This window comes from Geodermatophilus normandii (genome assembly GCF_003182485.1).
In the GTDB taxonomy this organism is placed as follows: Bacteria; Actinomycetota; Actinomycetes; order Mycobacteriales; family Geodermatophilaceae; genus Geodermatophilus; species Geodermatophilus normandii.
In genome coordinates, this window is record NZ_QGTX01000001.1 from 4,569,997 (window position 1) to 4,621,196 (window position 51,200).

49 protein-coding genes, 2 tRNA genes and 2 pseudogenes (1 of these 53 running past the window's edge) are annotated in these 51,200 nt (G+C 75.7%); 30 read left to right on the plus strand and 23 right to left on the minus strand.

Annotation, left to right across the window (positions count from 1 at the left end; genetic code table 11):
* Both JD79_RS21840 and JD79_RS21845 read right to left on the minus strand, forming a co-directional pair.
* A protein-coding gene (locus JD79_RS21840; RefSeq protein ID WP_110007221.1) for an SDR family oxidoreductase crosses the window boundary here: on the minus strand, positions 1-11 show its 5' end (the start). Its footprint begins 745 nt before the window's first position; 11 of the gene's 756 nt are visible here — the first part of the coding sequence; the start codon lies at positions 9-11; the stop codon falls past the left edge of the window.
* A 176-nt stretch (positions 12-187) separates the two neighbouring features.
* Positions 188-850: a mycothiol-dependent nitroreductase Rv2466c family protein gene (locus tag JD79_RS21845; RefSeq protein ID WP_110007222.1), complete on the minus strand. Its 663-nt coding sequence runs from the start codon at positions 848-850 to the stop codon at positions 188-190.
* 132 nt (positions 851-982) lie between these two features.
* Between JD79_RS21845 and pepN the strand changes: the two genes are divergently transcribed.
* Positions 983-3,535 (plus strand): aminopeptidase N, encoded by a 2,553-nt coding sequence (pepN, locus tag JD79_RS21850; protein ID WP_110007960.1) that lies wholly within the window; start codon positions 983-985, stop codon positions 3,533-3,535.
* A gap of 73 nt (positions 3,536-3,608) precedes the next feature.
* On the opposite strand, the gene JD79_RS21855 is transcribed toward pepN, so the two are convergent.
* Genes JD79_RS21855 through JD79_RS21865 form a run of 3 tightly spaced genes read right to left on the minus strand, consistent with a single transcriptional unit; the run spans position 3,609 to position 5,959 of the window.
* Positions 3,609-4,058 (minus strand): DUF5130 family protein, encoded by a 450-nt coding sequence (locus JD79_RS21855; protein WP_110007223.1) that lies wholly within the window; start codon positions 4,056-4,058, stop codon positions 3,609-3,611.
* Positions 4,059-4,106: 48 nt separating this feature from the next.
* On the minus strand, positions 4,107-4,490 hold the full coding sequence (gene ctaJ, locus JD79_RS21860) for an aa3-type cytochrome oxidase subunit CtaJ (RefSeq protein ID WP_110007224.1): 384 nt from the start codon (positions 4,488-4,490) through the stop codon (positions 4,107-4,109).
* Positions 4,491-4,519: 29 nt separating this feature from the next.
* On the minus strand, positions 4,520-5,959 hold the full coding sequence (locus tag JD79_RS21865) for an amidase (RefSeq protein WP_110007225.1): 1,440 nt from the start codon (positions 5,957-5,959) through the stop codon (positions 4,520-4,522).
* 38 nt (positions 5,960-5,997) lie between these two features.
* Here JD79_RS21865 and kynU point away from each other — a divergent pair, with 38 nt between their 5' ends.
* Positions 5,998-7,251 (plus strand): kynureninase, encoded by a 1,254-nt coding sequence (gene kynU, locus JD79_RS21870; protein ID WP_110007226.1) that lies wholly within the window; start codon positions 5,998-6,000, stop codon positions 7,249-7,251.
* Positions 7,252-7,285: 34 nt separating this feature from the next.
* Here the strand turns inward: kynU and JD79_RS21875 are convergent, their stop codons facing one another.
* Both JD79_RS21875 and JD79_RS21880 read right to left on the minus strand, forming a co-directional pair.
* The gene (locus JD79_RS21875) at positions 7,286-8,149 is read right to left on the minus strand and encodes an SCO6745 family protein (protein WP_110007227.1); all 864 of its coding nucleotides are present in this window, start codon (positions 8,147-8,149) and stop codon (positions 7,286-7,288) included.
* A gap of 82 nt (positions 8,150-8,231) precedes the next feature.
* On the minus strand, positions 8,232-8,759 hold the full coding sequence (locus JD79_RS21880; RefSeq protein ID WP_245900284.1) for an HNH endonuclease: 528 nt from the start codon (positions 8,757-8,759) through the stop codon (positions 8,232-8,234).
* A 202-nt stretch (positions 8,760-8,961) separates the two neighbouring features.
* Here JD79_RS21880 and JD79_RS21885 point away from each other — a divergent pair, with 202 nt between their 5' ends.
* The 6 genes from JD79_RS21885 (at position 8,962) to JD79_RS21910 (ending at position 17,204) form a co-directional block, all read left to right on the plus strand.
* Entirely contained in the window at positions 8,962-11,049 is a 2,088-nt protein-coding gene (locus tag JD79_RS21885) for a prolyl oligopeptidase family serine peptidase (protein WP_110007961.1), read from the plus strand.
* 53 nt (positions 11,050-11,102) lie between these two features.
* Positions 11,103-12,143, plus strand: coding sequence for a mechanosensitive ion channel family protein (locus JD79_RS21890; RefSeq protein ID WP_245900285.1), 1,041 nt, complete (start codon positions 11,103-11,105; stop codon positions 12,141-12,143).
* Complete coding sequence (locus JD79_RS21895; protein WP_110007230.1) at positions 12,140-13,447, plus strand: MFS transporter; 1,308 nt, start codon at positions 12,140-12,142, stop codon at positions 13,445-13,447. Before JD79_RS21890 ends, JD79_RS21895 begins: the two co-directional genes overlap by 4 nt.
* A complete protein-coding gene (locus JD79_RS21900) occupies positions 13,444-13,842 on the plus strand; it encodes a globin (protein ID WP_110007231.1) in 399 nt (132 codons plus the stop codon). The genes JD79_RS21895 and JD79_RS21900 overlap by 4 nt, the downstream gene beginning before the upstream one ends.
* Positions 13,843-13,926: 84 nt before the next feature.
* Entirely contained in the window at positions 13,927-15,519 is a 1,593-nt protein-coding gene (locus JD79_RS21905; RefSeq protein WP_110007232.1) for a glycoside hydrolase family 13 protein, read from the plus strand.
* Between the two features lie 149 nt (positions 15,520-15,668).
* Positions 15,669-17,204, plus strand: coding sequence for an ATP-binding cassette domain-containing protein (locus tag JD79_RS21910; RefSeq protein ID WP_110007233.1), 1,536 nt, complete (start codon positions 15,669-15,671; stop codon positions 17,202-17,204).
* A gap of 119 nt (positions 17,205-17,323) precedes the next feature.
* Here JD79_RS21910 and JD79_RS21915 read toward each other — a convergent pair whose 3' ends face one another.
* On the minus strand, positions 17,324-17,692 hold the full coding sequence (locus JD79_RS21915; protein WP_110007234.1) for a hypothetical protein: 369 nt from the start codon (positions 17,690-17,692) through the stop codon (positions 17,324-17,326).
* A gap of 532 nt (positions 17,693-18,224) precedes the next feature.
* On the opposite strand from JD79_RS21915, the gene JD79_RS21920 reads away from it, so the two are divergent.
* The 5 genes and pseudogenes from JD79_RS21920 to JD79_RS21935 all read left to right on the plus strand — a co-directional run bounded on the left by JD79_RS21920 (position 18,225) and on the right by JD79_RS21935 (position 20,704).
* Positions 18,225-18,788 carry a biotin transporter BioY gene (locus tag JD79_RS21920; protein ID WP_110007235.1) on the plus strand — a complete coding sequence of 188 codons (564 nt, stop codon included), beginning with the start codon at positions 18,225-18,227 and terminating at the stop codon, positions 18,786-18,788.
* Positions 18,785-19,525: an energy-coupling factor ABC transporter ATP-binding protein gene (locus tag JD79_RS21925; RefSeq protein ID WP_110007236.1), complete on the plus strand. Its 741-nt coding sequence runs from the start codon at positions 18,785-18,787 to the stop codon at positions 19,523-19,525. Before JD79_RS21920 ends, JD79_RS21925 begins: the two co-directional genes overlap by 4 nt.
* Positions 19,522-19,965, plus strand: a pseudogene (locus JD79_RS21930) (energy-coupling factor transporter transmembrane component T family protein); the annotation flags it as partial. The gene JD79_RS21925 and the pseudogene JD79_RS21930, both read left to right, overlap by 4 nt.
* 68 nt (positions 19,966-20,033) lie before the next feature.
* The gene (locus JD79_RS24095; protein WP_245900286.1) at positions 20,034-20,183 is read left to right on the plus strand and encodes an energy-coupling factor transporter transmembrane protein EcfT; all 150 of its coding nucleotides are present in this window, start codon (positions 20,034-20,036) and stop codon (positions 20,181-20,183) included.
* Positions 20,180-20,704: an MOSC domain-containing protein gene (locus tag JD79_RS21935; RefSeq protein WP_110007237.1), complete on the plus strand. Its 525-nt coding sequence runs from the start codon at positions 20,180-20,182 to the stop codon at positions 20,702-20,704. Before JD79_RS24095 ends, JD79_RS21935 begins: the two co-directional genes overlap by 4 nt.
* 7 nt (positions 20,705-20,711) lie before the next feature.
* Here the strand turns inward: JD79_RS21935 and JD79_RS21940 are convergent, their stop codons facing one another.
* On the minus strand, positions 20,712-21,824 hold the full coding sequence (locus JD79_RS21940; protein WP_110007238.1) for a class I SAM-dependent methyltransferase: 1,113 nt from the start codon (positions 21,822-21,824) through the stop codon (positions 20,712-20,714).
* 119 nt (positions 21,825-21,943) lie between these two features.
* Between JD79_RS21940 and JD79_RS21945 the strand changes: the two genes are divergently transcribed.
* Positions 21,944-22,387, plus strand: coding sequence for a YccF domain-containing protein (locus JD79_RS21945; RefSeq protein WP_110007239.1), 444 nt, complete (start codon positions 21,944-21,946; stop codon positions 22,385-22,387).
* A 3-nt stretch (positions 22,388-22,390) separates the two neighbouring features.
* Here the strand turns inward: JD79_RS21945 and JD79_RS21950 are convergent, their stop codons facing one another.
* On the minus strand, positions 22,391-22,792 hold the full coding sequence (locus JD79_RS21950) for an acyl-CoA thioesterase (protein WP_245900287.1): 402 nt from the start codon (positions 22,790-22,792) through the stop codon (positions 22,391-22,393).
* A 91-nt stretch (positions 22,793-22,883) separates the two neighbouring features.
* Here JD79_RS21950 and JD79_RS21955 point away from each other — a divergent pair, with 91 nt between their 5' ends.
* The gene (locus JD79_RS21955) at positions 22,884-23,312 is read left to right on the plus strand and encodes a protein-tyrosine phosphatase family protein (protein ID WP_110007241.1); all 429 of its coding nucleotides are present in this window, start codon (positions 22,884-22,886) and stop codon (positions 23,310-23,312) included.
* An 81-nt stretch (positions 23,313-23,393) separates the two neighbouring features.
* On the opposite strand, the gene ettA is transcribed toward JD79_RS21955, so the two are convergent.
* Together ettA and JD79_RS21965 are read right to left on the minus strand one after the other, a co-directional pair.
* Entirely contained in the window at positions 23,394-25,064 is a 1,671-nt protein-coding gene (gene ettA, locus JD79_RS21960; RefSeq protein WP_110007242.1) for an energy-dependent translational throttle protein EttA, read from the minus strand.
* A gap of 117 nt (positions 25,065-25,181) precedes the next feature.
* A complete protein-coding gene (locus tag JD79_RS21965) occupies positions 25,182-25,727 on the minus strand; it encodes a single-stranded DNA-binding protein (RefSeq protein ID WP_170149310.1) in 546 nt (181 codons plus the stop codon).
* A 181-nt stretch (positions 25,728-25,908) separates the two neighbouring features.
* Here JD79_RS21965 and JD79_RS21970 point away from each other — a divergent pair.
* From JD79_RS21970 to JD79_RS21980, 3 genes are all read left to right on the plus strand, one after another.
* A tRNA-Arg gene (locus JD79_RS21970) sits at positions 25,909-25,981 on the plus strand.
* Between the two features lie 567 nt (positions 25,982-26,548).
* Positions 26,549-27,265: a zinc metalloprotease gene (locus JD79_RS21975; protein WP_110007244.1), complete on the plus strand. Its 717-nt coding sequence runs from the start codon at positions 26,549-26,551 to the stop codon at positions 27,263-27,265.
* A 643-nt stretch (positions 27,266-27,908) separates the two neighbouring features.
* A complete protein-coding gene (locus JD79_RS21980; protein ID WP_170149311.1) occupies positions 27,909-28,580 on the plus strand; it encodes a DUF4333 domain-containing protein in 672 nt (223 codons plus the stop codon).
* Between the two features lie 53 nt (positions 28,581-28,633).
* Here JD79_RS21980 and JD79_RS21985 read toward each other — a convergent pair whose 3' ends face one another.
* On the minus strand, positions 28,634-29,668 hold the full coding sequence (locus tag JD79_RS21985; protein ID WP_110007246.1) for an LLM class flavin-dependent oxidoreductase: 1,035 nt from the start codon (positions 29,666-29,668) through the stop codon (positions 28,634-28,636).
* Between the two features lie 152 nt (positions 29,669-29,820).
* On the opposite strand from JD79_RS21985, the gene JD79_RS21990 reads away from it, so the two are divergent.
* Complete coding sequence (locus JD79_RS21990) at positions 29,821-31,803, plus strand: putative bifunctional diguanylate cyclase/phosphodiesterase (protein ID WP_245900288.1); 1,983 nt, start codon at positions 29,821-29,823, stop codon at positions 31,801-31,803.
* Positions 31,804-31,809: 6 nt separating this feature from the next.
* Here JD79_RS21990 and JD79_RS21995 read toward each other — a convergent pair whose 3' ends face one another.
* Together JD79_RS21995 and JD79_RS22000 are read right to left on the minus strand one after the other, a co-directional pair.
* Complete coding sequence (locus tag JD79_RS21995) at positions 31,810-32,610, minus strand: SGNH/GDSL hydrolase family protein (RefSeq protein ID WP_110007962.1); 801 nt, start codon at positions 32,608-32,610, stop codon at positions 31,810-31,812.
* A 90-nt stretch (positions 32,611-32,700) separates the two neighbouring features.
* Positions 32,701-34,125 carry a dihydrolipoyl dehydrogenase family protein gene (locus JD79_RS22000; RefSeq protein WP_245900289.1) on the minus strand — a complete coding sequence of 475 codons (1,425 nt, stop codon included), beginning with the start codon at positions 34,123-34,125 and terminating at the stop codon, positions 32,701-32,703.
* Between the two features lie 34 nt (positions 34,126-34,159).
* Here JD79_RS22000 and JD79_RS22005 point away from each other — a divergent pair, with 34 nt between their 5' ends.
* On the plus strand, positions 34,160-34,654 hold the full coding sequence (locus tag JD79_RS22005) for a flavin reductase family protein (RefSeq protein WP_110007248.1): 495 nt from the start codon (positions 34,160-34,162) through the stop codon (positions 34,652-34,654).
* 54 nt (positions 34,655-34,708) lie between these two features.
* On the plus strand, positions 34,709-37,312 hold the full coding sequence (locus JD79_RS22010; RefSeq protein ID WP_110007249.1) for a bifunctional FO biosynthesis protein CofGH: 2,604 nt from the start codon (positions 34,709-34,711) through the stop codon (positions 37,310-37,312).
* A 13-nt stretch (positions 37,313-37,325) separates the two neighbouring features.
* On the opposite strand, the gene JD79_RS22015 is transcribed toward JD79_RS22010, so the two are convergent.
* On the minus strand, positions 37,326-37,862 hold the full coding sequence (locus JD79_RS22015) for a dihydrofolate reductase family protein (protein WP_110007963.1): 537 nt from the start codon (positions 37,860-37,862) through the stop codon (positions 37,326-37,328).
* A 374-nt stretch (positions 37,863-38,236) separates the two neighbouring features.
* Complete coding sequence (locus JD79_RS22020; RefSeq protein ID WP_110007250.1) at positions 38,237-39,109, minus strand: ATP-grasp fold amidoligase family protein; 873 nt, start codon at positions 39,107-39,109, stop codon at positions 38,237-38,239.
* An 89-nt stretch (positions 39,110-39,198) separates the two neighbouring features.
* Here JD79_RS22020 and JD79_RS22025 point away from each other — a divergent pair, with 89 nt between their 5' ends.
* On the plus strand, positions 39,199-39,819 hold the full coding sequence (locus tag JD79_RS22025) for a hypothetical protein (RefSeq protein ID WP_110007251.1): 621 nt from the start codon (positions 39,199-39,201) through the stop codon (positions 39,817-39,819).
* 38 nt (positions 39,820-39,857) lie between these two features.
* Positions 39,858-40,871, plus strand: coding sequence for an NADPH:quinone reductase (locus JD79_RS22030; protein ID WP_110007252.1), 1,014 nt, complete (start codon positions 39,858-39,860; stop codon positions 40,869-40,871).
* Positions 40,872-40,899: 28 nt separating this feature from the next.
* Here the strand turns inward: JD79_RS22030 and JD79_RS22035 are convergent, their stop codons facing one another.
* On the minus strand, positions 40,900-42,054 hold the full coding sequence (locus JD79_RS22035; RefSeq protein ID WP_110007253.1) for an acyl-CoA dehydrogenase family protein: 1,155 nt from the start codon (positions 42,052-42,054) through the stop codon (positions 40,900-40,902).
* Positions 42,055-42,213: 159 nt separating this feature from the next.
* Between JD79_RS22035 and JD79_RS22040 the strand changes: the two genes are divergently transcribed.
* Positions 42,214-42,819, plus strand: coding sequence for an SACE_7040 family transcriptional regulator (locus JD79_RS22040; protein ID WP_245900290.1), 606 nt, complete (start codon positions 42,214-42,216; stop codon positions 42,817-42,819).
* Between the two features lie 26 nt (positions 42,820-42,845).
* Here the strand turns inward: JD79_RS22040 and JD79_RS22885 are convergent, their stop codons facing one another.
* Positions 42,846-43,457, minus strand: a complete 612-nt coding sequence (locus tag JD79_RS22885) for a hypothetical protein (RefSeq protein ID WP_110007254.1) — start codon at positions 43,455-43,457, stop codon at positions 42,846-42,848.
* 1,374 nt (positions 43,458-44,831) lie between these two features.
* Positions 44,832-46,061, minus strand: a complete 1,230-nt coding sequence (locus JD79_RS22055; RefSeq protein WP_245900291.1) for a hypothetical protein — start codon at positions 46,059-46,061, stop codon at positions 44,832-44,834.
* Between the two features lie 150 nt (positions 46,062-46,211).
* Here JD79_RS22055 and orn point away from each other — a divergent pair, with 150 nt between their 5' ends.
* The 5 genes and pseudogenes from orn to JD79_RS22080 all read left to right on the plus strand — a co-directional run bounded on the left by orn (position 46,212) and on the right by JD79_RS22080 (position 49,194).
* The gene (gene orn, locus JD79_RS22060; protein ID WP_110003876.1) at positions 46,212-46,892 is read left to right on the plus strand and encodes an oligoribonuclease; all 681 of its coding nucleotides are present in this window, start codon (positions 46,212-46,214) and stop codon (positions 46,890-46,892) included.
* A gap of 56 nt (positions 46,893-46,948) precedes the next feature.
* Positions 46,949-47,024 (plus strand) — tRNA-His (locus tag JD79_RS22065).
* 205 nt (positions 47,025-47,229) lie between these two features.
* Positions 47,230-47,610: pseudogene (locus JD79_RS24605) on the plus strand (hypothetical protein); the annotation flags it as partial.
* 56 nt (positions 47,611-47,666) lie between these two features.
* The gene (locus tag JD79_RS22075) at positions 47,667-48,725 is read left to right on the plus strand and encodes a GAF and ANTAR domain-containing protein (RefSeq protein ID WP_245900292.1); all 1,059 of its coding nucleotides are present in this window, start codon (positions 47,667-47,669) and stop codon (positions 48,723-48,725) included.
* Between the two features lie 190 nt (positions 48,726-48,915).
* On the plus strand, positions 48,916-49,194 hold the full coding sequence (locus tag JD79_RS22080) for a hypothetical protein (protein WP_110003878.1): 279 nt from the start codon (positions 48,916-48,918) through the stop codon (positions 49,192-49,194).
* A gap of 419 nt (positions 49,195-49,613) precedes the next feature.
* Here JD79_RS22080 and JD79_RS24365 read toward each other — a convergent pair whose 3' ends face one another.
* The 3 genes from JD79_RS24365 to JD79_RS23230 all read right to left on the minus strand — a co-directional run bounded on the left by JD79_RS24365 (position 49,614) and on the right by JD79_RS23230 (position 50,938).
* Positions 49,614-50,015, minus strand: coding sequence for a helix-turn-helix transcriptional regulator (locus tag JD79_RS24365; RefSeq protein WP_281270359.1), 402 nt, complete (start codon positions 50,013-50,015; stop codon positions 49,614-49,616).
* Positions 49,994-50,182, minus strand: coding sequence for a hypothetical protein (locus JD79_RS22895; RefSeq protein WP_170149313.1), 189 nt, complete (start codon positions 50,180-50,182; stop codon positions 49,994-49,996). The genes JD79_RS24365 and JD79_RS22895 overlap by 22 nt, the downstream gene beginning before the upstream one ends.
* A gap of 438 nt (positions 50,183-50,620) precedes the next feature.
* Positions 50,621-50,938: a helix-turn-helix transcriptional regulator gene (locus tag JD79_RS23230; protein WP_211308105.1), complete on the minus strand. Its 318-nt coding sequence runs from the start codon at positions 50,936-50,938 to the stop codon at positions 50,621-50,623.
* A 42-nt stretch (positions 50,939-50,980) separates the two neighbouring features.
* On the opposite strand from JD79_RS23230, the gene JD79_RS23235 reads away from it, so the two are divergent.
* The coding region (locus JD79_RS23235) for a hypothetical protein (RefSeq protein ID WP_211308106.1) at positions 50,981-51,200 on the plus strand (220 nt) is incomplete at its 3' end.

Genomic DNA, 51,200 nt, shown 5'->3' on the forward strand with positions numbered 1-51,200 from the left:
GGACGCGGCACGCGACCAGCATGCCGCGCCCGTCCGGCCCCGCTGCAGGGGCCCGCCGCGAGCCCGGTGACGTGCTGGAACGGCCCCCTTGCAGGGTCCCGCCGCGAGCCCGGTGACGTGCTGGAACGGCCCCCTTGCAGGGTCCCGCCGCGAGCGCGCGAGTGGCGGGGGGCAAGGGGGTCCTTCGTCAGCGGCGGGTGAGCTCGAGGGCGTCGGCGGGCACCGAGTCCATGTCGGGGCCGGACGTGCGGGTCCGCTTGAGCTCCCAGAAGTCGGGCAGGTTGGCGAGCAGGACGGCGCCGTCGAAGGCCTTCCCGGCGTCCTCGCCGGTGGGCACCCTGCTGATGACCGGCCCGAAGAAGGCGACGCCGTCGATGTGCATCACCGGGGTGCCGACGTCGTCGCCGACGGGGTCCATGCCGGCGTGGTGGCTCTTCTCCAGCGCCTCGTCGTACTCGGTGGAGCCGGCGGCCTCGGCCAGCTCCGCGGGCAGGCCGACCCTCTCCAGCGCCGGGGCGATGATCTCGTCGAGCTCGAGCTCCTCGTGGTGCCGCAACGTGCCCATGGCGGTGTAGAGGTCGCCGAGGACCTCGTCGCCGTGCTTCTCGGCGGCGGCGATCGCGACCCGGACCGGCCCGATCGCCTTGGTCATCATCTCCTGGTACCCGGCCGGCAGGTCGCGGCCGCGGTTGAGCACGGCCAGGGACATGACGTGCCAGTGCAGGTCGATGTCGCGCACCTTGGCCGCCTCGAGCACCCAGCGGCTGGTCAGCCACGCCCAGGGGCACAGCGGGTCGAACCAGAAGTCCACCCGGGCCCTCGCCGGAGAGCTCTGCACTGCCTCGGTCATCCGTCGTCCCTCTCGTCGTCGTCGCAGCCGGCCCGTGCGGCACCGGCTCCTGCGGCTGCCAAGCACGTGGCGGGGCCGCTTGTTCCCCCGTCCCCGGCGGGCGTGTCGGCCGTCCGTGGGAAGCTGCCCGGCGTGGCCGTACCCAACCTGACCCGCGACGACGCCGCCGCGCGCGCCCGCCTGCTGGCCGTCGACAGCTACGACCTGCAGTTCGACCTCACCGACGGGAACGGGCACCCGGGCGCCGGGACCTTCCGCTCCACGACGACGGTGCGCTTCACCTGCCGCGAGCCCGGCGCCGCGTCGTTCATCGACCTGGTCGCCGAGACCGTCCGGTCGGCCACGCTCAACGGGGTCGAGCTCGACGTCTCCACCTACACCGAGGAGGGCGGCCTGCCGCTGCCCGACCTCGCCGCCGACAACACCCTCGTCGTCGACGCCGACTGCCGGTACTCCAACTCCGGTGAGGGCCTGCACCGCTTCGAGGACCCCGAGGACGGGCAGGTCTACCTCTACACGCACTTCGAGCCGGCCGAGGCCAAGCGCGTGTTCACCTGCTTCGACCAGCCCAACCTCAAGGGCACCTACGAGGTGCACGTCGTCGCGCCGTTCGACTGGCAGGTCGTCTCCAACACCGGCGGGCGCACCATCGAGGCGGGCCCGAACGGCTCCCAGCTGGTGCACTTCGAGCCGACCAAGCGGCTGTCGACCTACCTCGTCGCGCTGATCGCGGGGCCCTACGCCCGGGTGACCGACGCCTACGAGGACATCCCGCTGGGGCTCTACTGCCGCGCCTCGCTGGCCGAGCACCTCGACCCCGAGGAGCTCTTCCGGGTCACCAAGCAGGGCTTCGAGTTCTACCACCGGGTGTTCGACTACCCGTACCCGTTCGACAAGTACGACCAGCTGTTCGTGCCCGAGTTCAACGCCGGCGCGATGGAGAACGCCGGCGCGGTCACGGTGCTGGAGGACTACGTCTTCCGGTCGCGCACGAGCCGGGCCCGCTACGAGCGGCGCGCCGAGACGGTGCTGCACGAGCTGGCGCACATGTGGTTCGGCGACCTCGTGACCATGCGCTGGTGGGACGACCTGTGGCTCAACGAGTCCTTCGCCACCTACATCTCCACCCTGTGCCAGGCCGAGGCCACCGAGTACACGACCGCGTGGACGACGTTCGCCAACGCCGAGAAGGCCTGGGCCTACGCGCAGGACCAGCTGCCCTCGACCCACCCGATCGCCGCGGACATGGTCGACGTCGCCGCCGTCGAGGTGAACTTCGACGGGATCACCTACGCCAAGGGCGCCTCGGTGCTCAAGCAGCTGGTGGCCTACGTCGGGCGCGAGGAGTTCCTCGCCGGCATCCGGAAGTACTTCCGCGACCACGAGTTCGGCAACACCACGCTGGCCGACCTGCTCGACCCGCTGTCGGAGGCCACCGGCCGCGACCTCACCGCGTGGTCGGCGCAGTGGCTGGAGACCAGCCAGGTCAACACCCTGCGCCCGGTCTTCGAGCTCACCGACGACGGGCGCTACGCCTCGTTCGCCATCGAGCAGACCGCCGTCCCCGAGCACCCCGTGCTCCGCCGTCACCGGCTGGCCGTGGGCCTCTACGACCGCGGACCCGACGGGCTGACCCGCACCACCCGCGTGGAGCTCGACGTCGACGGCGCCCGCACCGAGGTGGCCGACCTGGTGGGGCACCCGGCGGCCGACCTGGTGCTGGTCAACGACGACGACCTCACCTACGCCAAGCTGCGCCTCGACGAGCGCTCGCTGACCACGCTGCGCGAGGCGATCGGCACCGTCCCCGACCCGCTGGCCCGCGCGCTGTGCTGGGCGGCGGCCTGGGACATGACCCGCGACGCCGAGCTGCCCGCCCGCGAGTGGGTGCAGCTGGTGCTCACCGGCATCGACGCCGAGACCGAGACCAGCGTCGTGCAGTCGCTCCTGGCGCGCGTGCAGTCGGCGCTGACCTCCTACGCCGACCCGCAGTGGGCCGAGACCGGCTGGGCGGCGCTGGCCGACAAGGCCGTGCAGGCGCTGGAGTCGGCCGACCCGGGCAGCGACGAGCAGCTGCAGTGGTCGCGGACGCTGGCCTCGGCCGCGCGCACCGAGGAGCACGCGGCGGTGCTGCGCGGGCTGCTCGACGGCTCGCGGACGGTCGAGGGGCTGGCCGTCGACGCCGACGCCCGGTGGGCCTTCCTCAACGGCCTGGTCGCCATCGGCGCGGCGGGGGACGCCGAGATCGACGCCGAGGCCGGGCGCGACGCCACCGCCACCGGGGTCCGCCGGGCCGCCACCGCGCGGGCGCTGCGCCCGACGGCCGAGGCCAAGGCGGAGGCCTGGCAGCGCGCCTTCCACGACCCCGACGTGCCCAACGCCGTCCACGAGGCGCTGGTGGCCGGCTTCTGGCACCCCGCCCAGCGGGAGGTCACCGCCGAGTACGTCGAGCGGTACTTCGCCGAGATCGGCCCGATGTGGGACCGCCGGCCCGGCGAGATCGCGAAGAACGCCGTGCAGTACCTGTTCCCGCCGGTGGTCGAGGAGCGGACGCTGCAGGCCGCCGACACGTGGCTGGGCCAGGAGGGGCACCCCGCTCCGCTGCACCGGCTGGTCTCCGAGGGCCGCGACGGCATCGCCCGCGCGCTGCGCGCCCGCCGGCGGGACGCCGCCGAGAACGGCTGACCCGCAGTACACGAGAGGCCCAGGACCCGGCGGGTCCTGGGCCTCTCGGGTGACCGGAGGTGTGCGCGGCCGCTCAGTGCCGCGCGGTGCGCGGGTGGCCGGCCTGGTCCGACAGCTGCCGCAGGCCGTTGACGATGCCCCCCACGAGGTCGCCCGCGGCGAAGGAGTTGGTCATCGACAGCACCGCGAGCGCGCAGGCGCGGTCGGGCAGGCGGCGGGCGGCCGAGGCCCCGGTGACCACCTCGATGACCCGCTGGCCCGGGGAGACGGCCAGCAGCACCGAGTCGAGCGGGTCGCCACCGCGGGCGTGCAGCTCCTCGGCGCGGATGCGGGTCTTGGGCCCGAGGTCGCCGATGTAGAGCGTGAACCGCAGGCCGGTCTCGCGCGAGGACATGGTCAGCGCCTCGTCGAGCCGCGCCAGCTCGCGGTAGCTGAAGATCGTGTCGTAGCCCTGGTCGGCCCGGTTCGGCGCGGTGTCGACCGTCCCGGTGTCGTGGGCGTCGGCATCCAGCACGCGGGTCATCGCCGGCCTCCTGATGGGGTCGAGGGGAGGGAGAGTGTCACGCCGGGGTCACCAGGTCCCGCGGGCGCCGCCGAGCGGACCGGCCGCCGCGGGCGCCGGCGCACCGGCCGAGCCGGCGGTGGAGCCGTGCGAGCCGGCGATGACGCTGGAGCCGACGGTGGCCGGGCCGTGGCCGTCGCCCGACCCGATGGCCGCGGTCTCGCCGTAGAGCGAGGAGCCGACGGCCTGCGTGTCGCCCTCGCCCGCGGCGTGCGTCGGGGCGTTGGCCGGCTGGGGCTCGTACCAGACCGGCTCGTGCTCCCAGGGCTGCCCCGGCTTGTAGCGGAGGCCCTGGCGCTTGCGGCCGCCGGGCAGGTAGGTCACCGCCCAGAAGAAGACGTACACCGCCAGCGGGGCCACGACAAAGACGAGCAGGGTCTCGACCACGGTCACGCCGGGAATCTACCGCCCGCGGTCGACGGTCATGCGTCGGCGTGCCAGCCCGGCGGGTGTCGGTGCGCCCACGGCCGGGCCTCCTCCAGCTGGGCCGACAGCGCGATCAGGGTGGCCTCGTCCGCGGGTCGCCCGACGAGCATGGTGCCGATCGGCAGGCCGTCGCCGGTCCAGTGGAGGGGCACGCTGACGGCGGGCTGGCCGGTCACGTTGTAGAGCGCGGGGAAGGCGGCGTAGCGCACCTGCCGTGCGAAGTCCGCGGCGCCGTCGCCGTCGGCGTCGAACCAGCCCAGCGGCCGCGGCGTCATCGTCGTCACCGGGGCGAGCAGGACGTCGAAGGCGTCGGTGGCCCGCACGTACCGGCGGGAGAAGACGCGGAGGGCGTTCAGCGCCTCCATCGCCGCCTGCGCCGAGAGCGCCAGCCCGCGGGCCCGCAGCTCCCGGGTGAGGGGCCGCAGCTCTCCTCCCCGGCCCGGCGGCACCACCAGGGTCGCGCCCGACAGCGACCACACCCGCTCGAAGAGGCCCAGGAGGTCGGGAGGGAGCAGGCCGCCCGGGACGTCGGCCACCTCGTGCCCGAGCGACTCGAGCAGCCGGGCGGCGTCGTCGAGGGCGGTGGCCACCTCCGGCTCCAGCCCGACGCCCGGCACCGGGAACTCCAGCGCCCGGCCGATCCGCAGCCGGCCGGCCGGCCGGTCGGCGCAGCCGAGGAACGTCTCCCCGGGCGGGAGGGGCGGCGCCCAGGTCGTGTCGCCGAGGACCGGACCGGCCATCGCGTCGAGCATCGCGGCGGCGTCGCGGACGGTGCGGGCCAGCGGGCCGTTGGTGCCCAGGCCGGTGACGTCGCTGCCCAGCGGCGCGTTGCTCACCCGGCCGCGGGTGGGCTTGATGCCGAACAGGCCGTTGACGCTCGCCGGGATGCGGATCGACCCGCCGCCGTCGCTGCCCTGCGCGAACGGCAGCATCCCGGCGGCGACCGCCACGGCCGCGCCGCCGCTGGAGCCGCCGGCCAGGCGCGTGCGGTCCCACGGGCAGCGGGCGGGACCGGCGACGTCGTTGTCGGTGTAGCAGGGGAAGCCGAACTCCGGGGTGTTGGTCTTGCCCACGCTGACCGTCCCGGCCGCGGCCAGCCGGGTGACGACGGCGTCGTCGAAGCCGGGCACGAAATCGGCGTACACCGCGGAGCCGAAGGTGGTGCGGACGCCGGCGGTGTTGTTGAGGTCCTTGATCGCCGTGGGCACGCCGAGCAGGGGCGGGAGGTCGCCGCCGCCCAGCACCCGCGCCTCCGCCTCGGCGGCCGCGGCCAGCGCCCGCTCGGGCGTCACGGTGACGAAGGCGCCGAGGCCGGCGTCGAGCGCCTCGACCCGGGCGAGCGCCGCCTCGACCAGCTCGACCGGGCTGACCGTCCGGTCCCGTACGGCGGCGGCCTGCTCCAGCGCGGTGAGCTCGTGCAGCTGCGTCCCGGTCACGGGCGGCGACGCTAGCCCCGCGCGGTAGACAGGTCCGTGTGGACCTGACCCGCGCCGCCGCCGAGGCGCTCGACGACGCCGACCCGCTGGCCGGGTTCCGCGACCGCTTCGCCGGCGTCGACGACGGCCTGCTCTACCTCGACGGCAACTCGCTGGGCCGCATGCCGCGCGACACCCCGGCCGCGCTCGCCCGGGTGGCCGAGCAGGAGTGGGGCCGCGGGCTGGTCGGGTCGTGGGCGTCCTGGATCGACGTCGGCACCCGGGTGGGCGACGTCATCGGCACCGGCGTGCTCGGTGCCCGGCCCGGTGAGGTGCTGCTGGCCAACACCACCACCGTCGACCTCTACGAGCTCGTGGTCGCCGCCGCCGACGCCCGCCCCGGCCGCGACGTGCTGGTCTGCTGCGCCGACGACTTCCCGACCGACCGCTACGTCGTCGCCGGGGTCGCCGCCGCCCGCGGGATGACCGTGCGCGAGGTGCCCGCCGACGTCGACGAGGGGCTCGACCCCGCCGACCTCGCCGCCGCGCTGGACGAGCGGGTCGCCGTCGTCGTGCTCTCCGCGGTCGCCTACCGCTCGGGTGCCCTGGCCGACGTCCCCGCGGTGACGGCGGCGGCGCGCGAGGCCGGCGCGCTCGTCGTCTGGGACCTCTCGCACGCCGCCGGCGCGGTGGAGCTGGACCTGGCCGCGCACGGCGTCGACCTCGCCGTCGGGTGCACCTACAAGTACCTCAACGGCGGGCCCGGGGCGCCGGCGTTCCTCTACGTGCGGCGGGAGCTGCAGGAGTCGCTGCGCCAGCCGATCTGGGGCTGGTTCGGCCAGCGCGACCAGTTCGCCATGGGGCCGGTCTACGACCCGGTGCCGGGCATCGGGCGCTTCGCCACCGGGACGCCGCCGGTGCTCGCGGCCGCCGCGGTGGAGGTCGGCGCGCGGCTGGTGGCCGAGGCGGGCATCGACCGGCTGGCCGCGAAGGGCCGGGCGCTGACCGGCCTCCTCGTCGCGCTGGCCGACGAGGAGCTGGCGCCGCACGGCGTCGCGCTGGCCAGCCCGCGCGACGCCGCCCGCCGCGGGTCGCACGTCACGCTGGCGCACCCGTCCGCCTGGCAGCTGACGCAGGCGCTGGTCGACCGCGGGGTGGTGCCGGACTTCCGCACCCCCGACCGCGTCCGCCTCGGGCCCGCGCCGCTCTACACCCGGTTCGTCGACGTCTGGGACGCCGTCGACCGCTTCCGGGCCCTGCTCGAGGACGGCGGCTGGACCGCCTTCCCCGAGGAGCGCGCCCGCGTCACCTGAGGAGGGCGGGGACGGCGGTCCCTGCCGCTCGGGGTCAGGAGACCTCGGGCGGGACGCCGATGGGGTTGCGGTCGGGGAAGAGCCCGGCGGTGACGACGGCGCGGCGCACGGGCACCAGCAGCTCGGCGAGGCGGTCGCAGCGGGGGTCCCCGAGCGCCCGCCACGGACCCAGCGCCAGCCGGTCGGTGTCGGCCTCGATCGCGGTGACCATCGCCAGGCCCTCCGCCGACAGCTCGTCCCCGTCGAGCCAGCCGCGCCCGGCGAGCTGCTCGGCCGCGGCCGCCCACGCGTCGTCGTCCCACCCGCGGGCCTTCTGCAGCCACTCGCGGTCCACCCGGCCCGCCGCGGCCACCAGCACGTGCGCGCCGACGCCGGAGACCTCGCGGCCGACGAGCGCCACGGTGTGCCCGTCGCCGCGGTGCTCGCGCAGGGTCGTGAGCGACTGCCACAGCGCCAGGTGAGGCTCGTCGGGCACGCCCACGGCCGCGTTCGCCGCGGCCAGCGGACGGCCGGGCAGGTCGACCGCCTCGGCCGCGATCCGCGCCAGCCCGGCCGCCTCCGCCGCCTCGGCCGAGGTCGCCCACTCCCCCAGAACCCGGCGGACCGTCGCGTCGACGCCGGCCAGCCGGGCCGCCAGCGCCTCCTCCGGCGTGACCGCCGACCACACCGCGGGCACCCGGCGGGCCACGAACGACGGCGCGAAGTTCACGAAGGTCGCCGTCACGACCTCCGGGCCCACCGGCCCGAGCGGCGCCGCGCGCATCGCGAAGTACGCCGACCAGAAGCCGGTCAGCCCGGCGGCCTCCGCGGCGGCCCGCGACTCGTCGGAGAAGTACGTGACCGCGTGGTAGGGCTCGGCCAGCGCCCACAGCCGCCGAGCGGTGCCCGCAGAGGTCATGGGGTGGCCCTCCGGTGACTCGTCGGCCCCGTCCAGGGGCCCGCCCTGCGGGAGCGAGGGGTGGGGAGGACGGGGTCCTTCCTCACGCGGACACGCTCTCGGGCACGCCCAGCCACTCGCGCCAGCGCGGGTCGACGGTGCGCGCACCCAGCAGACGCCAGGCCGCGCCGCTCGGTGTGCGCGGCGGGTTCGGCAGCTGCCAGCCGAGCTCGGCCAGCGAGCGGTCGGCCTTGGTGTGGTTGCACCGGCGGCAGGCGGCCACCACGTTGTCCCACGTGTGCGTGCCGCCGCGGCTGCGCGGCACCACGTGGTCGATGCTCGTCGCGGAGCTCCCGCAGTAGACGCAGGTCTGCCCGTCGCGGGTGAAGACCGCGCGGCGCGACAGCGGGACCTGCGCCGGGTAGGGCACCCGGACGTAGCGGGTCAGCCGCACGACGACGGGCACGGCGAGGCTGACCCGCTCGGCGTGGACGACCTCGGCGGAGGCGTCCACGGGCACTGCCTTCTCCGCCAGGACCAGCACGATCGCGCGGCGGCTGGACACCACGCACAGCGGCTCGTAGGTGGCGTTCAGCAGCAGGGTGGCGGCCGTCGTGCCGGACGAGGGCACGGGCAGCCGCGGGACGGGGACGGGGTCCCGCCGCGGACCTGGGTGGCCCGCCGGCGACGACCCGGACGCGGAACGCGACACGGAGCACCTCCGGAGGCCCCGGACCGCCGTACCGGGGCGGCCCGCGGGCAAGCCCATAGTGCCCTGACCAGGCCCGGTGGCGCTCGCGGGAACCCGTCGGGCCGCCGTTACGGTGGTCCGGGTGCGCTACCCCGACGCCGAGAAGCTCGACCTGGTCGAGGACCTGCACGGCCACCGCGTGGCCGACCCCTACCGCTGGCTCGAGGACGCCGGCGACCCGCGCACGCAGGCGTGGACCGCCGCCGAGGACGCGCTGGCGGCCGACGTCCTCGGCGCCCTCCCGCTGCGCGCCGACCTCGCCGCCCGGCTCGAGCGGCTCGTGCACGCCGGCGCGGTCGGCGTCCCCGTGCACCGCGGCGGCCGGGCGTTCTCCACCCGCCGCGACCCCGGCCAGGAGCACGCCGTCCTGCGGGTCCGCGAGCCCGACGGCAGCGTGCGGGTGCTGGTCGACCCGATGGCGGTCGACCCCTCCGGGACCACGACGCTCGACGCCTGGTCGCCGTCGTGGGAGGGCGACCGCCTGGCCTACCAGCTGTCCACCGGCGGCGACGAGGAGTCGCGCCTCCACGTGCTCGACGTCGCCACCGGGGAGCAGCTCGACGGGCCGGTCGACCGCTGCCGCTACTCCCCGGTCGCCTGGCTGCCCGGCGGCGAGGAGGTCTTCTACGTCCGCCGCCTCGCGCCGGACCGGGTGCCGGCCGGCGAGGAGCAGTTCCACCGCCGGGTGTGGCGCCACCGGGTCGGCACCGACCCCGACGGCGACGTCCTCGTCCACGGCGAGGGTCTCGACCCCACCAACTACTACGGCGTGCGGGTCAGCGCCGACGGCCGCTGGCTGGCGGTGTCCGCCTCCGCCGGGACGGCCCCGCGCGACGACGTCTGGCTGGCCGACCTCGCCGGCGACGGCGCGCTCGAGGAGTTCCAGGTCGGTGTCGACGCGCAGACCGCCGCCTGGGTGGCCCGCGACGGCCGGCTGTGGCTGCTCAGCGACCGCGGCACCCCGCGCTGGCGGCTGGCCGTCGCCGACCCCGCCGACCCCGCGACCTGGCCGGCCGACGCGTGGACCGACGTCGTCCCGCAGTCCGAGGACGGCGTGCTGTCCGACGTCGCGCTGGTCGACGGCGCCGACGGGTCGCTGCAGGTGCTCGCCGTCCACTCCGTCGACGCCACCGACCGGCTCTCGGTGTGGGCCGCGGACGGCTCGGGCCGGCTGGCGGAGGTCACGGGCCTCGGCGTCGGCAGCGTCTCCGGCGTGAGCGCGCCGCCGGAGGGCGGGACGACGGCGTGGGTGGGGTACACCGACCACGCGACCCCGCCGTCGGTGCTGCGCTGGGACGCCGCCGAGCCGACGGCGCTGACCGAGGACGAGCGCGCGCCCGTGGCCGGCGAGGTGCCGGAGCTGACCGTCGTCGAGACGCACGCCACCTCGCCCGACGGCACCCCGGTGCACCTGTTCGTCCTCTCGGCCACCGGCACCCCGGACACCCCCCGCCCCACCGTCCTCTACGGCTACGGCGGCTTCAACGTGGCACTGACACCGGGCTACTCGGCGCAGGCGCTGACCTGGGTCGCCGCCGGCGGCGTGTGGGCGGTGGCCAACCTGCGCGGCGGCTCCGAGCACGGCGAGGAGTGGCACCGCGCCGGCATGCGCGAGCGCAAGCAGAACGTCTTCGACGACTTCGCCGCCGCCGCCGAGCACCTGGTCGCGGAGGGCTGGACGACGCACGCGCAGCTGGCGGTGATGGGCGGGTCCAACGGCGGCCTGCTCGTGGGCGCCACCCTCACCCAGCGGCCCGACCTCGCCGCCGGCGTCGTCTGCAGCGCCCCGCTGCTGGACATGGTCCGGTACGAGCGCTTCGGCCTGGGCCGCACCTGGAACGACGAGTACGGCACCGCCGACGACCCGGTCGAGCTCGGCTGGCTGCTGGGTTACTCGCCGTACCACGCCGTCCGCGAGGGCACCGCCTACCCTGCGACGCTGTTCACGACCTTCGAGTCCGACACCCGGGTCGACCCGCTGCACGCCCGCAAGCTCGCCGCCGCCCTGCAGGCCGCCACGAGCGCCGAGGCGCCCGTCGTCCTGCGGCGCGAGACGTCGGTCGGCCACGGCGCGCGCGCGGTCAGCCGCACGGTGGGGCTGGCCGCCGACCAGCTGGCCTTCCTCGCCGCCGCCACCGGTCTGTCCGGATGGGGCGTGCCGCCCGCCTGATCGGTCGCCCCGACCTGACACCATGGAGCGTGATGACTGCTCCACCCTCCGTAGTGACAGCCGCCGCCGACACCGGCCTCGGCGGCGCCGCCCCCGCCTGCCTGTCGGACCCGACCACCCTGTGCGCCAAGGTCTACGAGCTGTCCGGCGTCGGGTGGCTGGCCACCAACGCCGAGGCGCTGATCGAGAAGCCGGCGAAGATCCTGCTGGTCGTCGTCGTGGCCTTCGTCGTCCGGCTGCTGCTGCACCGGGCGATCCGGCGGCTCACCGACCGCACCGCGACCGGCTCGATGCCGACGATCCTCCGGCCGTGGCGCAACCGGGCCCGGGCCGCCGACCCCGACGGCGTGGAGACGATCGCCCAGCGGCGCACGCAGCGGGCCGAGGCGATCGGGTCGGTGCTGCGCAGCATCGCGTCGTTCGTCGTCATGGGCATCGCCGTCGTGCTCGTGCTCGGCGAGCTCGGGGTCAACCTCGCGCCGATCATCGCCAGCGCCGGCGTCGTCGGCGTCGCCCTCGGCTTCGGCGCGCAGAACCTGGTCAAGGACTTCATCGCCGGGATCGGGATCATCCTGGAGGACCAGTACGGCGTCGGCGACGTCGTCGACCTGGGCGAGGCCAGCGGCACCGTCGAGGCGGTGGGCCTGCGGATCACCCGGCTGCGCGACGTCAACGGCGTCGTCTGGTACGCCCGCAACGGCGAGATCCTGCGGGTCGGCAACAAGAGCCAGGGCTACGCGCAGGTGGTCATCGACATGCCCGTCGCGCACGACACCGACCTCGAGCGCTGCCGCCGGGTCATGCAGGAGGTGGCCGACGCCCTCTACGCCGAGGAGGACTGGGCGGGGGTCCTGCTGGCCGAGCCGGAGTCCCTGGGGGTCGAGCTGATCACCGCCGAGGGCGTCGCCATGCGGGTGCAGGTGCGCACCACCAACGCCGACCAGTGGCGGGTCGGGCGCGAGCTGCGGATGCGGCTGAAGGAGCGCTTCGCGGTCGAGGGCATCCGGACGCCGCCCCCGCTGGTCGGCGCGGTCAGCGGCGCGGCGGTCAACGGCGCGGCGGCCAACGGCGCGACGGCCAACGGCGCGCGATGAGCCGTGCGGCGACCCCGGGCGGGGCTCCTCGCCCGGCGACCTTCCGGGACGTCTTCGCCGTCCGCGAGTTCCGCCCGCTCTTCGGCACCTACACGCTGTCGACCGTCGGCGACGAGCTCGCCCGGGTCGCCCTGACCGTCCTCGTCTACCAGCGCACCGACTCACCGCTGCTGGCCGCGTTCACCTTCGCGCTGGGCTTCCTCCCGTGGGCGCTCGGCGGGCCGGTGCTCGCCACGATCGCCGACCGCTTCCCGCGGCACCGGGTCCTCATCGCCAGCGACGTGGTCCGCGCCGTCCTGGTCGCCGGGATGGCCGTCCCCGGGACGCCCCTGGCCGTGCTGCTGGCGCTGCTGTTGCTGGTCTCGCTGTGCGCACCGCCGTTCGAGTCGGCCCGCTCGGCGCTCATGGCCGACGTCCTGGAGGGCGAGCGGTACGCCGTCGCCACCTCGCTGACCAACGTCAGCCTGCAGATGGCCCAGGTCGTCGGGTTCCTCGCCGCGGGCGGGCTGGTCACCGTGCTCAGCCCCTCCGTCGTGCTGCTCGCCGACGCGGCCACCTTCGCCGTCTCCGCCGTCTGGCTCACCGCCGGGCTGCAGCGCAGGCCCGCGCCCACCGACGGCGTTCCCGAGCCGTCGTCGGTGTGGCGGGAGGCCGGCGAGGGGCTGCGGCTGATCGGCGGCAGCCCGCGGCTGCTGGCGATCATCGCGCTCCTGTGGATCGGCACCCTGTTCACCAACGCCGCCGAGGGCATCGCCGCCCCGCTCACCGACGAGATCGGCGAGCGGGCCGTCCAGGTCGGCGTGCTGCTCGCCGCCCAGCCCCTCGGGATGACCGTCGGCGGCCTGGTGCTCGCCCGGTTGCTGGGGACGGCGCGCAGCGACCGGCTGATGCCGCTGCTGGTGGGCCTGTCGCTGGGGCCGGTGCTGCTGGCCGGGCTGGTCGCCATGAGCGCCGGACCGGGGCGCGTCGCGTACGCGCTCGTCGTCGCGCTGATGTTCGTGTCCGGGCTCGGCGCCTCCTGGAGCATCCCGCTCAACGTGGCCTTCGTGCAGGCGGTGCCGCCGGCCTTCCGCGGACGCGCCTTCGGCGTCGCGGTCAGCGGGCTCTACGGCATCCAGGGCGTCGGTGCCCTGGCGGCCGGGCTGGCCGCGGAGGGGCTGGCGCCGAGCGCCGTCGTCGCGCTGGCCGGCGGGATCGGCCTGGTCGCGGTCGTGCCGCCGCTGCTCGCCTACGGGCGGACGAGGGTCGCCTCTGGGGGCGACGTGGCGCAGGACCGCCCGGCTGCGGGACCATCGGTGTCATGAGCGAGGCGAGCCGGTCCCTGCCCTCGGCGCGGACCTTCTACGACGAGGTCGGCGGCGAGCCGACCTTCCGTCGGCTCGTCGCCCGCTTCTACGCCGGCGTCAGGGCCGACCCGGTGCTCGCGCCGCTCTACCCGCAGGACGACTGGGAGGGCGCCGAGACCCGCCTGCGCCGCTTCCTCGAGCAGTACTGGGGCGGCCCGACCACGTACTCGCAGGAGCGCGGGCACCCGCGCCTGCGGATGCGGCACGCCCCCTTCGCGATCGGCGAGGCCGAGCGCGACGCGTGGCTGCGGCACATGCGCGACGCCGTCGACAGCCTCGAGCTCCCCGCCGAGCAGGACGACACCCTGTGGGCCTACCTGACGATGGCCGCCCGCAGCATGCAGAACCGGTAAGGACCCCCTGAAGGACCCCTCGCCCCCCGCCACTCGCACGCTCGTGGCGGGCCCCTGCGAGGGGCCACCGAGACAAGGAGCCCGGTGAGTTCCCTCACCCCTGTCCGCCCGTTCCGCCGCACCGACGCCGACTGGTGGCGGGACGCGGTCTTCTACCAGGTCTACATCCGCAGCTTCGCCGACGGCAGCGGCGACGGCGTCGGCGACCTCGCCGGCATCCGCGCCCGCCTGCCGCACCTGGTCGACCTCGGCGTCGACGCGCTGTGGATCACGCCCTTCTACCCCTCCCCCATGGCCGACCACGGCTACGACGTCGCCGACCCGCGCGACGTCGAGCCGGTCTTCGGCGACCTCGCCGGGTTCGACGCGCTGCTGGCCGAGGCGCACGCCGCCGGCATCCGGGTGACCGTCGACCTGGTGCCCAACCACACCTCCGACCGGCACGCGTGGTTCGCCGAGGCGCTGGCCTCCCCGCCCGGCTCGGCCGCCCGCGCCCGGTACCTGTTCCGCGACGGCCGCGGGCCCGGCGGCGCCGAGCCGCCCAACAACTGGCCCTCGGTCTTCGGCGGCCCGGCGTGGACCCGGGTGCCCGACGGCCAGTGGTACCTGCACCTCTTCGCCCCCGAGCAGCCCGACCTCGACTTCACGAACCCCGAGGTCCTCGACGACCTCGAGACGACGATGCGCTTCTGGCTCGACCGCGGCGTCGACGGTTTCCGCATCGACGTCGCGCACGGCATGGCCAAGCCCGAGGGCCTGCCGGACATGCAGCCGATGGAGGACACCGGCCTGCTCGCCGACCACGGCCCCGGGGACCTGCGCTTCGACTCCGACGGCGTCCACGAGGTGCACCGGCGGGTGCGCGCGGTGCTCGACGCGCACCCCGGCTCGATGGCCGTCGGCGAGGTCTGGGTGTCCGACGACGACCGGCTGGCGCGCTACCTGCGCCCCGACGAGCTGCAGCTGGCGTTCAACTTCAAGCTGCTGACCGCCGAGTGGACCGTCGAGGACCTGCGCGACGCCGTCGTCCACTCGCTGGCCACCGTCGCCGACGTGCCGGCGCCGGCCTGCTGGGTGCTGTCCAACCACGACCGGCCCCGGCACGTCACCCGCTACGGCGGCGGCGAGCTCGGCACCCGGCGGGCGCGCGCGGCGGCGCTGCTGCAGCTCGCCCTCCCCGGAGCCGCCTACGTCTACAACGGCGACGAGCTCGGCATGCCCGACGTCGACCTGCCCGACGACGCCCTGCAGGACCCGATCTGGGAGCGCTCCGGGCACACCGAGCGCGGCCGCGACGCCTGCCGGATCCCGGTGCCGTGGTCGGGCGACGCTCCCTCCTACGGCTTCTCCGCGCGGCAGGAGACCTGGCTGCCGATGCCCGGGGGCTGGGGGCCGCTGACCGCCGAGGCGCAGGCCGCCGACCCGTCGTCGACCCTGTCCCTGTACCGGGCCGCGCTCGCCCTGCGGGCCTCCTCGCCGGCGTTCTCCGGCGAGTCGCTGGAGTGGCTGCCGGCCCCGGAGGGGTGCCTGGCCTTCCGCCGTCCCGGCGGCCTGGTGTGCCTGCTCAACCTCTCGCGCGAGGCCGTCCCGCTGCCCGAGGGACGGGTCCTGCTGGCCAGCGACGACGTCGCCGGCGGAGCCCTCCCCGTCGACGCGGCGGTGTGGCTGCAGGCGTAGTCGCGGCGGCTCCGGCGTCCCCGCGTTCGGGAGGCGCCGGGACCCAGCGCGGGTAGCATCCGTTCCGTAACGAGGCGTCACGGGGGACGCTCCACACGGTCGACCGACCCGCCGTCGGGGACCCACTCTCCGGGGAGGCTCGCCCGCCCATGGCGCTGCTGCAGGTCGAGGGGCTGACGAAGTCGTTCGGGGCCCGGCGCGTCCTGCGGGACGTCTCCTTCGCCCTCGACGAGGGCGAGATCGTCGGGCTGGTCGGCACCAACGGCGCGGGCAAGTCGACGCTCGGGGACATCGTGGCCGGCATCACCGCGGCCGACTCCGGGCTCATGGCGCTGCAGGGCCACCCGTACGCGCCGCTGTCGACGGAGGACGCCCGCCACCTCGGGGTCGGCGTCGTCGAGCAGCTCGTCCACATCGACCCGGGCCTGACCGTCGCGCAGGCGGTCTTCCGCGGCACGGCGCAGGCCGGGCGGCCGCAGGAGGAGCTGCGCCGGCAGGCCCAGGTGCTCCTCGCCGAGGTGGCGCTCGACGTCGACCCGGACACGCTCGTCGGCGACCTGCCGCACTTCGTGCACGGCCTGGTCGAGACCGCCCGCGTGCTCGCCGAGGACACCCGCCTGGTCGTGCTCGACGAGGTGTCCGCGCCGCTGCTGCCCTCGGAGGTCACCAGCCTGCACTCCGTCGCCGGGCGGCTGAGCCGCCAGGGCCGCGGCGTGCTCTACATCAGCCACCGGCTGCCCGAGATGCTCGAGGTGGTCGACCGGGTGCTGGTGCTGCGCGACGGCCGGATCGCCCTCGACTGCCCGAGCGCGCAGATGGACCCCGTCCGGCTGGCCGCGGAGACCGTGGGCGAGCCGGTGACGCCCCCGCCGCCGCGGGTCGCGTCGGTCCCCGCACCCGTGCAGGCCGACGCCGCCCCGGCGCGCACCACGCCGCGGCCGGCCGCCTCCGACGAGGTCGCGCTGCGGGTCCGCAACCTGCGGGTGCCCGGCGCGGTCGAGGGCGTCGACCTGCTGCTGCGCCGCGGCGAGGTGATCGGGCTGACCGGGCACCGCTCCTCCGGGGTCCGCGAGATCGCCGGCGCCCTGTCCGGCGAGCTGCCGGCCATCACCGACGAGCTCCTGCTGCACGGCGAGCAGCGCTCGCTCGGGTGCACCGACGACGGCTCGCTCGCGCTGCCGGTGTACCGCCCCGACGAGGACGCCTACGGGGTCGACCCCGGCGAGACGATCGCCCGCACCCTCACCCAGGAGGCCTGGGGCACGCTCACCGACCTGCGCCGGGAGATCGCCACGCTGCGTGGCGTCATCCGCACCGTGCACCAGATGGACGTCAAGACGATGAGCATCCGCACCGTCTTCGGCGCGCTGTCCGGCGGGGACCAGCACAAGCTCGCGCTCGCCCGGTGGATGTCGTCCTCACCGCGCGACGTCGTCGTCCTGCACGAGCCCACCCGCGGCCTGGACGTCCGGGCCCGCCGGCAGGTCCGCCGCATGCTCGACGAGGCGACGGAGCACGGGACCTCGGTCGTCGTGGTCTCGGTGGACCCCGACGAGCTGGCCGAGTGCTGCGACCGCGTCGGCATCGTGGCCGACGGCCGGGTGGCGCGGTGGATCGACACCGGCGAGCTCGCCGTCGACGCGGTGCGCGAGCGCATCGTCGAGGCCGCCACCGCGGCTGCCTGACGAAGGACCCCGTCCTCCCCACCCTTCGCGAGCTCAGGGCGGGACCCGGGACGGGGCCGGGCCGGCACCCTCCCCGACCCCCGTCCGGGTCGGGTGCCGGCCCGCCTGTCCGCGCGGCGTCAGACGGCGACGGTGCTGGCGACCGCCCGCAGCTTGTGCCGCGCGAGCGCCAGGTTGGCGGTCACGCGGTTGAGCACGAGGTAGATGAACAGGCCGGAGTTGCCCTGGCCCTTGAGCACGTTGATCAGGTGGTACTGGCTGCCCAGCGTGATGAGGATGTCCTCGACCTCGTCCTTGAGCTCGAGGTCGCTGATCGTGCGCAGCTTGGCGCGCACCACGTTGGAGTTGCCTGCGGCCGCCACGTTGAGGTCGAAGCCGGGGGTGCCGCCGGCCGCGAGGGCCATGCCGCTGTCGATGTCCACGATCGCGGCGCCGTTGGCGCCCTCGATCGCGAGCAGGTCGGCGATCACGTTGTCGAGCGTTGCCACGGATGGGGCTCCTGTCGTCTCGAGAGGGGGACGCAGCGGGGTGCTGCGCACCGGGTCGGGAGACCCGGCTCGGCCGGAGGGACCGGACGTCTGCTGAGGCAGGGCGCCGGCGGGCGCAGGGGCCGCCGGAACGTCCTGCGCGCTCCCGGCCGGCGCCGGGTGCGGAGCCCGCGGCGGGACCGCGTGGTGGTCGACGGCGGACTGCGGGGCGGGGCGGGCCGGTGCTCCGGCGCCCGCGGCCGCTCCCGGAGGAGCTCCTGCGGCTCGTGGCGCCCCCACTGCCACAGCGACGCCCACCACCCGGTTGCCATGCTCCCGTCCCGCCCTGTTCCCGCGTCCGCCGACGGCCTCAGCGACCCCAGACAACACGGCCCCGGCAGGCCCGGCAAACCGGCGGGCGTCTCTGCAGGTGAGCGCGCCGACACCGTCGGCAACCGTCGGGAGAGGCCACCGGGCCCCCTCCCCCGGCCGCTCCGGTACCTTCCGCGGGAACCGCGCGGGCCCGCCCCGCCGCCTCTCGCAAGGAGTCACCGTGAAGACCCGGGACCTCGCCTACGTCGCCCTCTTCGCCGCCGTCATCGCGGTGCTGGGGACCCTGCCGGCGATCACCGTCGGGGCCGTGCCGATCACCGCCCAGACCCTCGGTGTGATGCTGGCCGGCAGCGTCCTGGGCGCCCGCCGGGGCTCCCTCGCCGTGCTGCTGTTCCTCGTCCTGGTGGCCGTGGGGTTGCCGCTGCTGGCCAGCGGTGCCGGGGGCCTGGCCCCGTTCGTCGGCGCCTCGGCCGGCTACCTCTACAGCTGGCCGCTGGCCGCGTTCGTCATCGGCTGGCTGACCGAGCGCTCGTGGGACCGCTACGACGTGCTGCGCGGCACCCTGGTCAACGTCGTCGGCGGCATCGTCGTCGTCTACGCGATCGGCGTCCCGGTGCTGAAGGCGGTCGCGGGCCTGGACTGGGGCACCGCGTTGTGGACCGGCGCCGCCGTGTTCCTCCCCGGCGACCTGTTCAAGGCCGTCGTCGCGGCGGCCATCGCCGACGTCGTCCGGCGCAGCTACCCGGTCATCGACCGTCCCCGCCGGGCCGCCGGCAGCCGGTGAGGTTCCGCCGTCCCGGTCCGGCGCCCGCCGCGGACGACGTCGCGGACCCGGGGCGCGGCATCGAGCTGCGCGGGGTCTCCCACCGCTACGGCGACCGGCCGGTCCTCGACGGCCTCGACCTGACCCTGACCGAGGCGCGGATCGGCGTCGTCGGCGCCAACGGGTCGGGCAAGAGCACCGTCGCCCGGCTGCTCAACGGCCTGGTCGTGCCGTCGGAGGGGCGCGTGCTCGTCGACGGGCTGGACACCCGCACCCAGGTGCGCGCGGTGCGCCGCCGGGTCGGCTTCGTGTTCCAGGACCCCGACGCGCAGATCGTGCTGCCCACGGTGGCCGAGGACGTCGCCTACGGGCTGGAGAACCAGGGCGTGCCGCCGGACGAGCGGGCCGCCCGTGTCGCCGAGGTGCTGGAGCGCCACGGCCTCGCCGGGCACGCCGACCACCCCGCGCACCTGCTCTCCGGCGGGCAGAAGCAGCTCCTGGCGATCGCCGGCGTGCTGGTCATGCGCCCGGCCCGGATCGTGTTCGACGAGCCGACGACGCTGCTGGACCTGGTCAACGCCCGCCGGGTCGCCGAGCTGATCGCCGGGCTCGAGCAGCAGGTCGTCGTCGTGACCCACCAGCTGGACCTGCTCGACGGCTTCGACCGGGTGCTGGTCGTCGACCGCGGGCGCGTCGTCGAGGACGCGCCCCCCGGGCCGGCCGTGGCCGCCTACCGCGCGCTGATGACCGACCGGTGACCCTCGCGCTGTACGTCCCGCGGGCCAGCGTCGTCCACCGGCTGCCGGCGGGCGCCAAGCTGCTCGCGCTCGCCGTCCTCGCCGTCGCGCTGTTCGTGCTGCCCACCCTGACCGCGGCCGGTGCGGCGCTGCTCGCGACGGTGGCCGTGGGGCTGCTCGTCGCCCGGCTGCCGGTGGCGGTGCTGGCGCGGCAGACCCGCGCCGTGGCCTGGTGGCTGGCGGCGCTGCTCGTCGTCCACGCGCTGACCACGGACCTGCGGACCGGCGCGCACGTGGCGCTGCGGCTGCTCACGCTGGTCGTGGCCGCGGCCGTGGTGACGGCGACGACGCGGGTGAGCGCGATGGTCGCGGTGGTCGAGTGGCTGTGCGCCCCGCTGCGGCTGGTCGGCGTCCGTCCGGCGCGCGTGGGCCTGGCGCTCACCATGGCACTGCGGTTCATCCCGGTCCTGGTGGAGCGTGCCGACCGGATCCGCGCGGCCCAGGCGGCCCGCGGCGGGTCCCCCGCGGCGTGCGCGCGCTGCGGACGACGGTCGCCCCCCTGCTGGTGCAGGTGCTGCAGATGGCCCACGACGTCAGCGAGGCGCTCGACGCCCGCGGCGCCGACGACGTCCCGCCCCCGCGCCGCCGGCGCTCCCCCACCCCGGAGGTCCCGCGATGACCGTCGTCCAGATCTGGCTGACCCCGACCGCCGCCGCGCCGATGCGGCGGGTGCCGTCGGCACGGCTGGTCGCCGGGCGCGGGCTGGAGGGCGACCGCTACGCCCTCGGCGGCGGTACCTGGGCGCAGTACCCCGACCTGGAGAAGCAGCTGACGCTGATCGACGGCGCCGACGTCGCGGCGGTCGCGGCCGAGGCCGGCGTGCCCCTGACGCCGGGCGACACCCGCCGCAACCTGGTGACCGACGGCGTCGACCTGCCCGCGCTGGTCGGCCGCTGGTTCGCCGTCGGCGACGCGCTGCTGTTCGGGATGAAGCGCTGCCCGCCGTGCACCCACCTCGAGCGGCTCACCGGCGCCCGGCTGGTCAAGGCGATGGTGCACCGCGGCGGCATCAACGCCGCGGTGTTCGCCGGCGGGGAGGTCGCCGAGGGCGCCGTCGTGCGGGCGGTGTCCGAGGAGGAGGCCGCCCGCCGCGGGGCTCCGACCGGCGCCGACCGGCCGGTGCCCCGCGTCGTGGGCTGACCCGCGCTCAGCCCACGAGGCGGTAGAAGCGGAGGAAGTCGTCGGCGACGTCGAGGACCTCGACGTCGGCGAACCCCGCCTCCCGCGCGTAGCGGCGCAGCGTGTCCGGGCGCATGACCGTCCCGGTGGCCGCCGACGGCCGGGAGCTGAGGCCGTCGGCCAGGCAGCAGGCGAGGCTGTAGCCGTACATCAGGCGCTCCACCTCGTCGCCGGGGGCGGTGAACCGCTCGGCGACCCGCTCGTCCACGACCAGGACGGTGCCGCCGGGGCGGACCAGGCGGCGCATGGCGGCCAGCACCGACACCGGGTCGGACAGGTCGTGGATGCACTCGAACGCCGTCACCAGGTCGTAGCCGGCGGCGTCGTCCACCGTCGCGGCGTCGGCGAGGTGGTGGTGCACCCGGTCGGCGACCCCGGCCTCGGCGGCGTTGCGGCGGGCCGCCTCCACCGAGGGCGCGTCGACGTCGTACCCGTCGACGGTCGCCGCCGGGTAGGCCAGCGCGATGCCGACCGACGACCACCCGTGGCCGCAGCCCACGTCGGCGACCCGGCCGCCGCGCCGCAGGGCCGCGTCGACGTCGGGGATCGACGGGAGGTGGGTGCTGCCCAGGCGGCCCAGGAACAGCGGGCGGTTGGCCGCGGCCTGCGCCTCGCGCACCTCGCTGCCCTGCTGCGCCCACGAGACGCCGCCGCCGGTGCGGTGCGCCTCGGCCAGCGCGTCGACCTGCCGGCCGGCCGCGACCACGAACCGGACCAGGGGCACCAGGTGGTCGCTGCTGAGGACGTCGAGCAGGGGCGCCTCGTGCCCGCGGGGCAGCGTGAAGCGGCGGGCGAGGGCGTCCCCGGGGGCGGTGGGGTCGTCCTCGGCGGTGAGGATGCCGGTGACGGCCTGCTGCTCGAGCCACTCGCGGACGTAGCGCTCGGCGGTCCCGGTGCGCTCGGCCACCTCGGCCGACGTCGACGCGCCGTGCCCGGCGAGGTCGCGGTAGTAGCCCAGGCGGTCACCGAGGTAGACGGCCTGCGCGTCGAGGGCGGCGAGCACGGTGTCGAACAGGCGCCCGGCGAGGGCCTCGGTGGCGGCGGGGTCGTCCGTGCCGGGTGCGCGGGTGTCGCTGCTCATCGCGGTCCTGCTCCTCTCGGGTCGCCGCCGGCGGGTCGGCCGACCGCGCCGGCGCGGCCGATCCTGGCCCGGCCGGCCGTGCCGTGGAACCCGGCGGCGCCGCGGTCCGTGGTCTGGACGTGGACACCCTCCGGACACTGCTCAACCTGGTCTGGCTCGTGCTGCACGGCTGGCTGCTCGCGCTGGCCTACGCGCTCGCCGGTGTGCTGGCCTGCCTGCTGGTGGTGACCATCCCGTTCGGCATCGCCGCGTTCCGGCTGGCCGGCTTCGTCGTCTGGCCGTTCGGGCGGACGACGGTGCGGGCCCCCGGCGCGGGCGTCGCCTCGGCGCTGGGCAACCTGGTGTGGTTCCTCGTGGCCGGGTGGTGGCTGGCGCTGGTGCACGTGCTCGCCGGGATCGCGTTCTGCGTGACGATCGTCGGCATCCCGTTCGGGATCGCGTCGTTCAAGCTGGCCGCGGTCGGCCTGTTCCCGCTGGGCAAGCGGGTGGTCGAGACCGCTCCCCCGCGGGACTGGCTGCACGCCGGCAGCGGCGTGGTGCAGGGGGCGCCGGCCCGCTGGTGAGACTCAGCCGGCCGGCTCGTCGCCCCAGCGGGCGAGGAACTCCTTCTCGTCGGGGGTGAGCCGGCGCGGGCGGTCGATCGAGAAGTCGAAGGGCACCAGCAGCGTGCTGCCGGTGACCGCGAGGTTCTCGTGGTCGAACACCTCGTAGTGGCAGGTGAACGCCGCCGCCCGGATGCCGGAGACCCAGATCTGCACGTCCAGCGGGCGCGACGAGTAGACGACGGGCAGCTTGTAGGCGATCTCGTGGGCGGCGACGACCGTGCCGCGGCGCAGGCCCGTGCGCTCCTCCAGCGAGGCGCGCTCGAAGAACAGCGCCACCCGCGCCATCTCGAAGTACTGCAGGTACACCACGTTGTTGACGTGGCCGTAGGCGTCCATGTCCGACCAGCGCATGGGGACTGCCACCGTGTACCGCACGGTGCGACACCCTGCCGCACGCCGCCGGCGGCCGTCGACGCCGCCCCCTCCGCGACGCGCGGGCCCTACCGTGCGACGCGTGGACCCGTGGGACGAGGGCGCGCCCGGCGTCCTGGTGCTGCCGTCGGGACGCCGGGTCCGCGGCCGGGGCCTGCGGGCCGGGTCACCGGCCGGGCCGCTGCCGTCGTTCGGCGTCTACCTGCTGGGCCGGCCGCCGGGCCCCCTCGACTGGGAGAGCCGCTGGGTCCGGTGGCCGGACTTCCGGCTGCCTGCCTCGCCGTCGGACCTGCGGGCGGCCCTGGGTGAGGCCTGGGAACGGTCGCCCGGCGAACGGGTCGAGCTCGCCTGCGGCGGGGGCACCGGCCGCACCGGGACGGCGTTGGCGTGCCTGGCCGTCCTCGACGGCGTCCCCGCCGACGAGGCGGTCGCCTTCGTGCGCCGGCACTACCGGGCCCGTGCCGTGGAGACGCCGTGGCAGGCGCGCTTCGTCGCCCGGTTCGGTCCCTGAGACGCCGCCGGCCGGCCGGAGCGGGTGCTCCGGCCGGCCGGTGGTGACGTGCCCGGAACGGCCCCGCTGCGGGGTCCTCCGTCAGTCGCGGGTGAGCTTGCGGTAGGTCGCGCGGTGCGGGCGGGCGGCCTCCGGGCCGAGGCGATCGACCTTGTTCTTCTCGTAGTCGGCGAAGTTGCCCTCGAACCAGAACCACCTCGACTCGCCCTCGTAGGCGAGGATGTGGGTGGCCACGCGGTCGAGGAACCACCGGTCGTGGCTGACCACCACGGCGCAGCCGGGGAAGTCCAGCAGCGCACCCTCGAGACTGGTGAGGGTCTCGACGTCGAGGTCGTTGGTCGGCTCGTCGAGCAGCAGCAGGTTGCCGCCCTGCTTGAGGGTGAGCGCCAGGTTCAGCCGGTTGCGCTCACCGCCGGAGAGCACGCCGGCCGGCTTCTGCTGGTCGGGGCCCTTGAAGCCGAACGCGGCGACGTAGGCCCGCGAGGGCATCTCCACGTTGCCGACCTTGATGTGGTCGAGGCCGTCGGAGACGACGTCCCACAGCGTCTTCTTGGGGTCGATGCCGCTGCGGGTCTGCTCGACGTAGCTGACCTTGACCGTCTCGCCGACCTTGATCTCGCCGTCGTCGGGCTTCTCCTCGCCGACGAGCATCTTGAACAGCGTGGTCTTGCCCGCGCCGTTGGGGCCGACGACGCCGACGATGCCGTTGCGCGGCAGCGTGAAGGACAGGTCGTCGATGAGCAGCCGGTCGCCGAAGCCCTTGGTGAGGTCCCGGGTCTCGACGACGACGTTGCCCAGCCGCGGGCCCGGCGGGATCTGGATCTCCTCGAAGTCCAGCTTGCGGGTCTTCTCGGCCTCGGCGGCCATCTCCTCGTAGCGGGCCAGGCGGGCCTTGCTCTTGGCCTGGCGGGCCTTGGCGCCCGAGCGGACCCACTCCAGCTCCTCGGCCAGCCGCTTCTGCCGCTTGGCGTCCTTGGCGCCCTCGACCTTGAGCCGGGCGGCCTTGGTCTCCAGGTAGGTGGAGTAGTTGCCCTCGTAGGGGTAGGCCCGGCCGCGGTCGAGCTCGAGGATCCACTGGGCCACGTTGTCGAGGAAGTACCGGTCGTGGGTGACGGCGACGACGGTGCCGGCGTACTTCTCCAGGTGCTGCTCGAGCCACGCGACGCTCTCGGCGTCGAGGTGGTTGGTGGGCTCGTCGAGCAGCAGCAGGTCCGGCGCCTCGAGCAGCAGCTTGCACAGCGCGACGCGGCGGCGCTCACCACCGGAGAGGACGGTGACGTCGGCGTCGCCGGGCGGGCAGCGCAGCGCGTCCATGGCCTGCTCGATGCGTGCGTCGAGCTCCCAGCCGTCGTGGTTCTCGATGACCTCCATGAGCTCGCCCTGCTCGGTCAGCAGCGCGTCGAAGTCGGCGTCGGGCTCGCCCATCGCCGCGCTGACCTCCTCGAAGCGGGTCAGCGCGTCGCGCAGCGGCTTGACCGCCTCCTCGACGTTGCCGCGCACGTCGAGCTCCTCGTTGAGCGGCGGCTCCTGGAGCAGGATGCCGACCGTGGCGTCGGGCGCCAGCATCACGTCGCCGTTGGAGGGCTGCTGCATGCCGGCCATGATCTGGAGGACGGTCGACTTGCCGGCGCCGTTCGGGCCGACGACGCCGATCTTGGCGCCGGGCAGGAACGACAGGGTGACGTCGTCCAGGATGACCTTGTCGCCGTGCGCCTTGCGGGCACGGACCATGGTGTAGATGTACTGAGCCACTGGGCCTTCGAGCCTTCCGTCGGTGCGCGGTGTCGATGCGCGGAGAGGGGCGGGCCGGTGCGTGCGCCGGCCCGGCCCCGTGCGTCCTCGGTCCCGATCCTCCCAGTTGGCGGGCGGCTACCGCAGAGCCGGTTCCGGCTGGGCGTGCAGCGCCTCGTCGACTGCGCCGTCCAGGGCGCCGTCGAGCGCGCCGTCGGCCGGGGACGAGTCGGGGTCCAGCTCGTACAACGGCACACCGGTCCCGGGATAGTCCCGGTCCCCCGCGTCGGCCGGCGGCTCGTCCGCGAGCGGGGCGGCCGTCGCCGCCCGTTGCGTCTTGCGGAACTCCGCCGTGCCGCGGCTGAGGTCGAGCCCCACCGCCTGGGCGCGGAGCTTCGGCCGGCTGCGGCGGCCCTGGTCGGACTCCCACTCGTCGGTGCGCAGGACGCCGCGGACGATGACCGGGTCGCCCTTGCTGACGCTGTGCGAGACGTTGCCGCTGAGCTCGCCCCAGCACTCGACGTCGACGAAGAACCTCGCGCCGTCGACGAAGCCCTGCACGCTGCTGTCGTAGCGCCGCTCGGTGGAGGCGACGCGGAAGTTGGTGACGCTGCCGTTCTGCGTGCGGTTGCGGGTGGGCGCGGTGACGACGTTGCCGGTCACGGTGATCTCGGTGGTGCTCACGGTGCTCCTCGGGTCTGCGCTGGCCGGCACGGTGCCGGTCCGCCGTCGACCCTGGTGCCGCCGGCAGGTCCGCGGCGCCGCCACCGGCGACCTGTGGAGCGCGCGGCCCCTGTGGACGACGGGCTCCCGAGGTGTCACCCGGTCACCCCGCCGGCCGCGGAGGTGTCATCATCGCGGCCGAGCGCCCGTAGCTCAGCGGATAGAGCAGGTGCCTTCTAAGCACTTGGTCGCAGGTTCGAGTCCTGCCGGGCGCGCCCATGGCTCGCGTGCCGGACCTCGGCGGACCACGAGGGGCCGGCTGTCCACAGGGCGTCCGGCACCGGACAGCGGAGCTCGGCCTGGTGCCAGGCGCTGATCGACACCGCTCCCGGGGACCGCACCACCGTCAACGACCTCAGGGGACGCGACGACCAGCCGGAGCACAGCACCGTCGGCGAGCACGAGCCGGTTCGCGTCTGGAGCGACCCGGCCGGTCCAGCCTGATGGGGTGGTGCCGTCGGCAGGCCGGACCAGTGCCGGGCGGTTCGGCTGACTGGGAAGTCCGGACGAGGCGCGGTCGCTCCAGCAGACGATCGCCGAGCGGCGGCCGGCGCTCGGTGTCGGGCGATCCCGCAGTTCGGCGTGGAGGTGCGGGGTGCGGCACCGGTGGCTGCCGCGGTGGCGGATGAGCCGACCTCTCGTGATCACTCCCAGCGCGGTCCTCGCAGTTCTCGAGGCCCGGGCGCGGAAGCGCTGGACACGAGGATCGGGGGGCGTCACCGTGGCCCACGGACAGGGGACGGCGCAGCGCACGGCTACGCCGATGGCGAGGAGGTAAGAGGATGCGACGAACCGTTGTCACCGCCCTGGCCGGGCTCGGTTCGGTCCTCCTCTCGGTCGGCTTCGCGACCCCTGTCAGTGCCGCGGAGGCGACCTGCTCGGATCGCCCGGAGTCGGACGCGGTGGCCCTCGAGCTGATCGGGTACGGCTCGACGAAACCCTTCGGGTTCAGGAGCGATCCGGACATCACCGTGGTGGTGGAGGCCCACCCGGATACGGACCCCGCGAACGTGGCGGCGATCAGCGAGGCCATCGAGGTCTGGAACGCCGTGCTGCAGGACTGCCTGGGTGGCGCGGTGACCATCACCGAGGTGGACAGTGGGCCCGGAGTCGTGAGCCGAGCAGACGTGGTCCTCCGGTACACGCCTCATTGGAGCGGCGTCAACTACTCAGGGCTGGCGACGTGCCAACCGCAGCGTTGCACCGTGTGGATCGGTGGAGAGCCACCACTCGGGCACGGTGGGGGTTCGGCAAGCGCTCTCGACATCTACAACCTGACACTCCACGAGATCGGCCATGTCCTCGGCCTGCTCCACGCGACCAACCTCCTCGAGAGCACCGATCTCATGGGCTATGCCTGGCCGTCGATCGGGGGGTCGACCGAGATCCCGATCTCGGACTGCGACGTCGATGCTCTGGCGTACGTCTGGTCGTGGGCCATGGAGGGGACCGAGCCGGTGCCTCCGGCAGCACCGACCTACGACTGCTCGCGGAGTTGAGAGTTCGCGCCGGGATCGGCGTCGTCCCCGGCGCCTGCACGCACCAGTCGACGTCGGCGCCCGCGCCGTCGAGCGCCGGGTCCAGAACCCGGTCCCGGGGGACGCCGCGCCGGGACAGCCAGTCGGAGAGGGCGTCCTCGCGGTCGGCCAGGGCCATCGGGTCCTCACCCGGGCGGCGGCGACCCGAGCTCCTGCCGCAGCGCGTCGAGGCCGGTGAACCGGTCAGCGGTGACCGGGACGGCGGCGAGCGTGCCCAGGGCGGCGCGAGCCTCGCGCTGGCGCGCCGTCGTCTCGTAGTTGCGCCGACCGGGAGACGCCCCCGGTGAGCTGGAGGCCGAGGGGGACGTGCGCCGTCCGGATCCGGCGCAGCCCCGCCGCCGGTACGCAGAGCACCGGGACGCCGAGGTGGCGCGGATGCGGGCACGCCCGGGCACCTGCGCGGGCCGGTCCGGCACACCACGGGACCGACACCCCGCCCGGTGCCGATCGAGGGCCGGCCGGTGCGCGCGCGGGGTCACCTGCAGCGGTCCTGCGGTCGCTGGCACCGCGCTGCAAGTGGAGTCGAAGGCTGCCGCAAGCGGGCGGCGGCACGGTTGTCCCGAACACCCGGGGACGGCCCCGGGACCGCACCGAGGAGCCTCCCGTGACCCAGGTCCACGACCCCCGCAGCACCGCCCAGCCCCACGGCCCGTACGCGCCGCCGCCCTTCCCCGCGCCCGCCGGCTACGGCGGCGCCGGCTTCCCGCCGGCCGGCCCCGGCGCCCCGGCCGGCTTCGGCCAGCAGCCTCCGAAGAAGCGCACCGGCGCGATCGTCGGCAGCATCGTCGCGGTCCTGGTGCTCGCCGGCCTCGGCGTCGGCGCCTTCCTCCTGTTCGGGTCGAAGGTCCTCGACACCGCCGAGGCCGAGCGGCAGATCGCCGCCATCGCCCAGGAGCAGGCCGGCGTCACCGTCACCGACGTCACCTGCCCCGAGGACGTCGAGCTGGCGGCCGGCACGGTCACCACCTGCACCGCCTCGCTCGAGGGCCAGGAGGTCACCTTCACCGTCGAGCAGACCGACGACGAGGGCAACGTGACCATCGACAGCGACCAGACCTACGTCCACGTGGCCGACGTCGAGGCGCTGCTGGCCGAGCAGGTCTCCGCCAGCGCCGACGTCGAGGTCGTCACCAGCTGCGACGGCGGCGACCACACCGTGCTCGTCGCCGAGGACGGCCTGACGCTGCAGTGCCAGGTGGCCGCGGCCGACGACCCGAGCGACAGCGCCGTCGTCACCGCGACGCTGGACGCCGAGGGCAACGTCACCTTCGAGTGACGCCGGCACCGACCCCCGACGCCGAGCGCCGGGCCCCGACCGGGGTCCGGCGCTCAGCGCTGTCCGGCGGGCACCCAGCCGATGGCGGGGGCGACGTGGCGCGCCACGTTCTCCAGCAGCCGGGCGTTGTACTCGACGCCGAGCATGTTGGGGACGGTCAGCAGCAGGGTGTCGGCCTCCTGGACCGCGGCGTCCTTGGCCAGCTCCTCGGCGAGCTGGTCGGGCTCGCCGGCGTAGCTGCGGCCGAAGCGGGCGCGCACGCCCTCGAGCAGCCCGACCTGGTCGGCCGAGCGGCGCTCGTCGCCGAAGTAGGTGCGGTCGAGGTCGGACACGATCGGGACGACGCTGCGGCTGACCGAGACCCGCGGCTCGCGCTCCCACCCGGCCTCGGCCCAGGCGGCGCGGTAGCGGGCGATCTGCTCGGCCTGCAGCTCGTCGAAGGGCACACCGGTGTCCTCCGACAGCAGCGTGGAGCTCATGAGGTTCATCCCCTGACGGGCGGCCCACTCCCCCGTCGCGCGGGTGCCGGCGCCCCACCAGACGCGGTCGGCCAGGCCCGGCGACTGCGGCTGGATCGCGAGCCGGCCACGGGCGCCGCCGGTCATCCCGGGGTCGGCGTCGACGACGGTCGCGCCGCGGACCGCGGCGAGGAACAGCGCGGTCTTCTCGCGCGCCAGGTCCGCGTCGGTCGACCCCTCCGGCGGGACGTAGCCGAAGGCCTCCGACCCGCGCAGCGCCGTCTCCGGCGACCCCCGGCTGATGCCGAGCTGCAGCCGGCCGCCGGAGAGCAGGTCGGTGGCCGCCGCCTCCTCGGCCATGTACAGCGGGTTCTCGTAGCGCATGTCGACGACGCCGGTGCCGACCTCGACGCGGGAGGTGCGGGCGGCCATCGCGGCCAGCAGCGGGAACGGCGAGGCGAGCTGGCGCGCGAAGTGGTGCACCCGCACGAAGGCCCCGTCGAGACCGAGCTCCTCGGCGGCGACGGCGAGCTCGACGGACTGCACCAGCGCGTCGCGCGCGGTGCGCACCTGCGACCCCGGCAGCGGCTGCCAGTGCCCGAACGACAGGAACCCGATCCGCTTGTCCACGACCGCGTCAGCGCCATCCGCGGGGTCGGTGTTCCCGGTGTGACTCGCCGTCACCCCGTGTGACCGGATGACCACGACTCTCCGTGCACGGGTTCCGCGGCTCCGGGCATCCGGTCGGCCACCCTGTCCAGGTGACTCTCAGCGCTCCCCACGTGCCGCGGCCCCGAGGCGACCAGCCCGGTGAGCCCGGCGGCGCACCGGCGGGGACGAGGCTGCGGGCCATCGACACGCTGCTGGCCGACCGCGGCCAGATGTTCCGCGCCCTCTTCCTCTCATCCCCGGTGCCCAAGGCCCTCGTCGGCCTCGACGGCCACCTGCTCGTCGTCAACGACGCGCTGTGCGCGCTGTCCGGCCGGGGCATCGACGACGTGGTCGGCCGGCACGTCGACCTGCTCGCCCACCCCGACGAGGCCCCGATCCCCGACGGCGAGACCGGCGCCGTGTCCGGCGGCGTCCCGGGGCTCGACCCGTGGCTGCGCCAGGACGGCGAGCGCCGCCTGCGCCGCGCCGACGGCAGCGAGCTGTGGGTGCAGCAGTCCCACGACGTCGTCCACCGCAGCACCGGCGAGCCGCACTTCGTCGTCCTCTCGCTGGTCGACGTCACCGACCGGCGGCGGGCCGAGGAGGACCTGGTCCGCCGGGCCTTCACCGACCCGCTCACCGGGCTGCCCAACCGCCGCGCGCTGACCGACCGGCTCAACCACGCCCTCGCGCTGTCCCGCCGCCGGGGCCTGCAGGTCGGCCTCGTGCACCTCGACCTCGACCGGTTCCAGGCGGTCAACGACACCCTCGGCACCGAGGCCGGCGACCAGCTGCTCAGCCAGGTCGCCGACCGGCTGCGCTGGAGCACCCGGGTCGAGGACACCGCCGTCCGCCTCGGCGCCGACGAGTTCCTCATCCTGGCCGAGGACGTCGAGGACCTCGACGGGCTGCGCGCGCTGGCCGACCGGCTGCTGTCGGTCCTCGACGACCCGTTCCAGCTCGGCGGCCGGGAGATCGTGCTGTCGGCCAGCGTCGGGCTGACGATGGGCTCCGACGTCGCCCCCGACGACCTGCTCCGCCAGGCGCACAGCGCGCTCACCCGCGCCAAGAAGGACGGCAGCCGGGCGCGCATCGAGGTGCACGACGGCGGCCTGACCGAGGACGAGGTCGACCTGCTGCAGCTGGAGACCGACCTGCGCCGGGCGCTGGACGGCGACGAGCTGCGGCTGTTCTACCAGCCGATCGTCTCCCTGGCCGACGAGACGCTGCTCGGCTACGAGGCGCTCATCCGCTGGCAGCACCCCACCCGCGGGCTGCTCCCGCCCGGCGCCTTCCTCGACGCGGCGGAGAACAACCGGCTCACCTCGCGGCTGGGCGCCTGGGTGCTCCGCCAGGCGTGCACCGACGCCGCCGGGTGGCCGGCCGGGCTGCGCGTGCACGTCAACGTCTCCGCCCGCCACCTGGCCGAGGAGGGCTTCAGCGAGCTCGTCGTCGCCGCGCTGGACGAGTCGGGCCTGCCGCCCGAGCGGCTGGAGCTGGAGATCACCGAGTCGACGGCGCTGTTCGCCGCCGAGGCGACGCTGCAGGCGGTGTCGGAGGTGACCGCGCGCGGCGTGACGCTGGCGCTCGACGACTTCGGCACCGGCTACTCGGCCATCACCGCGCTGCACCGGCTGCCGATCCACACGGTCAAGATCGACCGGTCGTTCGTCGCCGACGTCGTCACCCGGCCCTCCACCGCCGCGCTGGTGCAGGGGCTGCTCAACCTCGGTCAGGGCATGGGCCTGCAGGTGATCGCCGAGGGCATCGAGGACCTCGAGCAGGCCGACTGGCTGCGCCGGCACGGGTGCGCGATGGCGCAGGGCTACGCCTTCGGCCGCCCCGCCCCGCTGCCCAGCCGCGCGGAGGCGCTGATGGCCGAGGTGCTCGTCGAGCAGGCCGCCGAGGAGGCCGCCGCCGTCCTCGAGGCCGTGACCGGCGAGCTCGAGGCGGTCACCGGTGAGCTCCCCCCGGTCCCGGACCCGGCCGGCGCCGACGGCGTCGACCTGTTCCCCCTCGACGACGTCGGGACCCCGCCCGCCCGGCCGTTCCTCGTGGTCGTGGAGGACCACACCGACGAGCCCGACGACGACGCGGACCGCCCCCGCTCCTGACCGGCGTCAGCCCCGCGCCAGCGTCAGGGGCACCGGCCGCTTCGGCGCGCGGCCGTCGCCGGAGGAGCGCCCGCGCACGCGGCGGGCGATCCACGGCGCGACGAAGCCGCGCACCCAGGCGGCCTCCTCGGCCAGCGCCGCCCGCAGCGCCCGGGGCGGGGCCGGGGGCAGGGGCGTCCGCCAGTCGTCGCCGTCGCCCACCGGGACGCCGAGCGCCGCGGCCGCGGCCAGCGCGGTGCGGCGGTGCCCCTCGGCGGTGAGGTGGATGCGGTCGCTGTCCCACAGCCGCCAGTCCAGCAGCCAGTCGGCACCCCACTGGTCGAGCACGACGGCGCCGTGCCGCGTCGCGATCGACCACAGCGAGGCGTTGAAGACGGCGACCCGGCCGCGGGTGCGCCGGATGATCGGCGTCAGCCGCGGGTCGACGCCGGTGGCCAGCAGCACGTCGGTGCCGTCGGCGCGGAAGCCGGCCACCGCCTCCTCCAGCGCGGCGGCCAGCCGGTCGGGGTCGGCGCCGGGGCGCAGCAGGTCGTTGCCGCCGGCCACCAGGCTCACCAGGTCGGGGCGGGCGGCCCGGGCCACCGGCACCTGCTCGGCCAGGACCTGGGGCAGCAGCCGGCCGCGGATGGCCAGGTTGGCGTACTCGACGTCGACCCCCGGCTGCGCGGCGGCGAGGTGCTCCGCCAGCCGGTCGGCCCACCCGCGGTACTCGCCGGTGCGGTCGGGATCGGGGTCGCTGAGCCCTTCGGTGAAGGAGTCGCCGAGGGCGACGTAGCGGCGCCAGGAACGGTTCGCGGGGACGAGCACGTCCCCCACTCCAGCACGGTCACCGGCGAGGCCCTGGAACGGCCCCCGCGCAGGGCCCCGCCGCGAGCCTGCGGGGGCGGGGGTCCGTGGTCAGCCGCGCCAGGTCTCGAGCAGGCGCAGCCAGACCTCGCTGATCGTCGGATAGGCCGGGACCGCGTGCCACAGCCGCGCGATCGGCACCTCCCCGACCACGGCGACCGTGGCCGCGTGCAGCAGCTCGGCCACCGCCGGGCCCACGAAGGTGACGCCGAGCAGCACCTCGCGCTCGGTGTCGACGACGGCGACCGCGGTGCCCTCGTAGCCGTCGGCGAACAGCGACGCACCCGCGACCGAGCCGATCGGGTACTCGACGACGCGGTGCGGCAGGCCCTGCTCCTGGGCCTGGGCGCCGGTCAGCCCGACGCTGGCCACCTGCGGGTCGGTGAAGACGACCGACGGCGTGGCGGCGCGGTCGGCGGTGGCCGCGTGCGGCGACCAGTCGGCGCCGGAGACCTCCTCGCCCCGCGCGCGGGCGACGATCGCCACCGCGGCCTGGCGGGCCTGGTACTTGCCCATGTGGGTGAGCAGCCGGCGGCCGTTGACGTCGCCGACGCCGTAGAGCCACGGCAGTCCTCGCACCTGCAGCGTGTCGTCGACGTCGAGGTACTCCCCCTCCTCGAGCCCGAGCGTGTCCACGCCGATGCCGGTGGTGCGCGCCCTGCGCCCGACGGCCACGAGCACCTCGTCGCCGCGCACCTCGCCCTCGTCGGTCGTGAGCACGACCTCGTCGTCCTCCCGGCGGGCGGCGCGGACCTCCGAGTCGAGCCGGACGTCGACGCCGCGGTCGCGCAGCGAGGCCAGCACGGCGTCGCCGGCCTGGGGCTCGGCGCCGGGCAGCAGCCGGTCGCCCTGCTGGAACAGCGTCACCTGCGAGCCGAGCGCGTTCCAGGCGAAGGACATCTCGCAGCCCACGTAACCGCCGCCGACGACGAGCAGCCGGCGCGGGGGCTCCTTGGCGCTCGTGGCCTCGCGCGGGGTCCACGGCTGCACGTCGGCCAGGCCCTCCACCGGCGGGACGGCGGCCTCCGAGCCGGTGCAGACGGCGACCGCGTGCCGGGCGGTCAGCGTCGTCTCGCCGCCGTCGGCGCGGGTGACGACGACCGTGCGCTCGCCGGTCAGCCGCGCGGTGCCGCGGACCAGGTCGATGCCGGCGCCCTCCACCCACTGCACCTGGCCCGCGTCGTCCCAGTCGTGCGTGAAGGAGTCGCGGCGCTCGAGGGTGGCGGCGACGTCCTGCTGCCCGGTGACGGCGGCCGCCGCACCCCTGACCGCCCCGGCCTCCTCGATCGCCTCGGTGCCGCGCAGCAGGGCCTTGCTCGGCATGCACGCGTAGTAGGAGCACTCGCCGCCCACGAGGTGCTCCTCCACCAGCACCGCGGACAGGCCGCCCCGCACGACGACGTCGGCGACGTTCTCCCCGGTCGAGCCGGCTCCCATCACCACGACGTCGTAGGTCTTCTCGTCTGCGCTGCTCACCGGGCCATCCTGGCCGGTGTGGTCGACTGGCCGCATGCCCGTGTCCCCCGCCGAGTTCAGCGCCGCCCTGCGCCAGTACGCGGCGGGCGTGGCCCTGTTGACCGTCCGGGACGACATCGACGACGTCGGGACGACGGTCACCTCGGTGATGAGCGTGTCGGCCGACCCGCCGCTGGTCGCCGTGGGGCTGACCGCCGACGGCTACCCGGCCGAGGTGCTGGAGGCCGTGGGCACCTGCGGGCTGAGCGTGCTCGCGGCCGGGCAGGCGATCCTCGCCAGCCGGTTCTCCTCGGCCGGGCGGCCCTCGGCGCGGCACCTGCTCGAGGCGGTGCCGTGGTCGCGGGCGCCGGGCAGCGGGGCGATCGTGCTCGACGGCGGCGTCGTCGCGCTGGATTGCCGGCTCGACCGCCTTGTCCCGGCCGGGGACCACGTGCTGGCGCTGCTCGCCGTCGAGGCGGTGCCGGTCCTGCACGAGGACGCGGCGCCCCTGCTCCGCCTCCGCGGCCGCTACGCCCCCGGGAGCCACTAGCGCGACGACGGCTCGTCCCGGCCCGCGCGGGATCGGGGACTAGCGTGCGGGGCGATGAGCGAGCCGCAGACCCCCGTGCCGTCCGGGCTCCGCCGGGCCCTCGCCCGCGCCGAGCGGAGCGTGACCCTCGACGCCGGCGAGGCCGAGGTCCTGCTGTCGGCCCGCGGCCTCGCCGACGGCGACCCGCTGGACCGGCTGCTGACCGTCGCCTCCCGCGTCCGCGACGCCGGGCTCGCCTCGGCCGGGCGCCCCGGGATCGTCACCTACAGCCGCAAGGTGTTCATCCCGCTCACCCACCTGTGCCGCGACCGGTGCCACTACTGCACCTTCGTGACGACGCCCGGGCAGCTGCGCCGCGAGGGGAGGGCGCCGTTCCTCTCCCCCGACGAGGTGCTGGAGATCGCCCGGCAGGGCGCGGCGCTGGGCTGCAAGGAGGCGCTGTTCACCCTCGGCGACCGCCCCGAGGACCGCTGGCCCGTGGCCGCCGAGTGGCTGGAGGCGCACGGCTTCGACTCCACGCTGGGCTACCTGCGGGCGATGGCGATCCGGGTGCTGGAGGAGACCGGGCTGCTGCCGCACCTCAACCCCGGGGTCATGACCTGGGAGGAGGTCCAGCGGCTCAAGCCGGTGTCGGCCTCGATGGGGATGATGCTGGAGACCACGGCGACCCGGCTGTGGTCCGAGCGCAGCGGCCCCCACCACGGCTCCCCCGACAAGGAGCCGCGGGTGCGGCTGCGGGTGCTGGAGGACGCCGGGCGCTCGGCGGTCCCCTTCACCACCGGCGTGCTGCTGGGCATCGGCGAGACGCCGGCCGAGCGGGTCGACGCCGTCCTGCGGATCCGCGCCGCGCACTCCCGGCACGGGCACGTGCAGGAGGTCATCGTCCAGAACTTCCGCGCCAAGCCGCGCACCGCGATGGCCGCGCACGACGACCTCGCGCTGCAGGAGTACGTGGCCGCCGTCGCCGTCACCCGGCTGCTGCTCGGGCCGCGGGCGCGGGTGCAGGCGCCGCCGAACCTGTCGGACTCCACCGAGCTCGGGCTGCTGCTGCGCGCCGGCGTCGACGACTGGGGCGGGGTCTCACCCCTCACGCCCGACCACGTCAACCCCGAGCGGCCCTGGCCGCACATCGACACCCTGGCCGCGCTCACCGCGGAGAGCGGGTTCACCCTGCGCGAGCGCCTGGCGGCAGGGCCGCGCTACGTGCTCGAGCCCGAGCCGTGGCTGGACCCGCGGGTGCGCCCGCACGTGGCCGCCCTGGCCGGTCCCGACGGGCTCGCCGTCGAGGGCCGCGTCCCCGCCGGGCTGCCGTGGCAGGAGCCCGACGAGGCCTGGACGTCGTCCGGGCGGGTGGACCTGCACGTCGAGGTCGACACCGTCGGGCGCACCGCCGACCGGCGCAGCGACTTCGACGCCGTCTACGGCGACTGGGCCGAGCTGCGGTCGCGCACCGAGGAGGCCCGCGACGGTTCCTCCACCGCACTGGCCGTGGGCGACCCCGAGGTGCGCGCCGCGCTGCGCCGGGCCGAGGTCGATCCCGCCGGGCTGTCCGACGCGCAGTACCTGGCGCTGCTGGGCGCCGACGGCCCCGACCTCGCGGCGCTGACCGCCCTGGCCGACGCCGTCCGCCGCGACGTCAACGGCGACGACGTCACCTACGTCGTGAACCGGAACGTCAACTTCACCAACGTCTGCTACACCGGCTGCCGGTTCTGCGCGTTCGCCCAGCGGCGCACCGACGCCGACGCCTACACGCTCTCGCTGTCCGAGGTCGGCGACCGGGTGGACCGCGCCTGGGCGGCCGGCGCCACCGAGATCTGCATGCAGGGCGGCATCCACCCCGACCTGCCCGGCACCGCCTACCTCGACCTGATCGGCGAGGTGAAGCGGCGCCAGCCGGAGATCCACCTGCACGCGTTCTCGCCGATGGAGATCGTCAACGCCGCGGCCCGCACCGGGCTGTCGTTCGAGGACTTCCTGCTGGCGGCGAAGGACGCCGGGCTCGACTCGGTCCCGGGCACGGCGGCGGAGATCCTCGACGACGAGGTCCGCTGGGTGCTCACCAAGGGCAAGCTGCCGGCCGCGACGTGGCTGGAGATCATCGGCACCGCGCACCGCGTGGGCATCCCGACGACGTCGACGATGATGTACGGCCACGTCGACACCCCCGCCCACTGGGTGGCGCACCTGCGGACCCTCGCCCGCCAGCAGGACGAGACCGGCGGGTTCACCGAGTTCGTGCTGCTGCCCTTCGTGCACCACAACTCGCCGATCTACCTCGCCGGCGTCGCGCGGCCGGGGCCCACGGTGCGGGAGAACCGGGCCGTGCACGCCGTGGCCCGGCTGCTGCTGCACGGCCGGATCCCGAACGTCCAGACCTCCTGGGTCAAGCTCGGCGACGCCGGCACCCGGGCGGTGCTGCAGGGCGGCGCCAACGACCTCGGCGGCACGCTCATGGAGGAGACGATCAGCCGGATGGCCGGCAGCGAGAACGGCTCGCTCAAGACCATCGCCGAGCTCGAGGCGACGGCGGCCGCGATCGGCCGGCCCGCCCGCCAGCGCACAACCGACTACGGCACCCCGTCCGACGAGCGGCTGGCCACCGCCCGCTCCGACGCCGGCCGTCAGGCGCTGACCCTCTCGATCACCCCGGTCTGAGCCCGGCCCGGGATCACGGCTCGGGCCGCACCACCCGGTAGTCCAGGCGCACGATGCCGGAGGGGAACGGCCGGCACTCCACCAGCTCGAGCCTCGTGCTCGACGTCATCGAACCGAAGAACCGCACGCCGCCCCCGAGGACGACGGGGACGACCGAGACGGCCAGCTCGTCGACCAGGCCGAGGTCGAGGAGCTGGGTGACCAGCTGCCCGCCGCCGAAGACGCAGATGTCCATGCCCGGGTCGATCTCGGCTCGCACGGTGGGGACCAGCTGCGCCAGGTCGCCGGAGTACCGGCGCACGTCCCGGCCCCTCGGGAGGCCGGCGTCGTGGGTGACGACCCAGGTCGGGACGCCACCGAGGGCTCCGGCGCCGCGCATCTCCCGGTAGGTGGTGGCCCCGACGACGTAGGCCCCGGTGCGTGCCTCGGTGTCCGCCGAGCCGTAGTCCTCACCCGGGGCCATGACGTCGTTGAGCCACGCCAGGTCCCCGGACGCCGACTGGATGTAACCGTCCAGACTGGCTGCCATCCCGGCGAAGACCGTCGCCATGGCGGACGAGCGTAGGCCGGGAGGGCCCGCCGGGACGATGGGATCGACCGGCTCGGGCAGTGCACCCCGTGAGCGACGAGACGACCACGGCGACCTCTGGCTGCGCCTGGCCGAGGGCCGGGACACCTGGACGTCGAGGTCGACGACGTCGGGGCCACGGTCGGCGACGTCGTCGGCGACGTGCGCTTCCAGCACCACGAGGGCGTCCCACAGGACGAGCACGGGGTCCTGCGCGGACAGGGCCCGGACGTCGCCTGGTCCACCGACCCCTCGGGCCCCTCCGGACGATCCTGTTCCCCCCTCCACGACGACGAGACCGGCGGTCTCGTACGCCCAGGACGGCCGGAGCGTGCGAGACCGCCGATCTCGCCGGGTCAGACGGCGCCGCGGCGCGGCCGGCCCCGCGCCACCTCCGCGGGCAGCGTCCACCACCCGCCGAGCAGCGCGTCGAGGTCCGGCTCGAGGCGGGAGAGCCCGGCTCCCGGATAGGGCGTCAGCTCCCCCGCCCACAGCTGCCCGGCGTGCCGGTAGAGGTCGACCCGCAGCATGTCGAAGCCGGCGGCCGCCGCGGCCGCCGCCTCGAGCAGCTCGGGGAGGTCCGGCGGGCGCGGCGCGTCCGGACCCGGCGGGTAGCCCCACGTCCAGGGCAGCGGCTCCCAGCCCGCGGTGTACAGCCGCGCGCGGTGCTCCCCGTGGCGGCCGGTGTGGACGCCGACCAGCCGCGGGACGCCGTCGAACACCAGCACCTTGAGGTCGGCAGGCGACTGACCCGGCTCCCCGACGTGCTCCTCGACCAGCAGGCCCGGCCGGGCGCACCGGTAGGCCCACTCCTCGCTCTTGCGCCAGTAGCGCTCGGCCACCCACCCGGCGGTGCGCGCGGCGAGGTCGGCGACGTCGGGCCGCCCCTCCCCCACGAGCACCCGCCGGCAGGAGTGGTTGGGCTTGAGCACCCACCGGTCGGGGAGGTCGACGCCGGCCAGCTCGGCGACGTCGGTGCCCGCCCAGTACGTCTCGGGCACCCGGAGCAGGCCGTGCGCCCGGGCGGCGAAGGCGTCCTTCATGGCCAGCTTGTCGCAGGTCGGCGCCAGCAGCGGACGACGGTCGCGGGTGATCCGGCGGTGCAGCTTCTCGGTGAAGGTCCGCGGCTCCCCCCGCGGCGGCAGCCGGCCGTGGTGCTGCCGGTAGACCCGCGCCCGCCGCAGCGAGGAGGGCAGCACGCGCGTCCAGGGCGGCGGGAACTCCTCCACGGGTCCCCTCTACCGCCCGGCGGCTTGCCCCGAACCCCCGGAGCTGGTGTCCTTCCTCGCCCTGGTCCCCCGACGACGGAGGTGGCGACGTGGCCCGGCGGACCCCGGTGCTCCTGGTCGCGGGGTGCCTGCTGGCCGCCGGCTGCGGCGACGACGCGCTGTCGGCCGCCGGGCTCACCGGGTCGCTCGCCACCGGCCCCGCCGGCTTCGTCGCGGTCGCGGCGCGGCCCGAGCCCACCGCGCTGTGCGAGCCGGCTCCCGACGGCTCGGGGACGACCGTGCCGCTGCCCGCGGAGCTGTCGGGGTCCCCCGGCGCCGTCTCCTACGCGCGGGCGGAGGCGACGCTGGACGCCTGGGCCTGGTCCTTCCCGCGGGAGGAGGACGCCGAGCGCGTGGTCACCGGGGCGGCCGGCAGCCTCGGCGGGTGCGGCTACGTGCTCAGCACGGCACACGACCCCGACGGGGACGGCACGCTCGACGCGGACGGCAGTGCGGCGCAGGAGGCCGCCCCGTGGTCGGACGGGCACTGGCGCGGGGTGCGGGTGCACCGGCAGGCCACCGGTCCCGGCGGCAGCGAGCAGGTGGAGCGCCGGCTGGTCAGCGCCGGACCCGTCGTGGTGCTGGTGGCCCACACCGCCGACGACGCCGACCCGGCAGGCCCGGCGACGGTGGACGCCCACCTGCGGGACGTCGCGGCGGCGCTCGGCTGAGCGCGTGTCGGGCACGGGCGCCCGGGTAGGCGGGGCGGGTGCGTGCCATCACCTACACCGAGCCCGGCGGCCCCGAGGTCCTGCGGCTGACCGACCGCCCTCCCCTCGAGCCGGGGCCCGGCGAGGTCCTCGTCCGGCTCGCGCTGGCCGGCGTGAACCCGACCGACTGGAAGTCGCGCAGCGCGGCGCAGCCCGGCCCCGGCGGCCAGGTGCCCGGCCAGGACGGCGCCGGCACGGTGGAGGCGGTCGGGCAGGGCGTGGACCCGGCGATCCGCGGTGAGCGGGTCTGGGTCTGGGAGGCGGCCTGGCAGCGGCCCTGGGGGACGGCGGCGGAGTACACCGTCGTCCCGGCCCGCCAGGCGGTGCCGATGGGCCCGGACCCCTCCTTCGAGCTCGGCGCCGCCCTCGGCATCCCGTTCCTCACCGCGCACCGCTGCCTGACCCTCGGCGAGTCCGTGCCCGACCGGATGGGCCCCGGGTCGCTGACCGGGCACACCGTGCTCGTCCAGGGCGGCGCCGGCGCCGTGGGCAACGCGGCGATCCAGCTGGCCCGCTGGGCCGACGCCACGGTGATCGCCACGGTGAGCAGCCCGCGCAAGGCCCAGCTGGCCGCGGCCGCCGGCGCCTCGCACGTCGTCGACTACCGGCAGCAGGACGTCGTCGCGGAGGTGCGCAAGGTCGCGCCGAGGGGCGTGGACACGATCGTGGAGGTGTCCGCGGCCCGCAACGCCGCCGTCGACGCGCAGGTGGTCGGCATGCACGGCGCCGTCGCCATGTACGCCGACGACGGCGGCGCCGAGGTGACCATCCCGGTGCGCGCGCAGATGGGGCCGAACGCGCGGTGGAACTTCGTCCTCGTCTACACCCAGCCGGAGCGGGCCAAGGTGATCGGCGTCGAGGACGTCAACGCCGCGCTCCTCGACGGCGCGCTGCGGGTCGGCGAGGAGGCCGGGCTGCCGCTGCACGTCTTCCCGCTGGCCGAGACCGCACGGGCCCACCAGGCCGTCCAGGACGGCGCCGTCGGCAAGGTCCTGATCGACGTCGCCGCCTGACGAGGGCCACCAGCGCTGCACAGGCCCCTCAGCCGACGCCGAGGTCCTTGGCGATCAGCATGCGCTGCACCTCGCTGGTGCCCTCGCCGATCTCGAGGATCTTGGCGTCGCGGTAGAACCGGCCGACCGGCGTCTCGTTCATGAAGCCGTACCCGCCGTGCACCTGGGTGGCGGCGCGGGCGTTGTCCATCGCCACCTCGGAGCTGTAGAGCTTGGCAACGGACGCCTCGCGCCGGAACGGCTCGCCGCGGAGCATCTTCTCGGCCGCCCGGTAGTAGGCCAGCCGCGCGGTCGAGGCCCGCACCTCCATGTCGGCGATCATGAACTGGACGGCCTGGTTGCGGCCGATCGGGCGACCGAAGGCCTCCCGGGTGCCCGCGTAGCGCACCGACTCGTCCACGCAGCCCTGCGCCAGGCCGACGGCGAGCGCGGAGATCGCGATCCGGCCCTCGTCGAGGATCGAGAGGAACTGCGCGTAGCCGCGGCCCCGCTGCCCCACGAGGTTCTCCTCGGGCACCCGGCAGTCGCTGAAGGACAGCTCGCGGGTGTCCGAGGCGTTCCAGCCCACCTTCGAGTACCGCGGGCCGACGGTCATCCCCGGCGTCCCGGCGGGGACGGCGATCGCGGAGATCTCCTTGCCGCCGTCGGGACGGGTGCCGGTGACGGCGGTGACGGTGACCAGCTCGGTGAGGTCGGTGCCGGAGTTGGTGATGAACGCCTTGGACCCGTCGACCACCCAGTGCCCGTCCTCGAGCCGCGCGGTGGTGCGGGTCGCGCCGGCGTCGGAGCCGCCGCCGGGCTCGGTGAGGCCGAAGGCGGCCAGGGCCTCGCCGGAGCACAGCCGCGGCAGCCACCGCTGCTTCTGCTCCTCCGAGCCGAAGCGGTAGACGGGCATGGCGCCGAGGGAGACGCCGGCCTCCAGGGTGATGGCCACCGAGCTGTCCACCCGGGCCAGCTCCTCGATGGCGACGCAGAGGTCGAAGTAGGTCCCGCCCGAGCCGCCGTACTCCTCGGGGAAGGGCAGGCCGAACAGCCCGAGGTCGCCCATCTGCCGCACGATCGCGGTGGGGAACTCCTCGCGCTCGTAGAAGCCGCCGATCTGCGGTGCCACGACCTCGAGCGCGAACTCGCGGACGGTCTTGCGCAGGGTCTCGGTCTCGTCGTCGAGCCGGTAGTCCAGCACGGTGTGCCCCCTGGTGCCTCGGGCCCGGTGGGTTCGCCGCCGGAGCCCGCCCGAGCGGCCCCGCCGGTCGGCCGGCCGCTGCGTCCGATGTTAACGACGGTTCACATCGGGGTCCAGTGGCGCCGGGTCTCCCGGACGGCGACGGCTAGCATCCGCGGCGTGACCGCCCGCCAGCCCGACACGGCGCTGTCGGCCGACGCCGCACGGCCCTCCCGGCGGGAGCAGATCCTGCGGGCGGCGGCCCAGCTGTTCGCCGAGCGCGGGTCCCGGGCGGTCGGGGTCGACGACGTCGGCGCCGCCGTCGGGGTGACCGGCCCGGCCATCTACCGCCACTTCGCCAGCAAGGACGCGATGCTGGCGGAGATGCTGGAGGGCATCAGCCAGCGGCTGCTGGCCGGCGCACGCGAGCGCGTGGCCGCCGCCGGCCCCGACCCCGCCGCGCAACTGCGGGCACTGGTGGCCTTCCAGGTCGACTTCGCCCTCGACAACCCCGCGCTCATCACCGTCCAGGACCGCGACCTCGGCTCGCTGCCGCCGGACGACGCCGCGGCGGTGCGGCGGCTGCAGCGCCGCTACGTCGAGGTGTGGGTCGACGTGTTGACCCGGCTGCGCCCCGAGGAGGGCACCGACGCCAGCCGCACCCGCGCCCACGCCGTCTTCGGGCTGGTCAACTCCACGCCGCACAGCGCCGGGCGGCTGCCCCGGGCCCGGACGGCCGCGCTGCTCGCGGCGATGGCCGAGGCCGCCGCCACCGCCACCGCCTGAGGGGCCCGTGCAGCGCTGTCGGCGCCTCAGGCGCCGGCGGGATCGGGCATCGGCAGGCCCAGGCCGGTGCTGGCGACCAGGTCGAGGTCGGCGGTACCGGCCGCTCCGGGCGCGACCCAGGAGGTCTCGACGATGGTGACCCGCGGCCCCTCGACGGCGCTGGCGTACTCCGCACCGGACAGCCCGTCCGGCGCACCCGGGTAGGTGACGCCCTCGCGCAGCAGGTCGCTGACGTTGCCGCTGCCGTTGCGGTCGGCCAGGTCGCGCAGTTCCCGGGCGCCGCCAGCGTCGCCCATCTGCACGGAGGAGACGGCGACGACGACGGTGCGGCCGCCGACGTCGGTCGACCACAGTGCCCGCGCCAGGCCGGCGCAGTCGGTGCGCTCGAAGAAGTCGGCCACGTCGCCGTAGGAGTTGCCGACGCAGGTGTCGTCCACCTGCACCTGCTCCAGGGTGAAGGCGCGCCCGTCGAGGACGGTGCGGTCGCCGGGCTGCGGGCCGACCGGCTCCGGGGCCGCCGAGGTCGTCGGGGTGCTCGACGGCGGGGCCGCCGCGGCGCCGCCGCTCCCGCCGGTGAGGCTCGCCACGGCGACCACCGCGACGACGACCAGCGCCAGCGCGGCCGCGGCGAGCAGCACCAGCCGGCGCCGGGCCTCCGGGGACCGGCGCCGCGGACCGACCAGCGGCCGGGGCGGCGGGGCGGGACGGGCGCGGGGTGCGCGACGGCGGGCAGGGGCGGCGGCGCGTCGGAGCCGGCGTCGGTGTCACCACTGCCGAAGAGGCCGCCGATGCCGCCGGTCTCGTCGGCCGGCACCTCAGCCACACCCCCGCCGAGCTGCACGCCCGCGCCGAGCGGCGCCTCCCCGGCGGACGGCACACCGCCGCCGGACTGGGTGGCGGGCGCGGGGAAGCGGGCGGTGGCCGGGTGCACCGGCGGAGCAGGAGCCGGGGCGGGGAGCGGGGCAGGCGCGGGAGCGGCGGCGGGGGCGGCAGCGGGGGCGGGCGCGGCCAGACCGGCCGCGGCCCGGGCGGCGGCCTCCTCGTCGGCGCGGATGGCGGCCACGGCGACGGCGGCGGCCGCGAGCGGGTCGACCAGCGGCCCGGCCGGGGCGGAGGCGACGCGGTGGACCGGGATGGGCCCCGGCGCGACGGGCGCGGGGGCGGGCGCGGCCACCGGAGCCGCTGCACCGGCAGAGGCCGCCATCGCCGCGGGCGCGAGCAGCTCGCGCTTGCGCAGCACGTAGGGCGAGTACGGGAAGCCCTCGCCGTTGAGCTCCTCCACCGACGGCCCGCGGCCCTCGAGGCCGAGCGCGGTCAGCGCGGCGCGGACGTCGGCGGTGGTCCACAGCCGCGGGTTGTCCACCCCGGCGTAGCGGGCGGCGCGGGAGATGCCCAGCAGAAGGGAGCGGGACTCCAGCAGCGCGACCTGGTCACCCTCGCCGAGGTCGCCGTCGGCCGGGACCAGGCCGGTGAGGTCGCCGACCAGCACGGTCAGCCGGGCGATGCGACCGGGCTCCAGACCGGCCCGGCGCAGCCGCACCGCGGCGTCCATGCCGGCCCGCATCAGGCCGTCGAGGGGCGTCGAGCCGCCGCCGGCCAGCTGCAGCACCTCGCCGGGACCGGCGCCGGGACCGATCGTCCAGGAGCCCTCCGGGGTCACGGTGACCACGCCGGCCTGCCGGACCACCTCGACCACCCGCACGACGGCGAGGCCCTCGGGCACGAACAGGACGGCGTCGGAGATGCGCCGTTCCATCGGCCCGTCGACCACGGGGATCGACGCGACGACGGCGCCCCGGACCGCACCGCCCCGGTCCCAGCGGGTCAGCTCGGCGAACAGCGCGCGCTCCCCCGCCGTCTGCGGCGGCACGGGGGTCAGGGGCAGCACGGGGTCCTCCTGGAGCGGGTGGGGTGCGAGGGGGCGCGGCGGTGCGCGGGGTGGGGCCCGGGATCGGGGCCCGGGCAGGCGGCCGGGACCGACGTCACGTCAGGGAACGGGCCGGTCCGGCTCGTCAGCGGGACGACGCGCCGCCGTCGGGATGGGCGCCGGCGAGGACGCCCTCGGCCGTACCGCCCGGCTCGACCGGACGGCGCCAGCGGGCGGACCAGGTGCTGCGCGCGAGCAGGTCGACCGCGGTCCACAGGGCGGTGAACGCGGCGACGACCAGGGCGATCGACCACCACGACCAGTCCCAGGGCGGCAGGATGCCCGCGGCGTCCTGCAGCCACCCGGCGACGTAGACGAGCGTGGCGGTCGCCGGGGCGGCACTCCATCCCGGCAGGCGGAGGGTCACCGCCAGGTCGATGCAGACGGCCCCGACCAGCAGGACCAGCGGCAGGACCGACGGCGGGAAGCCGGTGGCGACCAGCCCGACCCACACGAGCGCGCGGTAGGCGAGGTACGTGCCGGCGATGAGGGTCGCGGTCCAGCGCAGGCCGACCACCTTCCGCGCGACGACGAGGGAGAGCAGGCCGGCGCAGAGGATCCACGCGGGGTGCACCCACGGCGGCACCGGCAGCATGAACGTGGTCGGCGTCTGCCCCTGGGCGGCGGCGAAGTCGAGCAGCTGCGGCTCGGCCGTCGTCTGCCCGGCCTCGTAGGCGCGCAGCGACAGGACGCCGTACTCCTGGTGCTGGTTGGGGAAGACGACGTTCTCGGCGAAGAACAGCCACAGGCCCAGCGCGACGAGGTCGCGGACCCGGCCGGGTGCGGCGTACAGCCACCAGCCGCGGATCGCGCCGGCCAGCATGATCGCCGTGCCGATGTAGAGCAGCGCGTGGCTGGGGCTCCAGCTGGTGATGTCCAGCCCGTTGATCCGGTGGTTGACGATGTCGATCGGGACCGCGACGAGGAAGGTGCCGATCCCCCACTGCATCAGCCGCAGCGCCCGGCGGTCGACGCCGCGTCCGCTGTAGCTGTGGAAGGCCACCAGCGCGATGACGACCGCGGTGCCCGCCGAGTTGAGCAGGTGCGGGGGCGCCAGGTCGTCACGCAGCCAGCGGAAGTGCCAGGAGACGTCCCACGAGGAGCCCAGCATCTTGAGCAGGAACGCCCCGAGCCACGCGGTGTAGATCCAGCGCAGCTCGGTCTGCGGAGTCGGGCGCCCGGGGCGGCCCGGCGTCACGTAGGCGAGCCACAGCCAGTGCACCAGCGCGACGGGGTGCCGGAGCCCGGCGGCCAGCGAGCCCGGCGCCGGCGGCACCACTCGGGCGCGCGCGGCAGGGGCGGCGGGGTGGGGCACGGGGGACTCCCAGGGATGCGGGGCGGGATGGCCCGAGACTAACGGCCGCCGCCCGGGAAACCGACCCCCTGAGTGGCGCCGGTGTGGCGGGTGCGGTAGTGAGCAGGTACGCGAGGCGGGCGGGACGGACGGGACGTAGGGTCCTTCCACGTGGCGGACGCTGGCGGGCACCTGGTCTGGATCGACTGCGAGATGACCGGGCTGGACCTCACCAAGGACAGGCTCATCGAGGTCGCCGTCGTCGTGACCGACTCGGAGCTGCGCGTCCTCGACCCGGGCCTGGACCTGGTGATCTCCGCCGACGACGCCGACCTCGACGACATGGCCGACGTCGTCACCGAGATGCACGCGAAGTCCGGCCTCACCGAGGCGGTCCGCGCCTCCACGCTCACCGTGGCCGAGGCGGAGCAGCAGCTTCTCGCCTACATCAAGCGGTGGGTGCCCGAGCGGCGCACCGCTCCGCTGTGCGGCAACTCGATCGGCACCGACCGCGGCTTCCTCGCCCGCGACATGCCCGAGCTCGACGACCACCTGCACTACCGGATGGTCGACGTCAGCTCGATCAAGGAACTGGCCCGCCGCTGGTTCCCGCGGGTCTACTTCGCGCAGCCGCCCAAGGGCCTGGCGCACCGGGCGCTGGCCGACATCGTCGAGTCCGTCCGCGAGCTCGCCTACTACCGCCGGACGCTGTTCGTGGACGGGCCCGGACCCTCGACGTCGCAGGCCCAGCGGGCGGCCGGCGAGGTCGTGGCCGGCTTCGCCGACGTGCTCGCGGCGGCGGACGCCACCCCGCCGGCCACCGAGGCACCCCCGGCTGCGCCGGCGAGCTGACCGCCTCCGGTATCCTCGGTCCCGTTCCCGGCGCGCTCGTGCCGCCGGGGCACGCGGTGGGTGTAGCTCAGCTGGTAGAGCACCAGGTTGTGATCCTGGGTGTCGCGGGTTCGAGCCCCGTCACTCACCCCACGAGGAGAGGCCCTGGTCGGTTCGCTGACCAGGGCCTTTCCCGTTCTCCGGCCCGGGCTGGGGGCAAGATCATGCCCGCTGCCCCCTCGCTGGGGGGCGGATCTGGGGAGGCAGTGGCGGGGCGATCGCGCACCGCAGGCAGCTCCCGACGGTGCGGCTGGCCGGTCCGGCCGGCGAGACGCCGATGCGCCCAGTCGCCGGGTCGATGCGGTGGGCTCGACGGCGCTCTCCGCATCGGCACCGGCGGCCGTACGCTGCGGTGGCGCGCGAGCTCCGCGCGGACATCCCGCCTCGCGGGGAGGGCACCGTGGCCGAACCGCCGACGCAGGTGGACTCCGCTGTCATCGCCGCCGCGCTGGGACGGCTCAGGGGCGCTCCGCCGGCTCCGGAGGAGCAGCTGTCGGAGGCGCTGGGCGAGCTGGAGGTCGCCTACGAGGAGCTGCGGGTCGCCGAGGAGGAGCTGCGCACCCAGCAGGAGACCATCGCGGAACTGCTGGCCACCGACCGGCGGCGCCGGGAACACCAGCTGGCCGACACACTGCCCGTGGCCCTGCTGCAGACCGACGCCGAGGGGCAGATCCTGCACGGCAACCCGGCCGCGGCGCAGCTGCTCGGCCTGCCCGCCGCGCGGCTGCCCGGCGGGTGCTGCTGGCCTCGGTCGAGCTGGCCGACCGCGGCCCGCTGCGCCGGGCACTGTCGGTGCTGGCCACCGGCGAGCGCGGCGAGGTCCAGGTCGACGTCACCTTCCACGGCCGGGACGGTCGGGCCCGGCCGGTCCGGTCGTTCGGCTGGCCGGAGACCACCTCGCCGGAGACCACCTCGCCGGAGACCACCTCGCCGGGACCAGCGGTGCTGCGCTGGCTGGGCATCGAAGCGCCCGCTACCGGCAGCCCGGCCGCGCTGACCCCGGCCGGCGAGGCGGCGGCCACCGAGCCGACGCCCACCGCGCCGGTGGCCACGGAGCCAGCCGGCGACGCCGGCGGGGTGGGGATGGCGATGGCCCAGGCGTTCGCCGAGCTGGTCCTGCTGCCGCTGGACGCCGGTGACGAGCAGCGGCTGCTGCACCGGATCGTCACCGTCGTCCGCGGCGCGGTGCCCGGCGCCACTGCGCTGAGCGTCAACGTCGGCCCGCCGCTGGAACCGCAGCTGCTGGCCAGCGACGACACCGTCGCGCAGGTCTTCGACGGCCACCAGATGGTCGCCGGGGAGGGCCCCTGCCAGGACGCCTACGAGCAGCGGGCCGTCGTCGTCACCGCCGACGTCACCGCCGACGACCGCTGGCCGCGGCTACGTGGCCTGCTCACCGACGGCAGCGTGCGCAGTGTGCTGGCCGTGCCGGCGCAGCTGCCCGACCAGCGGTGGATGGTCCTCAACGTCTACAGCGACCGCCCGGGCGTGTTCACCGGCGGCAGCGTCCGGCTGGGTGAGATGGTCGCCGCAGCGGTCGCCGCGATCTTGCGGGAGGTCGCCGAGCGGGCCACACTTTCACAGCTGGCGGCCAACCTGGAACGGGCGCTGACCTCCCGGGCGGTCATCGACCAGGCCAAAGGCGTGCTGATCGCCCGCACCGGCGGCTCCGCCGAGGACGCGTTCGGCCGGCTGGCCCGGCTCAGCCAGGCCCTCAACGTCAAGCTCCGCGACCTGGCCCCGATGGTGGTCGCCGGCCACCCGGACGTGCTGACCATCCTCGACCGCATCTGACCGGGCCGCAGGCCGCCGCCGTCCTCCCCACCTCGCCAGTCCCCGGCACTGAGCGCTGTGGCGCGGCCTCGCCCGAGTCGGCGGCCTCGTCCGACGTCGGCGGCGTGCTTCGTTTCCGGGCGAGTCCGCGCGGTGTGCCGTTCGCCTCCAGGGATAGCCGGCCGGTGGTCGGCCCGCGCACGCTCACCCCATGACGGCGGCACCCCAGCGGTCCCCGCTCAGCTGTCGGCGGACTGCGGCCGGGCGCCAGTCCGTCGAGGCGATCCGGGCGGCCGCCGCGACCGCCGCGCTGGTGGCACTGACCTACGACCACGTCGCGTTCACCGCGGAGCACGCCGCCAGTGACGCCGACGCACCTCAGCGGCACCGCGACCGGGCGGCGTGGGCGCGCCGGTACGCGGCCGAGGAACGCCGGGAGGCGCTGTACACGTGGGCGCGGGCAGCTGCGCTGGAGGCCGCCGTCGATTGACCCCCGGGGTCGCCGGGACGCGAACCGACACCCCCGCGGTGCGCAGCGACGCACCCCATCCGTAGCCCGTGCCGGCGGCCGGCCGTTGAGTGGCAGCCGGTGCCGAGCGCCGCCGGCGCGCGAGCGCGGCCGGTGCTCCGACCAGTGGGCGTCGCCCAGGGCAGGTGCGCCCGGCCGCGCTCGGCACCGCCAAGGACGGGCCGGAGAAACCGGGTGGGTGCGATGAGCGAGTGCCGGATGCCGGGCGAGCGTCCCGGCTGGCCCTCGGCCGTCCGGCCGGCTGCCCGCCACGCCGAGGCCGAGCGGGCCACCGGCGTGCGCGCGACCTCGCCGCCGAGGCCGGCGCCTGCCAGCAGCGGGCAGAGGTGTTGCGCCGGGGCGTGGAGGCCCGCCGGCTCCGGGCGGCTGGCGGCCACCGCTCAGGTGCGCAGGGTGGAGCTGGGGGTCACCCCGTAGGCAGCGCGGTAGTGCGCGGTGAACCGGCTGGGCGTGAACCCCCAGCGGGCGGCGACGGCAGTGACGGTCACTCCGTCCCCGGGGGTGGCCTCGCGTAGCTGACGGTGCGCCTGGGCCAGCCGCACCTGGCGCAGGTAGGCGGTCGGGGTGGTGTCCAGGTGCCGGCGGAAGGCCAGCTGCACCGCCCGCGGGGTGACGTGGGCGGCGCGGGCGATGTCGGCGACGCTGATGTCGAGGTCGGGGTGGGGAGTCGATGAACGCGGTCGCGCGCCGCAGCGTGCCGGGTGGCCGTCGAGGCTGTCGGCGGCCGCGGGTTCGGCGACGGCGGTGTTCGGGAAGATCGTCAGGACGGTGGCCGCGAGCAGCCGCGCGGCCGGCCGAGCAGCAGCGGCGACGCGGCGGTCTCGGGCTCGGCGAGCAGGTCGTCGACGAACCGGGTGGTCCGGCGCCACCGTCCGTCGCCGCCGTCGATGGGCCGCAGGGACAGCAGCTCCCACGACCAGCCGTCCTGCGCGGGGTCGCTGCCGGCCACCTCGGTGAGCAGGGAGGCGGCAGGCCGACGGTGTGCAGGTGCAAGGCGTGGGACCGGGCCACCAGGTCCTTCATGTGGGGGTGGTTGCCGATGCCGACGTCTCCGGGCCGGAAGCCGTGGCCGGCCTTGCCGCTGTCGTAGACCATGCTCCCGTCGAGGACGGTGTTGATCATGACGTCGTCCTGGCCCGTGGCCTCGAAGACGAGATCGGACGCCAGCCGGAAGTCGACGAGGGTGAGCGCTCCGGCCTGTACCTGGTCGAGGGTCACCAGCGGGCCGGTGTCAGGAAAGCCGCCCAACCGCAGCCGTGCCCCGTAGGCGCGGTCGAGGAAGTCGCGGGCCTCCATCCGGTTCGGCCGTGGCGAACCGGAAGCGCCGCGGTGGGATGGGGGTCCCGGTGGCCATGACGCGTTCCTCCAATGGCTCGTGCCCCGGCACTCAGGTGCGCAGGGTGTGGCTGGGCAGGACGCCGTAGGTGGCGCGGTAGGCGACGGTGAACCGGTCGGGCCTGGCGAACCCCCAGCGCCGGGCGATCGCCGCGACGGTGTCGCCGGTGGTGGGGTCGGCGGCCTGCAGCTCCCGGTGCGCGCACTCCAGCCGCACCCGGCGCAGGTACGCCGTCGGGCTCAGCCCGAGGTGGCGGGCGAAGGCCAGCTGCAGCGCGCGCGGACCGACTCCGGCGGCGCGGGCGATGTCGGTGACGGTGATCGGCAGCGAGGCGTGCCCGTCGACGAACGCCACCGCCCGGCGCAGCACCGCCGGGCCACCCCACCGGGGCTCCGCAGGTGGTCCGAGGTCATGGTGGTGTTCGGGAACGCCGCCAGCGCGGTCGCGGCCATCAGCTCGGCCAGCTGCGCGGCGACCAGCGGATGGGTCACGCCGGAGGTGGGGTCGGTGACCTGCTGGTGGACGAAGCGCATGAGCCCGAGCCAGGTGCGGCGCATCGGCTCGGACACCGGGCTCGTCCCGTCGAACCGCAGACCGGCCGCGGGTACGCCCAGCTGTTCCTCGGCCACCC

Coding starts and splice junctions, on each gene's coding strand:
- JD79_RS22005 (WP_110007248.1), top strand. CDS start 34,160: ATGCCCGTGTCCCCCGCCGAGTTCAGCGCCGCCCTGCGCCAGTACGCG.
- JD79_RS21845 (WP_110007222.1), bottom strand. CDS start 850: ATGACCGAGGCAGTGCAGAGCTCTCCGGCGAGGGCCCGGGTGGACTTC.
- JD79_RS21900 (WP_110007231.1), top strand. CDS start 13,444: ATGAGCGAGGCGAGCCGGTCCCTGCCCTCGGCGCGGACCTTCTACGAC.
- JD79_RS21875 (WP_110007227.1), bottom strand. CDS start 8,149: ATGACCTCTGCGGGCACCGCTCGGCGGCTGTGGGCGCTGGCCGAGCCC.
- JD79_RS22010 (WP_110007249.1), top strand. CDS start 34,709: ATGAGCGAGCCGCAGACCCCCGTGCCGTCCGGGCTCCGCCGGGCCCTC.
- JD79_RS21855 (WP_110007223.1), bottom strand. CDS start 4,058: ATGACCCGCGTGCTGGATGCCGACGCCCACGACACCGGGACGGTCGAC.
- JD79_RS22080 (WP_110003878.1), top strand. CDS start 48,916: ATGACGGCGGCACCCCAGCGGTCCCCGCTCAGCTGTCGGCGGACTGCG.
- JD79_RS21940 (WP_110007238.1), bottom strand. CDS start 21,824: ATGAGCAGCGACACCCGCGCACCCGGCACGGACGACCCCGCCGCCACC.
- JD79_RS21895 (WP_110007230.1), top strand. CDS start 12,140: ATGAGCCGTGCGGCGACCCCGGGCGGGGCTCCTCGCCCGGCGACCTTC.
- JD79_RS21910 (WP_110007233.1), top strand. CDS start 15,669: ATGGCGCTGCTGCAGGTCGAGGGGCTGACGAAGTCGTTCGGGGCCCGG.
- JD79_RS21935 (WP_110007237.1), top strand. CDS start 20,180: ATGACCGTCGTCCAGATCTGGCTGACCCCGACCGCCGCCGCGCCGATG.
- JD79_RS21975 (WP_110007244.1), top strand. CDS start 26,549: ATGCGACGAACCGTTGTCACCGCCCTGGCCGGGCTCGGTTCGGTCCTC.
- JD79_RS22015 (WP_110007963.1), bottom strand. CDS start 37,862: ATGGCGACGGTCTTCGCCGGGATGGCAGCCAGTCTGGACGGTTACATC.